A 57,671-nucleotide genomic window follows, 5' to 3' on the forward strand; every position below is an offset into this window, starting at 1 on the left:
ATCACTCTTTTATAGACATCTGATAATTCTGTTATATAATTTACTGTTAGTGATTGTGATGAAAGATAGAATCGAAAGGCTTTTTGGATATATCGCTAAAGAAAAGAAGGATGTAGAGTGTGTCCTTGTTTCAAGGTCAACTTTTCCTGACGTCAATTTCTTTTATTTCAGCAAGGCTTCAGGCGGCCTTTTTGACGGATCTTTTCTAATTTTATACCCTGATGGCAACTCAAAACTTTTTACCTCGACGATGGAGCAGGAAGCGGCTGAAAAATCCAAAGGTGATTTTGAGATCTATGTTTATAACTCTAGAGATGAGCGGATTAAGCTTCTTAAAGAGCATATAAAAGGACAGAATCTCGGCCTTTCTTTTTCCTCGATAACTTATTTGGAAGTTGAAAAGTTAAAGGAGACCTATAAGGGGAATCTAGTTGACGTAACAAAGGAGATTAATTTTACAAGGGCAATCAAAGACAAAAAGGAAATTGAAAATATAAGAAAAGCATCCAAGATAACATCCAAAACATTTGGGGAAATTCCAGCTATGCTAAGAGATGGGCTTACAGAAAAAGAGCTCTCTTTCAAGATAGAGTTTCAACTCAAGAAAAATGGTGCAGATGCCCTTTCGTATGACACTATTGCAGCCTTTGGTGCAAATTCCTCTTTGCCACATTATGAGAGTTCTGATTCGGCTTTAATGAAAGGAGATTTTGTGCTATTGGACTTTGCCGGCAAATACAATAGTTATTGCTCTGATATGACACGAACTTTCTTCTATGGAAAAGTAAGCAAAGAACAAAAGAAGATCTATGAAACTGTCCTTGAGGCGCAGGTCCTAGGAATTGATGCCTTGGAGCCTGGAGTAATTGCAAAGGATGTTCACAACAGCGTGTCAAAATACATCGACAGCACTGAATTTAAGGGGAGATTCATCCACTCTCTTGGCCATGGTATCGGGCTTGAAACTCATGACACGCTTGGCCTAAGCCCGATAAGTGATTATACGATTGAAGAGAATATGGTTTTCACTATTGAGCCTGGAATATACATCCCTGAATTGGGCGGGGTGAGGATTGAGGACACTTTGGTTGTTAAAAAAGGAAAGCCCGAAATACTTACAACTTTTACAAAAGACCTTTTGGTCATATAGGGCCGAGAAATTCTGCGTTCTTCCTTGGAAATCCTAACTCTATAATTTTATTCTGAACTTTTTTTATGTCATAATCTACAAATCTCACTTCTAGGGAATAATCGTCTTCGTCGAAAATTACATACTTTGCCTTATGGATCCCGTCTCTTGGCTGGCCAACGCTCCCGACGTTAAGTATATACTTCTTCTCTTGATCAAGCAATATTTTTCCTTCTTCCATTGACTCAAATTTCAATTCATTGTTTTCGATGTAATATTTTGCAAGAAGGTGGGTGTGACCTATAAAGCAGAGTTTAGAATCGAATTGACTAAAAAGGTATTTTATTTCACCGATGCTTTTTCAGGTAATGTAACCGCGCACGTTATCTGGGGGAGATGCATGGGCAAAGTGGAAATTTCTACAATCGATTGATTTTGGTAACTTTTTAAGATAATTTTTTTCATCTTTTCCTAAAATATCTAAAGTAACCATGATACTTTCATGTGCAATTCCGCCAAGGTCATTCAATAGCTCCATATCAAATGTTGCAACATCATGATTTCCTAGTGTAGAGTTAATGTTTTGATCAATAAAAACATCGACCACTTCATTTGGATAAGGCCCATAACCAACTAGGTCTCCAGTGCATATTATCTTGTCTGTCTCTTGCCCTTCTATATCTCTTAAAACTGAGGATAATGCTTCGCTATTTCCATGAACATCGGACATTACAGCCAATCTCAAATAATGCCTCCAAGATAAACAACATTGGATTTAAGACCGAGAGATATCAAGCTTACCAATATCCCTGCAATAAGTGCACCTAAAGAGATAACAACAAATGACCATTTTCTATTTAGGCCCAATAAATAAGCTAAGAAAGTTCCAGAATAAACTCCCGTCCCTGGGAGGGGGATAGCTACAAATATCATAAGACCAATCATTTCCCAATCGGAATACTTCTCATACTTCCTATGTACCCTAGATTCCCATATCAGATACAAACGATCGATAATTTTTATTCTCCTTACAATTGGAAATATGTGGTCCAAAGCTACAAACAGAACTGGTATGACTAATATTCCACCCATTAAACTAATCAATAGAACTCGTGTGACGTCCAGACCCATTATTATCCCAAACGGTATGCTACCCCTCAGTTCTAGCCACGGTACAATTGATATTAGAAAAACATACAGATATGGATCCATCTTAGTTACCTCTTATATCACATCCACCTGGAGGGAGTGCTTGAACAATTCCGTCGATGTCATCAGTTTCAAAGATCTTTGCTAATCTCTTGGCAAATGACTCTTTCTTATGTTTGCCAGGCATTATTTTTACGTTTTTAACTGTATGCTTTTCAATTGGTATATCAGGCCCACACATAAACTTGCCTTCAGAGGTAATACCAATTGTTAGCTTTATAGATACAGATTTGATGTAGTTTCTTTTACCCTTTATAGAAAAAGCACCTTTTTTCAGATATTCTCCCGACGGGGCTTCCTTTGTGACCTGATCCGGTTTGACCCAGTATGCGTCGCCGCCGCCATACCCGTCTTTCCAGAGGGAGGAAAATGATACTGCAAATATTGCGGCCTCATTTAAAGTAATATCAGTTGCCTTGCTGCCATCTTTTACAACAACATGTGGCGCGCCATATGCGTCTGCATGGAAATAAATGTCATTGTCTTCCATGTACTTCTTTACAATCACCTCATTAGAAGAAGAATCCCTTCCCCCTAAAACGATGTTCCCCTCACTTGAAATAAACCATCTGAATCTTTCAAACCATTCCCTTGCTTTCTTTTCAATTGCTTTCGGTTTTTCAACTTCCAACTCTTCCTCTTGTTCTTTAAGAGACAAAAGTTTGGCTTCGGTGTTTTCCATCGCTATTCTTGCACCGTCTATCTTTCTCTTCATTTTTTTTGATTTTTCATAAAATTGATTAGCATTTTCATTGACATCTTTTTTCAATTCGATTGGAAGTTGTACATCAAAGTTAAAGGTAATTATACCAGTCTTGAAGTCAACATCGGAAATTAATTTATTTTCTGCAAGCTTTTTCTTAATCTCGTCAAGAGAATAGTTCTTTTTTGCCTGTTCTATGACCTTTATCGATTCTTCGATTATGGGATATTTTTCGTATGTCAAATCACCCAGTATTTTGTAAAGCTCTCTTTCTTCTATGTATGAGTTATAAAGGTCTCTTTGAGATTTCAGCATTCTTTCAAATTTCTGGATCTTTTTCTGGTGAGTGGATAACTCTTCCCTCAAAATCTCTTCAGACTCGCCCTTGCCATAAACTTCATCCAGAGCCTTTGAGAAAGAGTCGTATCTGACCTTTTCAAATTCAGGCCCATTGTATGAAACTAGATCATAAGGAACTATGTCAACTACCTGATCATTTTTCTTAATGATCATTGGGTCTTTTTTTAAATCGCTTAACGTGATGAGGGCATCTTTAATCTTGAGGGCTTCTTCTTTTGATATGTCTTTCTTGGATTTATCAACTCCCGCTAAAAGACATAACTCCTCAGCATATAGTCCACCTATATTGAGCTGTGTTGCAAGCTCCCTTACAATCTCTTTTTCTTTTGACAGTTCAATTATTTCCTCTACGCTAAGGTCAAATCCTTTTTTCTTTTCAGGAAATATGTATGCGGATTTAGGAGCTAGAGTCCTATCTTTCATATACTCTCTAGAGAGAATACCAACAATAACATTCTCGTTATTTGCCAAGATTATGTTGCCATCTCTAAACATCTCAACTATCAAAACAAATTTTACAACTGGGTTATTATCCTCATAAAATCCAAAAGAAAACATGAGAATTCTATCAAAATCATATTGTTCGATTTTAAAGAGCCACATCGCTTTAAGGTGCTTTCTTAAAAGCATTGCAAACCACGTTGGATTTTTTGGTGCAGGCTTTGGGTATGATGTAACAAAAACTGCAAGTGGTGGTTTTATTACAAGGTCTTCTCTGCCTCGACCAAAAAATTTTATCCTTATCTCGTTGCCAAGCTGATATATTTTGTCTACCCGCATTCTTTCTATATCGGATAATTCTTTTGTGATCTCTTTAAGGTCAAAGGTAGAGAACATAAAATAAAATAAAATAAAAGACTTAAAAAATTACGCTTATTTATTGCCTAAAAAGACCAAAATTGCTTCAAGTGCTGACTCTGGCTCCACGAAATTGACAAAGTCTGAAACATCTTCCAGAACTTTTTTCCCCTCGGTCATTACCTCTTTTGGCACCATTATGAACACTGGGATGTTGTGCAATCTGCACCCATAAAGTAAATCGTTTGGTGTTATTTTTTGATCTGTTAAAGGTAAGAACTTGTGCAAATATCCAACAACGGCACAGAGTTTGTCACTAGGGTCGATATGCGCAAGAAACTTCCCATGGCCGTCTAAGCCATTTCCAAGGGTCATTGTATTGTAGCCTTTTGCAATGAAAGAGCTTAATATCTTTGAATCTGTACCTTCTAGGTATCCTATTCTTTTTCTCATTGTATTCCTCCACTAATAATTATATATATTTTTCATTTGTATATATAATATATAAAAAATCTTATTATCCTCTAATATTTATATTTATTTATAGATATATAGCCAATCTAGGCCAGATAAAGTCTTAAAAATATTTTTATTTGGCCCCAATCTTAGACTTGTACGTTCCTGAATAATAATCTGGGCCATATGAAATTTTAGGGTTTACAAAAGTAAAATTTGGCTTGAATATGACCATTATAAGACAAAAAAAGATAATTAAGTAGTATATTAACAGTAATATTTTTAAATCATTTAGAATCAATAAATATGATATTATGGAGCCCATAGGTATGAAAACTACTTTTGATAATACGACGGGATTTTAATCCCATTCATAGGCTCCTAATTCTAGTAATTTATGATTTTAATTATGTCTTAAGTGGAGATTATCATGTCAAAGGTCAAAATAACAGATACAACATTGAGGGATGCCCATCAGTCCCTTATAGCCACAAGGCTTGGAACTGAGGATATGCTAGAGATTGTTGGCGAAATGGATAAGGTAGGTTTCCATTCATTTGAGATGTGGGGCGGGGCAACTTTTGACTCTGCCATAAGATATCTAAATGAAGACCCGTGGGAGAGAATTACGAAGTTAAAGGAAGAAGCGCCTAAAACACCTTTTCAGATGCTTTTGAGGGGGCAGAACTTAGTTGGGTACAAACACTACCCTGACGATATTGTCCATAAATTTGTTGAGGCCTCGTTTAATAGAGGAATTGATATATTCAGGATATTTGATGCCCTTAACGACATCAGAAACATGGAAGTTCCAATTGAGGCTATTAAAAATGTTGGTGGTCATGCGCAGGGGGCACTAAGCTACACAATTAGTCCTGTTCACACAATTGATTATTACATTAAGGTCGCCGAAGAGATGGTTGCCTTAGAAATTGATTCTATCTGTATCAAAGATATGGCGGGATTGATAAATCCAATGGACGCATTTAACCTTGTCAAATCACTTAAAGAAAATTTTGACTTGCCTGTGTGTTTACATTCACATTGCACAAGTGGTATGGCCCCAACAAGTTACTTCAAAGCAATAGAAGCTGGGGTCGATATAATTGATACCGCGATAGGGCCTTTCTCTTTTGGAACAAGCCAGCCTGGTGTAGAAACTATGTATGCAATGCTTGAAAACACTGAGTATAAATCAGATATAGATATCGAAAGGGTATTCAAAATTGCAAACTATTTCAAAAAACTTATAGATAAATACAAAGAATTATTGAGTCCAGCATCCCTTACTGTTAATACCCAGATTCTTCATTTCCAGATACCCGGAGGTATGATGTCAAATCTCGTGTCCCAGCTTAAGGAACAAAATGCGGGGGACAGGCTTGAAGACATTCTTCTTGAAGTCCCAAAGGTGAGAGCAGAATTAGGATACCCACCACTTGTTACTCCACTTAGTCAGATAGTTGGAGCCCAAGCTACATTGAACGTCCTTTCTGGTCAGAGGTACAAATTGATCCCAAATGAGGTTAAGAACTATGTTAAGGGATTATATGGAAGACCCGCAGCGCCTATTGATAAAGATATCCAAAAAATCGTAATTGGTGACGAAAAAGTTTCTTATGAAAAATCACCAGAATTAAAAAAACCTTCCTATCAAAAGTTCAAGGACGAAATAAAAGACAAAATCGAGAAGGAAGAGGATGTACTATCATATGCTCTTTTCCCGGAGATTGCACTTACTTTCTTTGAGAAAAGGAAAAACCATGTGGCTAAACCTAAGGTGGAGCAAAAAGAGATTGAGAAGGCAGCGCCAAAAGAAATCACAAAAACACAACCAAGTACTCAACAATCACAAGATAATGGTGGCTTTTCTTTGAGAGCTCCTTTGCCAGGAGCGGTCTTAAAGATAGTTGGTGAGATAGGAAAGCCTGTCAAAAAAGATTCAGTTGTTTTCATAATATCTGCAATGAAGATGGAAAATGAAATTGTTTCGCCGACATCTGGGATCTTGCAAAAGGTCTACGTAAAAGAAGGAGATATTGTAAAGACCGGAGATGTTCTAGCCACTATTGCTTAGAACTTTATTTTTCCTTCTTATTATTCTTAATGTTTAGAATATTTTTATAAGTTAAGATAAGTATCAGATTTTATCTGAATCAATTTTATAGTGAACTTTTCAAAGAGAGTGAAGTAGCTGACAGATGAAATAAGGATAATCCCAGTTTTAGGTGTACCTTTAATAAAAGAAAAAGACAATCTTGCCAAAATTATTTCTGAAAATATTAAACTAGAAGACAACGATATTGTAGTCATATGTGAAACTATTGTGTCTAAATCACAGGACAGAGTAATAGATATTAAAAAAATAAAACCTTGTGATAAGGCCATTGAGCTCGGCAAAAAAACAGGGAAAGATCCAAGATTAGTACAACTTATTCTCGATGAATCCAAGGAAGTTCTAAAGGTAGGAGATACCGTTATTGTAGTTGAAACAAAAGATGGGAATATATGCGCAAGTGCCGGTATAGATGTGTCAAATGTCTGTGGTGATGAATCCATAGTTGGTCTTCTGCCAAGAGATCCAGACCACGAAGCAGAAAAGATTAGAGTATCATTAAAAAAAATGACAGGCAAAGAAGTGGCTGTTATCATATCTGATACTCAAGGGAGGCCTTTTAGGAGTGGTGCCATTGGGATTGCAATTGGAATTTCAGGTATGAACCCCTTGTGGAAAAGGGCCGGTGAAAAGGATCTATATGGTTATGAGTTAAAATCTTCCATAATATCAACTGCAGACGAAGTGGCTTCTGCAGCGTCCCTTCTCATGGGGCAAGCTAATGAGGGCATCCCTGTTGTTGTTATTAGGGGTGCTAGATATCTAAAAGGCGAAGGCTCTTCAAAAGAGCTTTTGAGAGAAAAAGAAAAAGATTTGTTTAGAACTTAATAAAGAATATTAATCGACCCTTTTTTTATCTTTCCTTCTGGGAAAATGATTTTGATTAATCTTTCCTCAACATTGATTTTGTATCCTTTGGGAAAAGTAATATACTTGAATCCAGCTACGCCTTGTAAATTGTCCGTTTTAATCATCAAACCTTCAATATTCCTTTCAAGATAACTAATCGTTTTTGGGTCAAGCTCTTTTGCGATAAATACTTCTCCTTCATTAAGTACCGATAAAACTATTGTCATGCCATGATTATAAATCTACAAATATAAATATCTTTGCTAATAGTTTATCCTTTTCTTCTTTTAGGGGAAATAAGAACTGAAATCCCAAATATTGCTGAACATACGATGGCGATAGCAGAACCTGTGGGCAAGTCAAAGGTAAAGGAGGTAAGAATCCCCAAAAGGCATGATATTACTCCAACTATGGGCGAGAAGAGGATTATCTTCTTCATGTCATAGGAAAACTGGTATACCGATGATGTGGGATTTATCATCAAAGCAAATACCAAAAGTCCGCCGACAAGTTTTAAAGAAAATGCTACCGTTAGACTAGTTAAAAAAAGGATCAGATAATAAAATGGCTTATCGTTTATTCCTGAAGCCCTAGCAAGTTTTCTGTCAAAGAGAATTGCATTTATCTCCTTAAAGAACATTATTACAAATAATATTGCAATCACTGTAATTATTAATAAATACATAATGTCTGCTGTTGTCATACCTAACACACTGCCCCATAATATACTCATAGCAGTGCTTGACATGGCCGTGTCGGGAGACATATTCAGAAACAATAGCCCCAATGCCATTGATAAGGAGAATATTACCCCTATTACAACATCCGTCTTTAACTTTGCTTTGTCAGCTAAAGGCCCTAAAGCAAGCGAAACAAAAGTTGAAAATAATAGTGCAAAAATTAATGGGTCTTTTCTTAAAAATATACCAAGTGCAGCACCAGCAAAAGCTGCGTGAGACATTGCAAATCCGAGTGAAGAGAGATTCATTCTCACAACAAATGTGCCCATCAAAGAGCAAGTATAGCCAGTTAGAACAGCACCAATAATAGCAAAAAGAATTATTTTTGTAGAAAAAAGATCTAACATACAATTCCCTTGTATCCCATTTCGAGAAGCTCTGGTTTCAATATATCTTCTTTATTGCCGTCTGCAACGATCTTCCCATTGTCCATCACAATGACCCTATTGCATGCTTTTGGAATTGAAGCTATATCATGAATAACGATGACAAAGGTCATGCCTTTGCTTTTATGAAAATGAATAAGTTTTTCTGAAACTTCCCTTCTTGCTTCAAAGTCAAGATTTGAAAATGGCTCGTCCATGAGTATAATTTCAGGTTCTTTGGCAAGAGCTCTTGCAATCATTACCTTCTGTGCTTGGCCGCCAGAGAGTTTTCCTATAGGTCTTTTCGATATGCCATCTATCCCCATATAGTCCATCATACTCTTAGCAATTTCTTTATCTTTTTTTGTTATTGGCTTTAATAATCCAATCTTACCATATCTCCCCATTAGAACAACATCTGAGACTAAAAAAGGAGTTAGCTCATCAATAGAATAATCCTGAGGCACGTACCCTACATATTTTCTTATATCGTTTCCATCGCCTCTCAAAGCCTTTCCCAATACTTTTACTTCGCCCTTATTGGATTGAAGGAGCCCATTAATAGTTTCAAGTAGTGTAGTTTTGCCTGCTCCATTAGGGCCGATCACTGCTATGAATTCACCTTTTTGTATATTAAGTGTAATATCCTTTAAACAAGGAATTTTTTCACCTTCATATGTAGTGTCAACTGAATTTAATTCTATTGCTTTGTCCATTTTTGAACCTCAAAAAGTTCAGTATAATCTTTCTCCATAATATGTTCAGCTAGGGTCTCAAGATCTTCATGACCAACTTGTGTTCTAATTTTTTCTAATATAGCTTCTTTTGGAACAATAACGATGCCATCATTTTCTTTATAAAAAACAATCTTTATAGGTAGGCCGTCAGAAACTTTTAGATTTGCCTTTCCAGTTGTGGCTCCTGATGTAAACTGTATCCCATCGATTGTACATGATAGAGGGGGTTTTAGCGGCATTGTAATCTCTGCAAAAATTTCAAATGGGGAACTGCTAAGGGTCTTTTTTGCATAGAGGCCCATTTTTGCACCAAGAACTAAATAAGGTCCAAGATGTCCATGAAACTCAGAAAGCCTTTTAGAGAGCTCTTTGGGGGCCATGTTATCAAAGTCCATTGTGGTTACTTTCATCTTCTCACCATAACACTAATGGCTATTTCGTAACACTACTTATAAGAGTTTTGATTTAGAATATTTTAAATTATGAGATAAAAAACGATAGGCCCAGCATTAATCCTCTAAATGTTTCAATACGTTCTTATGGATCTCGTCTATGCTTTGCTCGCCGTCTATGACAATAAATTTGTATTTATTTGAGAGGAGTTCATATATGTCAAAAACTTTCTTTTGGAAATCAATATTTTCCTCATAAAGGTCTTTTTCTTTCCTTCTTTTCATTGCGGATTCTGGCCTTATTCTTATGTAGAAAACAATGTCGGGATCAAGTGAATATTTTTCTATTTCTTGGATCCATTTGGGGTCTACACCATTTGCTCCTTGATACGCCATGTTAGAGTATTTGTATCTGTCTGAAATAACTATTTTATTTTCGAACAAAGCCTTTTTTATTTTTAAGAAGTGCTCGTGCCTATCGGCTGCATAGAGCATTGCTACTGTTTCAGACGCTAGAGAAATCTTTTTTTCAAGATTTGATTTTATGACTTTTCCTATAGGATCATCGTAGATTGGCTCATGGGTTAACATGACTTCATAACCTTTCTCTCTAAAAAATGATGAAAGTAATTTTGCTTGTGTTTCTTTCCCTGATGCATCAATGCCTTCAAAGACAATGAATCTTTTCATAGATTAATTAAAGTTAATTTGATTTTTATAGTTTAGTGTAAAAATTAAAATAGCTTAGTAAGATTTTTAAGTCAGTTGGTTTATGAGCTTTAATGGTTTATAATAAACTCTATATCAGAATAGCTGCCGCGGGGAACTTTGAAGAAAAATTTCTTGCTGAATTTCAAAAAGAGTTACAAAATCTCTTATGGGGCACACTTGGAATTAATGCAAGTTGCTATTACAACGCTTCAAATTCTGGCGGGATCCCTATATATAAAATCCCACCAAATGCATATAATCCCCAGGTAGGTAAATACAATACTCAGAGTTTATTTATATTCGGGAAAGAAAGGAGAGAAGAATCTCTTAAAAAATTTGGGAAGACTGAAGTTCTTCTTAAAGTATTAGTATTAGTAGATTTTGAGATATATAAATCTGGATTTACAGGCACTCTTTTTGGTGAAGCGGAAGTTGATGGCCAGATTGCAATTGTTACAACTGCCCCTCTGAAAAATCACTTCAAGAGTGATTTTCTGATAAAGGAAAGAGCATTGAAAGAGGCGTTGCATGAGCTTGGACACACACTTGGCCTTGACCACTGCAAGATCCCGGGATGTTCAATGAACATCTCTAAAGATATTTACGATATAGATGAAAAAAAGAAAACTTATTGCAAGGAATGCTTGAATAAGTTATTTGGCGGCTACTCTTAAGAAACTCTTATGTAGACTGTGCTTGGAAATGCTGATTCTGCCATCCCCTTGTATTCTACTTCTCCAGTATTTTTGTTTACCTCAAATTTTAAAGCGTGGTAGTTTACTGTAAGATTGTTACCTTCAAGTTTTCCAACGCCCCTCAAAACTTCTATTTCGTAAAAATTGCCTCTGTCATTAATCTTGTATGTTGGACTGTAAGGGTGGAATGAATACGATCGTGTATTGGCAATTTTCTGTCCGTTTTCCCAGATGTATGCATCTACAAGCTTCAGTGCATTTTTCTCAGAAACCGGGATCATTGTTTCAATCTGTATTTTTAGTGTATCTCGTTCTTCAGTGACGAGATTTTTTTCAATTGTGAGTGTTTCAATGTCCTCTTTCAAATCCTTATTTTCAGTTAACATTAGATAAGATGTCGCCCCAAAAATAAGGACGAGTAAAGAGAGTATTGCAATTAGATTTTTACTCATAATACCACTTCTTTTTAGTTATATTTAAAAAATATCTATATAAATATTTGTAAAAACTGATAATTAGTTATTAATTATCATCGTTATATAAAGAAATTGCTATAGATTATAGACGATAGTTTAATCTTTTTAGAAAGATTTAAATATTCTTTTCCAAAATGCAGTTTATGAACAGGAAGCTTAGAATGGGTATATCCATTTCTTTAGTTATATTTACATTAACATTATTTGTAGCCTATGCTGCTGCTGAAAATGGCTCGAATTCTCAACATTATCGATTTCAGATGAAGTTCTTAGGAACAGAAGGAACGGTAAGGCCAGATGAAAATCTTAGAATTTCAGATGTTAGATTTGTATTAGGTAAAGATACCATTACTCTAAAAATGAACGTATATATCCCAAGAAATTCTGGTATAGACAGAATGGAAATTTCCTTTGTCAATGACCCAGACAGATCAAAAAGATTTTTCCTTGAGCCGTCTGAGGCAAAAGGTGTGGTAAGCTCAACAAAGCCACTGTATATGAATGCAACTCAATCTTACTTCTTAAGAGATGGTGACGTAAATAAAAAGACATCTATCTTAACACTTACCTACAAAAGAGTAGGAGACTACTATTATCAACTGCCGCTTAATGCAACAGTTGATTCATTTTACGGAGAATTTTGGATTGTCTTTGATAGAGGCACAAATGACCCCCCAATCCTACTTGAAAATAATAATATTAACATATCCTTTTCATACCCATATGGGGACGCAGGAATAAATGGGATTAAGGTTCCTGATGATTACACAATAACTACAGTTACACCTGAAACAACAGAGAGAGTTAAGTCCTTTATTGTCTATTACTCTGCACCACCAACTAGCGTGTTCATTGAGGCTTTAAGGGGTCAGGCAGAGCCAACTCCCTTGGAAAAATTAAGTATGTGGGGCAATTCAAACCTCGGTATTTTCCTTATTATTTTCACATTCATATGTGGATTAGATTCTTCAATGGTTTTCCTTTCAAGCTGGAAAAAATCATTAGGGCCTAAGAAAAACAATAATAATGGCAAAGCTACAGTAAAGAAAGATGAGTTTGATGAAAGACCCCCGCCCCCTGATAGAACTGTAAGACAGAGACCGATACCTGCGCCTGTTGAACGAGAAAGGCCTCTGAGAAAGGAAGAGCCAACTAGCAGATATCGCCCATACAGGGAAGTCAACAACACAAAGGATCTCGTTGATGACATTAAGAGGCTTGAGAAAGCCATGGAAGATTATGAAAACTCAGTCAAGTTAAGAAAAAAGTAAAGGTTGGAAGATATCGTGGATGATAAAAAATCTGTAGGCATATATGCGGCATCTTTAGTAAAAGATGGAGATATAGTGGGACTTGGAACTGGAAGTACTACTGCATTTACAATAATAGAACTTGGAAGAAGGATAAAAGAAGAGGGAATATCAATATACGGAATACCTACTTCTTTCCAGGCAAAACTACTGGCTGTAGAATCAAAAATACCAGTTACAACTCTAGATGAGCATGATATTGATATAGCAATTGATGGTGCAGATGAAGTAGATCCAACTCTATCTCTCCTAAAAGGAAGAGGGGGGGCCCTCTTACAGGAAAAGATAATTGACTACAATGCAAATAGATTTGTTGTTGTTTGCGAAGAGAGAAAACTTGTAGAAAAGCTCGGAAAATTTTTCCCTGTGACTATTGAAGTATTTCCACTTGCTTATAGAAAAGTCTTTGAATCTTTGTCTTCTTTTGGAAAGCCTGTATTAAGAAATGCAGATAACAAAGATGGGCCTGTGATGACAGACAATGGAAACTTCATAATTGACCTCTTTACGACTGTTGAAAATCCTAAATCTTTAGAAAAAGAACTTAACGACATACCGGGGATATTTGAAAACGGCATATTTACTTCAAAATGCGAAGTAGTATTCATAAAAAACGGGAATATAGTGTCCCTAAAATCATAATCATAAATTATATATAACAGAAAATAAATAAAATATCAGGTGATAAAATGAAAGAATATGCTAAGGAACTAAAGATCAATGTTCCGGAAAAAAGCGACATAGATAAAGGATTAATGGACATGCTAAAGTTCTTCTTAGATACTGAATCAAAAGTTAAGATATACCTATACCTTCTAAAAAAAGGAAACTCAACGTACGACAGCATTGCAGAGGGAACTTCAATCTACCCAAGCATGTGCCGTGAATCTTTAGCATCAATGGAGCAGATGAAGGTTGTTGAGAAAACTCAAGAAGATCCAGAGAAATATACTGCTGTCTCCCCATCAAAACTTGTAGACCGAAAGGTTGAGCAGCTTGAAAAAGAACTAAATGAATTCTTAAAGCTTGAAGAGGTATTAAAAGAAAAAAAGGAGATTAGAACACCAATTCTTCCTTTCAAAATTAAGATTGAAAGAGTTGAGAATCTGGATAATAAAGATGAGGAATGAAATCTTTTGATTAAGATTGATAAGGAGCTAATAGATTTCATATCTCACGCCTCAAAAAATACCTATCCAAATGAATTTGCTGCTTTTTTGAGAGAAGTAAAAGGAGTAATTTCTGAAGTCGTTTTTTCTCCTTTTAGTATTTTTGGAAAAAATTCATCTACAATTTCCCATTTCAGCCTTCCAATAGATACCTCCATTATAGGCACAGTCCACTCCCATCCATCAAGGAATGGATTACCTTCTGAAGGGGATCTAAACTTTTTTTCTCATTATGGAAAAGTTCACATAATAGTTAGATATCCTTATGAAAAGGAAGATTATTTCATTTATTCAAGAGAAGGAGAAAACTTAGAGTATGAGGTTGTATAATGCAACAAAAAGAATTACTTCTCAAATCTCTTTCAAAATCTGTTTCTGATTTGATGGGAAAAAGAGAAAAAGTCCCTGTTTCATTTTCTGGTGGCGTTGACAGCTATATTACTGCAGCCTTAGTCAAAAAATATTCAACGCCTATACTCTACACAATTGGGAACGATAGCTCAAAAGACCTTTATTATTCAAGACTTGCTTCGGAATCTTTAGGATCAGAAATAAAAATAATTAATCTATCGGATAAAGAAATTGTAAAAGGAATTGAAAAGACTATTGAAATAATTGGGGTGGAGAATAGTCTTGACGTATTGATAGGTTCTACATTTTACCTTATTGCAAAAAGAATAAAGCAGGATAATTTTGATATCTGCCTATCGGGACAAGGTGCAGATGAACTGTTTTTTGGCTATGACAAGTATAGAAGGGCTTTAGCAAAAGGGGATAGCCCAACTGAGTTAAGAAACAAGGATATAATGGAGCTAGAAGGAATACTCTCCAAAAGAGAGTACGAGATTTTTGGAAGTTTTGGAATAAAATTTATGTCACCGTTTTTAGATGAAGAAGTTAAAAAAATCGGGATGCAAATCGAAAGAGAATATAATCTCAAAAGCTCAGATGATGATTTAAGAAAGCATGTTCTCAGGGAGATTGCGTTAGATCTGGGTGCCCCACTTGAGATTATTAATCGCAAGAAGAAAGCATTGCAGTATGGCTCAGGTATCCTTGATGATATTAGGAGAATATCCAGAGAGAAAGGTTTAGCGTCATCTCTAAATGCTTATTTAGAATCCATAAAAAAAGAGATGTAATATAAATAAAATAAAAGATTTATTTTTTCTTGCCGAAACCGAGTATCTTCATGAATGAGAACATTGGTGTAGATTTTGGAGTTATTGTAATTGATACTTCTTCATTACATTCTTCATTAATTAATGTAATTGCTCCTGGTTTTGCTCCTCTAAATGTCCAAGTTATCCACTTAATTTTAAGGTAATCCTCTGGGTGTTCGTTCCAGTAACTTTCGGGGGCAAATCCTGCGTGTATTAAGTTCCAATCTTCATCAAAATATTCTACATTGATCAGCTCAAGAGGTCCTAATTGATAAGGCAGCCCTCCTTTGGATTCAATATCACGAGATATACTACCTAGTGTTTTATTATCAAGCATAACGTCGCCTGTGGCGTCAAGAAGTGAAGACATTGTTAGTATATCTCCAACGTGAGCTGAAGTTCTACTAATCCTATAGTAGTCATTGCACGAGTATGATGGCCCAGTTGCCGTTATAGATGCAACACCAAAAACGCTTGTTACAAAAAGTAACGTTACTAAAATTGCATATAATTTCCTCATAATTACAACTCGTATGAGAGATATTAATGCTATTTATAAAAGTTACGAAAAATAATATCTGAAATTTGAGAATATCTCAAAAAATAATCGTGAAAAAATAGTAACTCTTTTATTAATCGTTTACAATATAGCTATTATGGAACTTAAAATAAAGTATCTTGATATCCAGGAAACGCAGGATATTGTTTTTTTGAATGTTAAGGATGCGATAAAGGAAAGAATTGATCCTGGAGAAAAGATTATTATTAGAAGAACGGATTCATCATATTCATCATCTGCGGTATTGACAAAAGATATCGTCAAGGAAGGTTTTATAGGAGTTCCTCAAAAAAAATCAAAGCGCTATAATCATCAGGAAAATGATGTAGTTGAAGTATTTCCCGATGTAAATATGGATCTTGCCCATATATCAAAAAAGAAACTAGACGGGAAGATACTGACAAAGGAAGAGATTACAAAGTTTGTTGGTGGAATAATAGATGGTAATATCGACAGCATAATAATCTCTAGTTTTCTTACTACAACCCAGATACTTGGAACATCGACAAAAGAGATAGAGTACCTTACGCGTGCAATGGCAGAAACAGGTACAATGATAAGATTTGACAAAAGTCCTATAATGGATGTCCACAGCATTGGTGGAGTTCCGGGCAATAAAACTGCTCTTTTGACTGTACCTATAGTTGCGTCTGCTGGCCTTTATATCCCTAAAACTTCTTCAAGGGCAATAACATCCCCTGCAGGTACAGCCGATGTCGTCGAGGTCATATCACCTGTTGATTTTTCTCCTGACAAATTAAAGGAAATTGTCAAAACAACTGGCGGGTGTCTTGCATGGAGCGGAGTCTTAAATTTAACACCGGCAGATGAAAAGATAGTTGAAGTTGAAAGAAGGCTCCATATTGATCCAGAACCTATTATCCTTGCAAGTGTTTTAAGCAAAAAATATGCAATGGGTGCTGAGTTTCTTTTGATTGACATGCCCATGGGAGAAGGAACAAAGATTAGTACATGGGAGAATGCAAGGAAGCTTGCCTCAAATTTCGCAGAACTTGGTTCATCACTTGGTATGCATGTTGAAGTTGCTGTTACATATGGGGGCCAGCCAATAGGAAACGCTGTTGGTCCTGCTCTTGAGGCAAGAGAGGCTTTGATAGCCTTAGAAGGAAAGCAGAGTGAGAGTCTCACTGAAAAAGCTATTGGCCTTGCGGCGATACTCCTTGAACTAGGCAAGAAAGCCGAAGTTGGAAAAGGTAAGGAGATGGCAAGAGATATTCTTGAAAGTGGGAAAGCCTTAGAAAAGTTTAGAGAGATTATAGCAGCTCAAGGAGGCAAATCTGATATAAAGCCAGAAGAGATACCTCTAGGAAAGTTCAAAGAAACAATATTATCCGAGGATTCTGGGTATATCACAAAAGTTGATAATGCTACCATTGTTAAAGTTGCAAAGATTCTAGGCACTCCATTTGACAAGGGTGCAGGTCTCTTATTAAATTATAAAGTGGGTGACCGTGTTGAAAAGGATGACGTTATAGTAGAGCTTTATGCAGAAAGCAAGGAAAGACTTTTATCCGCGAAAAGGTTTATGGATTACAATAGGATATTCCAGACGGAAGGAATGATCCTAAAAAGATTTCCAGGACTTAAGGTGATATGATGGAACCTGATTATTATGGTCTTAAGCACAGGAGATTTATAGAAGATGCAAGGAGAAAAAGAGAGGACGGAATTATCCTATTTTTTACTTTGTTTTTATCATCTATGTTCCTGTTCTTAGTTGGATTTGGATTCTCTGTGATTCTTATTGTTGCCGGAGTTATTGTTCTATTGCTTGGCGTCTTACTATTTATTTATGAGGACTCCCAAAGCAGGCAAATTCTTGATAAGGCTTCTGAGATGGAGCATCCCCCAGAAAAAGCAGTTGCAAAAGAAGTGGAAAGTGCAATCACTGACCTATTGATTGAAGGAATTTCTTATCTGATGAAACATGACTGAAATAGTATCAATTAGAAACGCTCTAGACTATGAAAAAGGTCTCTCAGAGGGCATAGATAAAGTCTTAAGTGATTTGGGGGGTATTGAGAGATTTGTAAAAAAAGGAGATACGGTCGCATTAAAGCCGAACTTCATTGTTTATTCTTCTCCTCAAAAAGGAATTGTTACCCATCCTTTGTTCACATTTGAAATTTTTAAGAGAGTTATTGAAGTTGGTGGGGAGCCTTTTGTAATCGACAGTCCAGGTAGTGGCATACCCTTTAACAAACCTTCCCTTAGGCATTTATATAAATCAACTGGTTACTGGGATGTGTTCAAAGACTACAGGGAGTTTTTAAACTTCGATACTTCTACCGAAATAATTGAAGTAAAAAATGGGCTCCTATTAAAGAAAGTAAGAATCTTGAAAAAACTTGCAGATTCGGATGTAATTATAAATTTGCCGAAAATGAAGACCCATTCTCTGACTTTTATTACAGGTGCAGTTAAAAATATGTTTGGTGCTATACCTGGGATTGAAAAAACTTCATACCATTCCAGATTTAGAGATATATTGGACTTTTCAAAAGCGCTAATAGACATCTTGAATGTAACTAATCCTTCACTTAGTTTAATGGATGGAATAATATCACTTGAAGGTGATGGCCCGGCTATGAAGGGAACGCCCCGAAATACTGGAGTCCTTGTTGGTTCAAAGGACCCTTTCTCACTAGATTTTGTTTTTTCAGAGATTATCGGCTTGTCCCCAAATTCTGTCCCTTATCTAAAAGTTGGCTTAGAAAATAATATCACAAATGGTTCATATAAAGTAATAGGGGATTTAGTTAACATACAAGATTTTGAACTTCCTCAGACTTTCCACGGAAATAGTACAACTGAAATAATATATATGTATAATAAAATTGTAGCCCCGATATACCGGAAGTTATTTGTTCAAAAACCTAAAATCATAAAGCAAAAATGTATAAGATGTGGCGTCTGTCTAAGAAGCTGCCCTGAAAAAGCAATTACAATGGACAAAATTTCAGCGAAAATAGAATACGATAAATGCATCAGATGTTACTGCTGTCATGAGCAGTGCCCAGAGGGCGCTATTGATCTTAAAAGAATTAACTTATAGAAATGCATTTAAGTATAATCAATAATATAGTTTTGGTGTTAAAATGAAAGAAGAAGTATTCTACGGAAGGGGTATGAAGAAGATCAGATCAGACTACCCTGAAATTTATGAAACAATTATAAAATTAAATGATGCGGTTTACACGGGAAAAGCCCTAGACTATAAAACTCAAAAACTTATTGCAATAGGAATCGCTGCTTCAAGATGTGATGAGAGTGCAACTGATAGACAGATGAGGTCAGCGATTAAGGAGTTGGGAGTCACCTCTGACGAGATAGTCGATGTGCTTCGAGTAGTCTTATTGACTTCAGGCATGCCATCTTTTACAAAAGGCGTAAGGATTCTAGAAGAGATAGAAAAATAAATAAAAATTATTTTACTTATTTTTATGCACAGACTAGGTTTTCATGTATCTGTAGCTCAGGGATTTTTGAAAGTCTTTGACAATGCAAGAGCCCTTGGTGCAAATTGCTGTCAGATTTTTACTCATTCTCCCCGAAGCTGGAAATTTAATTTAGTGTCTGAAGATGTTGGAAAATTATTCTTGGATATGTACAAGAAGAATGATGTTAAGCCAATAGTTGCCCACGACTCATATCTTCCAAATCTTGCTTCTGTGGATACTGTTATGCAGGAGAAATCGATTGACTCGATAAAAAAGGAATTCGTCTGTTGCAACAGATTGGGCCTAGAGTTCCTAAATATTCACCCAGGCGCCCATAAGGATCAGGGTAGAGAAAAAGGCCTTGTTCAGATTTGTGAATCTCTTAACTCAATAAAAGACTATGTTGGAAATGTTACCCTACTTTTTGAAAACACTTCAGGAAGTGGCTCTGTTCTAGGGTCAACATTTGAAGAGATTAAATTTTTACTTGAAAGAACAGATTTTGAGTGTGGTGTGACCCTAGACACTTGCCATCTTTTCACTTCAGGCTACGACATATCAAATGAAGAAGCACTTGAGAATACCCTCTCAAGTTTTGACGGCATAGTCGGTCTAGAAAATCTAAAACTCATTCACCTAAACGACTCGCATGGTGAGCTCAATTCAAAGAAAGATCGTCATGAGCATATTGGTCTTGGGAAGATAGGGCCTAGTGGCTTTAAAGCTATAGTAAATCACGACTATCTAAAAAATATCCCGATGATAATGGAAACTCCAGTGAATGAAAAAAGAGGGGACAAAGAAAATATTAATTTTATTAAGGAAATGATAGAGATTTAAGGTTTCTTTGTGCCTGTAGATTCTTGGCCTTGTTTTGCTTAACCCATACATCTAGAGGGACTGCATACCTTTTTTCAATTTTTTCTCTGTGCAAGCTGTTGTAAGTGCAGAAAGGAATTACTTTTCCGCCAGGCACTGCATAGTGTATGGCGCATCTCTTTACCCTCTCAATGTCAAAGTTATAAGGATCCTGGAAATGCATGCAACCAATCAATAGTGTGTGGTAGCTGAAATCTGCTAGGGTGTCCACATCCCCCTCTTTTAATACACCCAAAAGTAGTTTCTTAATATCTAGATTCTTTGGTTTTCTCTTAAAGTCTATTAAGTGAGGCAGCTCTTTTGTTATCTTTGCAATTGCCATTGCTTTAGTTATCTTTCCGCCATCCTCTACCTTTTCGGTCAAATCGTCAAGTAATCCGAAGAATTCATCGACATCGATGAAATGTGTAATTGGGGTAATCTTTCCCGCGTCAATAAAGACATATGTGGCAACGCCACAGTGCTCGTGACATGTAAACTTTACCTGGGGTGTTTTTCTCCATGCTTCAATGAAATTTGAGAAAGAGTTGACACTTGGTGCAGAGTAAAAGTCTTCTGCTAGTATCTCTCCGTTGGTCTGCTCCTCAACAATCTTAACAAAGTCAGGTATTGTGATCCTCATTCTCTCAAGTTCTTCCTTGTCGATTCTGCCTGAGAAAGAAACAGGCTGGAAATTTATACCTCTAATAATATCAATATTCTTAATACCAAATTGGATAATATCGCTGACTTGGTCATCGTTTAGACCTTTTACTAAAGTTGGAACCAAAACAACACTTGTAAGATTAGATTTTCTAAAATTGTCCATTGCTTGAAGTTTAATTGGAAGTGCATTGAACCCTCTAGCGGCGATGTAAGGTTTTTCTGTTACGCCGTCAAATTGCAAGTATACGGTGTTAAGTCCTTTTTGCCTAAGTTCTTTACAATACTCAAGTTCCTTTGCAAGACGAATTCCATTGGTTGCAATCTGTGCAAGAGTAAATCCTAATTTTTTAGCTTCCTGAACGATTTCAGGGAGATCATCCCTAATTGTTGGCTCCCCGCCTGCAAACTGAACGACCATGCAGGGGACAGGTTTTTCGTCCCTGACCGATTTCATCATTGCAATTAGTTCTTCTTTGGAAGGTTCAAGAACATACCCTGCTGTCTGGGCGTTGGCAAAACATATGGGGCATTTCATATTGCATCTATTAGTGACATCAATATTACATAGAACTGTAGGTGTAAAGTGATCTTCACAAAGCCCACAATCGTTTGGGCAACCATTTTTTACTTTTGTGTGCGGATTTTCTAGTTTTGACCCATCGACATGAAATTTTTTTACTTTTTTAAACATTTCATAATCTGACCAATAAGTATCCTGAAAATTGCCATGCTCGGAACAGCTCTTTTTTATGAGAACTTTGCCCTTGTCCTCTACTATATCTGCATCGATGACACTAAAACACACAGGGCAAATTGATTTAGTCTTATCAATTAATTCTGACATATAATCCACCAATAAATATATAATAGGCAATCCTAAAATAATATTTAAAGGTTTTGCCTTATAATTTTTAGGGTGTCTTATAATTTTTAGTTGTATTATTATATTTTAAAATATTAAACTAAAAAAACTGAGAGTTTTATTAAAAAATAAAGCTAAAAACATATATACTTATTTTAATAATTTTACTTTTCTCATACCTGTTTCAAAAGCGTTTATATTTAAATCAAGCATTTTGGGCACGCTGTCTTTGATTGACTCCATCATGGCATCTTTTGAGATAAGATTACAGATCTCATTGAAAGCGCCGAGCATGACGATGTTTGCAACAATTTTAGTTCCAAGCTCGGATGCTATTCTTGTTGCATTTACTTCTGCAAGTTTGAAATCGCCTTCGATATTATGATCTGGTATAAGCTCTGGGTCATAAATAATAATGCCTTCTCTTTTTGTTCTTGATGCATACTTAAAGAATGCTTCTTGGCTCATTATTATAGAAACTGATGCCGATTCAACTTTTGGGTAGTCAATCTCTTCATCAGAGACAACTACTTCAGAACGTGTTGACCCACCTCTTGCCTCAGGCCCGTAAGATTGAGTCTGAACTGCATTAAAACCTTCAAAAACTGCTGCTTTGCCAACAATAACGCCAGATAGAATTATCCCTTGACCGCCAAACCCGCTTATCCTTATACCTGCCTTCATTTTAATTCTCCGCAGAATTTATTATACTTGGTGTTAAAGTCCTCTTTTTCAATATCTACAAGTTCTCCAATTACCATTTTATCGGTAGTTTTTCCCTCAGCCAACATTTTTTCATAAATCTTAATATTGATAGTTGACTCCTTGAAATGTTTTGTCATATCAAGAGTCGTCCCCATCTTGTTTAGTCTTCCATATGAAGTCGGGCATGGGGATAAAACTTCAACGAAAGAGAATCCAGTTTTTTGAAGGGCTTTTTTGATTGAACTGATGCATTGAACGGGGTGCGCTGTGGTCCATCTGGCAACATAGGGGGCTCCTATGACCTTTGCCATCATTGAAAGATCTATTGGGTATTCTATGTTTCCATATGGGGTTGTTGTTGTCTTTGATTTCAGAGGCGTTGTGGGTGCGACTTGACCCCCGGTCATGCCGTAGATGAAGTTATTGATGGAAATCACAGTAATATCGACATTCCTCCTAATTGCATGGAGAAAATGATTCCCCCCTATGGCGCCGCAATCCCCATCGCCAGTGAATACTATGACTTTTAGTTCTGGGTTTGCAAGCTTTACACCTGTAGCGTAAGGTATTGCCCTTCCGTGCAAAGAGTGAAGGCCGTCAGAATAGATGTACCCAGGCACACGGGATGAGCATCCTATGCCGGATACAAAAACAGTCTTATTCATATCAATATTCAGGTCATGAATCGCACGAAGGGAAAAGTTCATTACACTTCCAATTCCGCAACCGGTGCAGAATATTGTAGGAAGCATGTCCTTCCTGAGGTACTTCTCTATGACTATATCATTTGAAATAAATGCCAATTTATTCCTCCTCCTCAATGAATTTCAGTATCTCGTATGGAGTATGAATTGCACCACCAATCTTTGGTGCAGATATAACTCTAATATCCTTTCCAACAGCTTCTCTGATTGGATGGATCATCTGTCCAAGATTCATCTCAGGCACAATTATCGTGTGGGCATTTCTCAAAAGCTCTTTCATCTTTTGATAATGGAAGGGCCATATTGTTATAAGCCTGATATGCCCAACTTTTATTCCGTTCTTTCTAGCCTTCTTGACAGCACTGGCCGCGGGTCTCGAAGTTGTGCCGTAAGAAATTACTATGATTTCGGCATCTTCAAGAAAATGGTCTTCATGATACCAGATAATATCCATATCGTCCTCTACCTTTTCAATCAGTCTTCTGACAAGCTCTTCGTGTACATCGGCCGATGTGGTAACAGGAAAACCTCTCTTATCGTGCGTTAGCCCTGTGACATATGTTCTATAACCAGAGCCAAATGGCGCAAATTCAGGGACTTTTGATGATCTAGTAAATCCTGTCCTGTACGGCCTATATTTATCAGGCCCTATTGTGGCAGGGACTCTCTCATCAACCTTAACTTTTGTGATTTCAGGCAACACAACTTTTTCCCTCATGTGTCCGATTTCTGCATCCAATAGCAGAATTACTGGAACCCTATAGTCCTCAGAGAGATTGAATGCTTCAATTGTCAGATCAAGAGTTTCTTGGACAGATTTTGGTGCAAGTGCAATTAACTGGTGGTCACCGTGTGTACCCCACATTGCCTGCATCACATCACCCTGGGCAGCTTCTGTAGGTTGTCCTGTACTTGGGCCTCCTCTCTGTACATTTACAATGACACACGGTATCTCTGCCATGCATGCATACCCTATGCACTCCTGCATCAGTGAAAATCCAGGTCCGCTTGTTGCAGTCATGGATTTCACACCTGTGCAAGACGCCCCGATCACGGCAGCAATACTTGCTATCTCATCTTCCATCTGGACATAAACTCCACCAAGTCTTGGCATCCATAGTGCCATGCCTTCGGCAACTTCAGTGGCCGGTGTGATAGGGTAGCCTGCAAAGAATCTACAGTCAGCTATTAATGCGCCGTAGACAGCTGCTTCGTCACCCTGTATGAAAAGATTTTTTTTACCTAAAAGCCTAATAACATCATTTGTCATTTTTATCCTCCACAATAATTGCAAAGTCAGGGCACATCAATTCGCATAAGTGGCATCTAATACAATTTTCAGGAAACTTCACTTCAGGAGGAAATACTCCCTTTTTGCTCAGTTTTTCAGATTTAACGTAAACTTTTTTTGGACAATATTCCACACACAAAAGACACCCTTTGCAGTAGTTTGTGTTGACATGAATCAAGAAATCACCATAATAATGTAGAAAAGAAATTTAAATCTTTTATAAACTTTATCATTAAAATGATTATTTCAACTTAAGCAAGAAAAATAATAGAGCATTTGTCCAATAAATGCTACTTTTATCGGCCATATTCAATATGCGCCTTTGCCAAATGTCTTGCTGAAAGTGCCCCTAGGAGGGATATCTCACCAGCTAAAACTGTTGCAGCACATATCTCTGAGAATGCTTTTGAGTTATCACCGCTATTTTTTCCGCCACCCGAAATCCCAAGTATATTGAGTGCTTCTTTTTGTGTTTCAATTTTAGTCCCGCCGCCGACAGTTGCAACTTCAAGCGATGGTAGTGTGACTGCAAAGTAGACACCTTTTTTATCCTCTTCAACTGTTGTAAATCCCTGGCTCCCTTCAACTACCTGGGCAATGTCTTGGCCTGTGGCCAAAAAGATTGCAGCGATCATATTTGCAAAATGGGAATTGAATCCGTATGACCCCGCCTGGGCCGAACCAAGCAGATTCTTTCTATAGTTTACATCAATTAGAGTGCTTGCGTCGGTCTTTAGTTTATCCTGGACTATCTCTAGGGGTATCACGACTTCAGCGGTAATGCTTTTGCCCCTACCTTCAATAAGATTAATTGCAGAAGATTTTTTATCTGTGCAGAGATTGCCTGAGAGTGAAACGCATTTGACCTCTGGAAACTTATCCTCAATCATTTTTAATGCGGCGTCAGTTCCTATCGTTACCCCGTTCATGCCCATGGAGTCGCCTGTATCATAGACAAATCGCAAGAAGAGGTTTCTACCCACAAGATATGGGATTATCTTCTGAAGCTTTCTAAATCGTGAGTCTTTTTCAGCTTCCTTTTTAATTTTATCAAAATTGTTATCAATGAATTCAGTTATTTTGTAATAATCCCTTGAAGATGCGAGTCTTATAACTGGCGCCCTTGTCATTCCATTTCTAAATATTGTTGTTATCGCTCCACCTGATGCAGTAATAACTGAGGCCCCTCTATTTGTACTTGCAAGAAGTGCCCCTTCTGATGTTGCCATGGGAACATAAAAATCACCTTTTGCATAATTTCCATTGACTCTTAGAGGCCCTATGACACCCATTGGAACCTGCACCGCACCAATCATATTCTCTATGTTCTTACCAAATAGATTATCTGGATCAAGAGAGTATCTGCCTATGTAATCCAGAGTAACGTTCTTTATTTTCTGGATTGCCTCTCTTCTTATCTCAACTGCTTCCTTGGGAGTTTTGGTAAACTTTTCAATTTGGTATATTTTTATCTCGCCACTGAGTACCTTATTCAAAATCTCTTCTTTTTCCATCATATCCTCTCATGGGTGGGCGTACTCAACTATTGGCCTAAACTTGTAGCCATAACATATTATCCCGTTATCGTTATATTCCATTATCTTCCTTGTTACCATTTCAACTTCCATGCCAATCTCAAGCTCTTCTGCCCTGGCATCAGTTATCTGGGCAGTAATGATAGGCCCTTCCATGAGCTCTATTAGTGCCACCGCAAATGGAAGATTATACTTGTGTTCCTTTGGGGGACTGTTTATATTTGTGAAAGAGACAATCTTACCTCTCCCAATGAACTGATAATTTTCAGAGTTTCTGCTTCTGCACTTAGGACAAACAACCCTGTAAGGAAACGATAGTATTTTGCAATCCTTACATTTTGAGCCTACGAGCCTATACCGTCTAACTTGTTCTCTCCAGTGCCTTGGAACGTCCATCTTAATCACCCCTCTCAAGTACGCATACAGATATTGTGGCTCCGCTGCCGCCTATGTTTTCAGCCAATCCTCTTTCGGCGTCAACTCGACCATCACCTCTAAGGCTATAAACAAGCTCCCCTATCTGGTATACGCCTGTTGCACCGACAGGATGCCCTCTTGCCTTAAGACCGCCGTAGAGATTTATAGGAAGCTCTCCTCCAATATAATTCTGGCCTTCTAACGCCATTTTTGTACCCTGCCCTTTCTTTGCAAATCCCATATCTTCTAATGATAGGGCGCTCATAATAGAAAACGCGTCATGAATCTCAGCTATATCGATATCCTTGGGTGTAACGCCCGCCATTTTGTAGGCCTTCTTACTAGCATTGACCGCTGCTGAAAGGGTGGTCATATATTTTCTGTCGTGAACTCCTAGTGTGTCAGTGGCAAGTCCAAGCCCTGAAACAATGATTGGAGTATCTGTAAATTCTCTGGCCTTTTTCTCAGAGCAAAGAATCACTGAAGCTGCACCATCACAAATCGGGGCGCAGTCCATAAGTGTAAGGGGATCCGCTATTGTAGGAGAATTAATAACTGCCTCAAGGGATATTTCCTTTCTGTACATGGCATGCTTGCTGAAAGGTGCGTTCTTGTGAGATATTACAGGAAATATTGAAAGCTCTTCTCTTTTCACATTGAACTCGTGCATGTAGCGCCTCATAACTAGAGCGTTTAGTGCTACAAAAGAAACACCGTGAAACGCCTCGTAGTCTCTGTCTGATGCATTGGCAAGAATTGAAGTAGTTTTTGATGGAAGAACATCTGTCATCTTTTCAACGCCAGTCACAAGAACATAATCATACATTCCTGACTTTACACCCATGTAGCCTTCAATGAAAGCGGCTCCTCCTGACCCACATGCAGCTTCAACTTTTACAGCAGGTATTGGGCCAAGCCCAGCGAAATCTGCTATCAATGCGCCAAGGTGCTCCTGTTCTATGAAAGGTCCAGATGACATGTTTCCAACATAAAGTGCATCTACTTTGTCTATACCACTGTCTTCAAATGCCATCCATATAGACTCTATTGCAAGATCCCTCAAGGATTTTTCCCAGTGCTCTCCAACTTTTCCAAGCCCAACTCCAATTACGGCAACATTATCGTCCATTTGCTCACATCCTTATCTTCTTTCTATACCTTGCATAATGTGCATAGTCGATCTCTTCCCTTCTTTCAATATAGGATTTAACTGAAGGGGCCTTAACTTTCCTATCGGCAAGTTTATCTGTGACTTCAAGAGAAAATGAATCGCTTCCAGCCCCAGACCCATAAGATGTGCAAAAAATCTTATCGCCTGCTTTGGCTGTATCAAGAACAGCAGCCAGTCCCAAAAGCGCAGAGCCGGCATAGGTGTTACCTATATAGGGTGAAATCAGACCGTCAAGGACCTTTTCCTTTGGGAATCCAAGTATCTTTGCAGCTTGCAGCGGAAACTTCCTGTTTGGCTGATGGAATATTGCATAATCATAATCGTCTGGTTTTGTCCCAAGTTCCTCCATAAGCGCCTTTGAGCAACTTATAACATGTTTAAAGTATGAAGGTTCCCCTGTGAACCTGTTTCCATGCTTTGGGTAATGCTCATGCTGCCTCCTCCAGAAATCAGGCGTATCTGTAACATAGGATAGCGAACCATCAATGACAGCTAAGCTTTCTTTTGCGCTACCTATAATATATCCGGCTCCGCCTGCGGCGGCTGTGTATTCAAGGGCATCACTTGGAGCCCCTTGAGCAGTGTCAACTCCTATACCGAGAGCGTACTTTGCCATGTCTGAGCCAACATAGGCTATGCATGCCTGGACTGTTTCACTTCCCGCCTTACATGCAAACTCCCAGTCGGCAGCGTTGACAAGTGGCGTTGCTGCAATAGCTTCTGCTACTATTGTAGAAGTCGGTTTTACGGCGTATGGTTTAGATTCAGTACCAACCCAAACAGCCTTCAAATCTTGTGGATCAATTTCCGCCCTCATTAAGGCATTTCTAGCTATTTCGATGGCTATTGTGACAGAATCTTCATCAGCGCCTGGCACTGATTTTTCTCTTATTGGTACAAGATTTGGGTCGTTTCCCCATACTCTTGCAATTTCCGTGTTCTGTATCCTATATTTTGGAACATAAGCACCATAACCTACAATACCTACAGATTTACTAGGTTTCATTAAATTCCTCCTCCAACAAACACCGAGCTACTACAGATAAAAGAGATATAATTGGTATGATATAATAGATGGAAAATAAAATATATATAAATATTTCGGTATTAGTGAAATATTCTATCGGCAAGAAACGTTATTTTATTATTTCCTTTATGTATATTGACTTTTCCTTGTTTAAATCAATCTTGATCTTGTCGAGGTCGATCTTACCGATGAGGTTTGTGCCGTCAAACTCCTCGCCTGTCGGCCCGTAAGCCTTGTCTTCCTTTAATCTGACCCCTATTAGGCCCTTGTGCTGCCTAGACATGTTTGTGACGCCAACATCCCCCCTATTTGACAGGCCGGTAGGTGTATTTTCAGGAGTGAGCCCGCCAGCTTCAACAGTGCCACCTTCAAATGCGACAAGCGACACAGTTGGATGCGCAAATTGAATGTCTAGTTTACCGATAGGTTTGTTGATAAGGCCTGTTATCTTCCTGAAGTATTTTACCGTGTTTGGAGCCTTGTCTTCGTATAGCTCAATTTCAATAATGTTATTTTTATTGATACCTAGAGTTTTTGCAGCTTTATTTTTTAAGACTTCAGCGGCATATGGGGGTTCCTGCTCAACTATAATTGCCTCATCAGATGTGTCTCCTGTTCTTTCCACTTTGATGCCTTCTGCCTTTAGTCTAGATTCGGCTTCTTTTTGTGTGAGTCCAAGAAGTGAGAGGCTTTGAGGAGAAGTTTTAACTGCGAGTTTATCTCCTTTTTTTAACATCTCGATTAGCTCAGACCCCGAAGTAATCATGCCACTAACTGAGTGATTAGGTGTTGTGATTCTTTCCTTTTTGTATATGTATACAGCTCCAGTGTTTTTCCCTTCAGTCCTAACTGATACTGCATTCTTCTTTCTTAGGTTAGAATTCTCATTTTCAACGTCAAATCCTTTCAATCCCTCTGAAAGGATATATGATTCAGTTACATCGTCGATGCCTATCTCGCCACTCTTAGTAAGTGAGAATATGTGCTCCATTGCCATTGGAGCATTTTGATTAAGTTCGATTAAAGCATGGGTAAATATCTTTTCCCCGCCCTTTAGATTATATGAAAGGTCTTTTATAGTTTCGAAGTCTTTTTCAACTGTAAAGACTTCAACAGGCTCAATTGATATTATCTCATCTCCCTCTTCTATCAATGGCAAAACATACCTGCCCTGAGTAATTTTTCCAAGGGGATTTTTGGTTCCATAAGATCCCTTCTGTATCTTTTTAGAGAGTACAAGGTATGTTGTATTGTTGTCAAACCCCGCAAGTGTGAAAAAAACGTCCCAAGGATTATAGGTTTGTTCTTCTTTTACAGGAGTTAGAGTTGTAGGAACTGAGCCTATTGCAATAAGAGTTGAAGTCTTCCATCTGACGTTCTTCTTTTCAAACTGTTTTGATATTTTCCTGAAGAGCTTTCCTTCGATAGAATCTTTAATCTTGATGACAAATGAGCCTTTGTTTGTTGTAACGAGAAATTCATCAAGGTAGGAGGACGTCTCAGTCTCCTTCTTGATTATCCCAATTGTAGTCCCTTTTTTGTAAGTAATATTATTATCTGAGAAAATTTCATTTAACGTTGCCCCATCTTTTGCCTGAATTTTATTGCCATCGATTTCAACCTGCATGATTATACCCTCATTAAGATGATGTCCCTGATATTCTGATCCTTTTTACCTTTGAACGCATCAAAGACTTCTCGCCTCTCCCTTCCTTTTGAGTTTCGGTATACAACTAGCCAGTAAGGAAGGTATACCTCTTCAGTTTTCCAGATTTTGGCATTGCCAAGAGTTTCCATCCCATTTGAAATGTCATTTTTTGAGATAAGTGATTCAATTACTTTTCCAGATATTTCCTTACTCTTAATGGATATATCCAGTTTTTTAAGTTTTTTATCCTCAAATCCCTTGACCAATTTAAATTTAATCTTTGGCTTGACACTGATGTTTCCGCCGTCCTGTTTATACGCAAGGAGCCCTCTTGCCTCAAGACTCGAGATTAAGGAATGTGTTTTTCTGGGGGTGAAACCAATATCTTTTTTTATCTCAGAGATTGTTGGATTTTCTCTGTCAATAAGATAATCCAAAAACCATTTTTCGTCCTTTTTAAGTTTGTAAATTTCAGAAAATCCTACAGTTCTGGAAATCTTTCCTTCCCAGATGACAAGCTCACCTGTAATGCCGTCAAAAAAGCATGACATGCTCTTGTAACTGCCCTTCTTTGGCATATAATCAAAAAGCACCATGACAAGTGGATAGTAGATAGGCACTACTTCTTGTATCTCCTCTGATTTAAGGGCTATCTTTTTCCGATTTTTAACTGCAATCTCTTTCATTGTGACATAGTCAATTTCACTGGATACCACAGGTGCTATTTTTATGCCCTTAAATGCAGCTTCTCTGCCCGGATCGTATTCAGTTTCGTATTCATCGACGAATTCAATTTCTTCCGAGAGATCTTCTTCCTCATCGATCATTGGTATATCAATTACAACGGGCTTTGGTTCAGGCTTCGGTTTTATTTCCTCTTTAACATCAAATTCACCGTCAAGTCTTAGCTCTTCTATGATCTCCTCAAATGAGAACTTGAACTTGTATTCTTGATTTACTATCTTCACCACTTCCTCCATTTCGGCAAGCGGTCTCTTCTGCCTATACTTCTCAAGGATAAGATTCTTAATATTTGTCTTCATTAGCTCTGGATCGATATCAAGCATGGGCTGCCTTTCCCTTCCCTCATGCTGACTTATCCTTGGCCTTACTGAGAGCAAAAAAGCCCTGGATGTCGACTCTTCCTTGTCTCCAATTATTGCACTCCCTATGGGTAGAGACCTTATGAATCTAAAATCAGAAAGTTTATTTGGGATTTCAGAGGGCATCCTCTGTAGGACTGCCTTGATATCGTCTTGGTAAACTAGTTTATGGCAGATGAGAAGGTCTACCTGGGACAATATTCTCGAATCGATTGCCGATGGCTGCTGTGTGGCAAGAACTATGGAGCATCCTGGCTGCCTTCCCTGTCTGACATACTCTATCAAGCTATCTGTTGCTGCTGTGGCCTTTCCTCCTCTCGGCACAAGTATGTGGGCCTCATCTATCATAAGCCACGTTACGGGCACGTTTCCAATGATATTAATGTCTCCCATAGCTTCCTGTCTTGCGATAACTTTTCTACTGTTCAAGATGTTCCTTGAAAGGAGCCCCACCACAAGTGCTCGGACATTGTCCTCTAGAAAGCTGACATCAATGACTGAAACTTGCCCCCTTTTTGACAGGTCATTTAGCTTTGTTCCATTCTTGTCAAATATCCCCCACTGGATAGCACCTGTAAGTCTTGCATTTAACGCCCTTCTTGTGTTCTCCTTGAATCCTCCGCCTCTTGAAGATATGCTTTCATCGTTTTCGATAGTCTTTATCAAATCTTCAATGTCATATTCATCGCCAAGTCCGGCTACATGCTTTTCATCAATTGTTGTGTATCCAGACTTTGTTTTATCTATGACTCGCTCAATTAAGAGGCCCATAGTGTCAAATCGCTCAATATCAAAGGTAAGACACCAATCATCAACTCGGAGTTCTGAAGGTTTGATTTTAAAGACATCATCCCACGTCTCTTTTGGCGCCTTGTGGACGTAACCTACTGGAATAAAGACCTTAACATTCTTAATGCCTGTAGGCTTTAATCCCCAGCGCTCAAGCAGATCAGCCTCGCTTGCAGTTTTGTTTTTTTGCTTCATGCTCCAGAAGATCCCCATCGGATCGATAATCATTATACCAACGGCATCATTTTTCATGGCCATCTCTTCAACAATGACGCCAAGAGTATAGGACTTACCGCTTCCTCTCATCCCACAGATGAATATTGCATGCGGGCTAATGCTGTCAAGAAGGACTTTTTTGTTGAAATAGTTCTCCCACTGCCTAGTAGTTTCATTTACCTTTCCGACATAGAGTGCAGCTTTGCTTTTATATTTCTCAAATGTGCTTTTTTTCCTACCTACATATACCCCTTCTAAATCAGAAAGGAGTTCCAGGTTTTCCTCAATATCAATCATGTTCACTAAAAAGATATAAAAAGTCCTATAATTAAAACCTTTTCGGATTAAATGGAAGCAATTTCTAGGATTAAGACAGCTCATGGAGACATCAAAACACCTGCGCTCCTCCCTGTCTGCGCACTTACCTATGGCGTCTGGGACGTTTTTATTGAAGAGAGAGTCATTCCCCCCTGGAAACTTTCTGAGGCCACACTTTTCTCTTTAGAGTATGTGAGAAACACAAAATATGAGGAAAAGGTCGTAAACGGGTTTCACAGGCTGTTTAAAGAAAAAAAGCCGATATTTGTTGATTCGGGCGGATTTCAATCAATGAAGAAAGGAATTGAGAGGGATCCTATTGATGTGCTTAGATTTCAGGAAAAGCTCAAAGCAGATGTTGCTGCAACATTTGATTATCCTGTGCCACTGAATGTTGAAAGGGCAGAGTATATGCAGATGCTTCAGAAGAGTATTGACAGTGCGAATCTAACCCTTCAAAATAAAGAGAGAGAAGAGATGCTCCTATATTCATGTGTGCACGGATTTTCTAAAGAAGAGGTCGACTGGTACTTTTCAAAGCTTCGTGGTGGTTTTGACGGCTATGCGATGGGATCACTTGTCCCAAGAAAAAATGACTATAAGACCCTTATTGAGATTATCCATAGGGCCAAAATGCACGCTCATGAGCGAGAAAAGCCTCTCCATATTTTTGGGGTCACTGGGTTTCCAATGTTATATGCCTTGAGTTATATGGGTGTTGAGACCATGGATTCGTGGACATACCTTGTTGCATCAATTTACAAGGAATACATACATCCAGAAACTTTAAAGAGAGTCAGGATGAGAAAAACTGGGAGTATCCCTGAATGCGATTGCTTTATCTGCAAGGAGCTTGGGATGGAAGATTTTTTGGGAGCTACAAGTGTTCCCCAGGCTTATCTTGCAATTCATAATTTGAATATCTTCATGCGTGAGATGAAACTGATAAAAGAGCACATGGATGAGAACAGCTTTGAAGAGCTAGTTCAACGTAAAAGTAAACAAAACATTCGAATAAAAAAAGTTTATGATTATGCTAAAGAACATATGAAAAACAATGTCTTATAGCATAGCATAAAATATCTAGAAACAGGTTAGGAATACCTGACGTGATAAAAGATAAACTATTTGACGAAGGGGTTAGCTACGCTAAAAATAAAGTGTTGGGCCTAGGTCTTTACATTATTAAAACGACAATTGAGAGATATTGGGGGCAAAACCACATTTTAGAATAATGCCCCCAAAGGCTCTATTTTTTTGAAATTGAAAAGTTTTTAAAAAATAGTTAGTTCTATATTTATTAACTACTAAAATTTAATTAAACCTATACTTATTCTTTTATTGCATAGTTTTACTCAATATAAAATTTATCAAAATAATAGAAAGAAAAATAAATATGTTTATCCTATAATTAATGGTAAATTATTAGATAATTTGCCCCAAAGAGGGAATAATGAGAAAGATAAATAAAAGATTTAAGATTTGTGGATCTCGTATTTTATTATATCCTCAATCTGAGTTTTTATGGAGTCAATAATTTTCTTTCTTAAGAATAGGCAGTCTGTAGATATCTCTTTTCTAATTTTTGGAAGTATTTCGTCGTTACATTCGTCTTTATACTGTTCTATCTTGAGAGAGATATAATTCAATTCTTTTTTTAGAGCTGAAACATCAACCCCTTGATCCTCTAGCTTCTTTATTGATAAATTAAATTGAGAAAGGGTCTCCAATATCTCATTTAATCCTGAATTTTTTATTTCCATACCTAATCATGCCTTAATACATTAAGTGGTCCGATCTTGGATATATTGCACACAGGTATAATTCTATATAGAGATTATGTAATATAATAACACTACAAAGTAATGAAACAATGTTACATTAAAAGCTTATTGATGGTTAAAAATAAAAAAATGTAAAAAAGAAAACTATTATTTAAGTGAATGATTACTTCTGTTCAATTTCGACGACTTCAGCTATTGGGGCATTCTTTTTGACACTTTCAATGCCGTTAAGACATGCTCTCTTTGTGGTGTAACCTTCGCCTGTTGCAATTATTTCCCCATTTCCAGCTTTTAATCTAAATCGAAATTGTTTTTTTGCGTCCGTATATACCTCAAATTTTGCTGCCATGCTATCACCTACTATATAGTCTTCTTACTATTTAACGTTATTGATTTTTAAAATTAAAAAATTGGATTTCATTTAGATTTAATTTGAGTTCATTTTTAAAATGAAATGAAAAAGAAAAGATTGTTTCCAGAGCCATCCTATTATGCCCTTGTTATTTAATTCTTCATCTGCTAATAGCTTAAGCCTTGACTGTTCCTGTTCTATGTTTTGAACTTGTTCCTGAAGGATAGCTTTTGTTTGAGTGTCAAAATCACTTTCTTCTATGAGTCTGTTTAGTTCCCTGATTCTGTTTTCATTTATTACAATCTCCTGCACTATGAGTCCCGCTGCTTCGTTGTCCCCGCCTGCAAAGAATTTGACAAATCCGCTTCTGCTTTGTATCCTTTCTTCTGCCCTAGTTGTTATCTCAAAGGAATTTTTGATTTCATTTGATACCTTTGATATGTTTGCTTCTGATTTGCCAAACATAGGGGCTGTTGATTCGATTGCCTGGACTGCAACTTGGGCCATCTTTTGGTTCTGTGGTAAGTTTGGCATTGTGGAGTTTACTTCTTGATTTATTTGTTGGATAACTGATCTGAACTGTTGTTCAGTGTTTGGCGCAATTTGATTTTGATTCTGAATATTCCGGGGGTTACTGCGACATTGCCTTCATTCTGAATAATTTGAGTTTGTTGCTGAACTTGGATATTGGATGTATTTCCTTTATTTGAAATTTGCTCTTGAACATTCAATTGATTAGCATTCTGAGTCGGAGTTACATTATTATTTGAATTTGAAAGATTTTTAGGGGATGTGTTTGTTTCTTTGTTTGACTCTTGATTATGTGGTGCTGCGGCATATGCTGAAGTGAAAAGAAATAAAATAATTAAAAGAATAAAGAGTTTTTCATTTAGTCACCCTTTATTTATTTTTTACCTCCGCCACCGCCATTGCCGCCACTGTTTCCATTGCCATTTCCACCTGCATTGCCTGAGTTTCCTTTTGAGTTGCCCTTGTCTTCATTGTTTTTGTTAGAGTTGTTGTTTTTCGCCTCATCTTTCTTGTCTTGGATCATCTGTTTGATTCTCTCTCTTTCCTCTAGTTTTTCCTGGAGCTTTAGTTCATTCTGTTCCTTTAGCTGTGTCCTTGTGGCATCTTTTTCTAAGTATCTTTCAGAAGCATTGAGTCTTGCTTCAAGTGAAGTTAATAGACCAAATGCTCTGCCTGTTTTTCCTTCTTCAATGGCTAAAGAGATTTTGTCAAGTGTTGAAGAAAACTGGCTTAAGTGAGAGTAAACAGATTGAGGTAGATTAAAGCTGTCTATATAATAAGAGTTGCCGTCAATATCGGTAAAGTAATATCCATCTTCCTTTTCTTCAAAGTAGAATTCGAATTCGCCAAGTGTGTATACGCCTTCTTCTGGAGCTTCTTCAGTTGTTGATTCTTCGCCAGTTTCTTCTCCTAAAGGCTCTTCGGGCGTTGTTTCTTCCTCAGTTTCAGGTGCGACCCCATAGAGAACAAATATTTCTTCTATGATCTCGTAAAATGCATTTGACTTTTCTGTGAACTTCTCATCAATTACCGATGTTTCAGAAGTAACTTCTTCGATTTCTACTGCCTCTTCAAAGGCAACGTTAGCTATATCTTCAATAGTGCTTTCGGCCATTGCAGGAGCTATAACGCTTAATAGGAGTCCAATGCCTATTAATAATGCCATATGCCTATGTGTGTTTTTCATACGAAAAATAATGTTTCTTTAACCTATTTAAAGCTTTCTGTGCCTTTATTTTAAATTTAGAGTTTAAAAATAGTTCATAATAGTTTTTAATCGTTCATTAAAGTTTATTTTGTTTTTTAATTGTTTATATTAGTTTATTTTAGTTTTTTAAGTTATAATAAATCATATTTTAGAATATTAAAATTATAAGGGGCATAATACCTAAAAAAAAGTTGAAATAAAGAATATTTATTAAAGAGAATAAAAAAGATTTATTTTTCTTACCGAAACCGAGTATCTTCATGAATGAAAACATTGGAGTTGGCTTGTCTATTGCAACTTTAATAAGCACAGAAGTATTTTTATTATAAAATTTTACCGTTCCAGATTTCTCAGCTTTCCAAGTCATGACTAATTTTTGGCCATCCCACTTGTCATCCACATAAGATAGCACCCCATTTGGAGTTTCCAAAGCATCATAGCTACCATTACTTGTGACAATGACATCTTCTCCAATAGCATAATATATCTTATTTGGATAAATATATGTTGCATCTGGTAATTCAGTTGCAGTTACAGAAGCTACTCCAATCATGCTCCCGAATAGTAACAATCCTATCAAAATTGTGAATATTTTTTTTCATAATTATCACTTTTAATTAACTTGATTTATATCTATGTGTTTTTAAATATTTGGTATCAATTTAGAAAAGATAGAAAGAAGAAAAAAAATTAATTTATGGAACAACAATCTCAACGACAATCCTGTCAAATGTTCCGTTCAGTGAAAATGCCGTCATGACAACTGGATATCTACCTGAAGAAACGTTTGGCCCTACTGTGAAAGTTGCATCATAAGACCCTATGTTATGTGCTTTGATCTTCTGTAAGCCTGGTTCGATGCCGACAATTATGCCCTCCGGTAATCCGTCAAATCTTACCCTTACATCATTCTGTGTAAAGAACCCTCTGTTTTCAATCTGGATCTTCGTCTGTTGAGTTCCGGGCGATATGTTGAAGCTTGATATAGTCTTTCCGTCTTGAATAATTGTATCTCCGCCAACTATCTGGAAGTTCTCTATGTCGACGTTTGGATAAAGTATCGCTGCAGGGATAGATTTTTGTCTGCACTCATAGCAACATTGCCTTTCTAAAGTTATCCCAAATTCATTTGGATCAAAACCCTCATCTGCAGTTATAGTTATGCTTGACGGTATTCCTTTTATAGAATTCATGTATTGTCCGTTTTCTTGGTCGTAGAAGTATATCTCAATATATTTTCCAAATAATATACCATTAGCTTGAAATGGAACTCCGTTGACATATATTGTTCCTGAACCGGAATAATATACTTTAAGGGAATACTGTTCATGCACAATTTGGCAATTATAATTGTTTGGGAGTGTGCAATCAAAAGAAATCTTAGGGGTACAATCACCCTCTGCAGGACAATTCCTTACGTCTATGCATCCTACAGGCCCAGAAAAGATTATTGGTGCAAGGCCATTTGTGCTGCACCTTGGAACGGGAATTGATTGTCCGAGAGTTATCGGTTTAGGTGAAGCTATCATGCATTCTTCTTGGCAAATATCTTCAGAATTTGATACTATGTGGAGTGAGTTTTCAAGCACACGACATTGAGTGAGGCAGTCTTGGTATCCATTATTCTCATCTCGACAGTAAGCCTGACAACCCTGTTGTTGTATAAATTGTAATTCTTGGGAGCAATCGGAATAACATTCTTCATCAAAATAGGGTTCATAAATAACATATTCCCATTTACATCCTTCTAGATGATCGTTATATATCTCTACTATAGACTCTTCTAAGCATCCAGAAAATAATGAAATTAATATAAGGCCAGATAATATCAATACTATTTGCTTTTTCATAATGATCACGGTTATTATTTGTTAATGTTTTTATTCGTTGATATATAAATATTTTGGTAATCATTGTTCGATAAAGATGAAATTTAAATTTTAAATAAAAGAAATAAAAAATGATTTATTTTTCCTTGCCAAGTCTTAAGATTTTCATAAACTGTTGCATTGGGTACTCTTTTGGAACTATTGTAACTGTAGTAGCGTTACCCTTTGTAACACAACACCCGAGCCCACAACAAAAATTTACTTTTCCGGGTTTTAACGCTCTGAAAGTATATTCCCCATTGACATTGCTTATAAGTTCTAGGTACCCCTCCCCCGATTCACAAAGTATAATTGGTGACTGTATTGTAAAAGTGTCACCTACTTCTACCCTTGTTATCGAAGGTTTGTTGCATGTAGTTGCCATAACTGATGCAATACTAGATAGAAGGAAAATAATGGAAATTAACAATGCAAATAATTTCTTCATTAAATCACGATTAAAATTAGGATTAGTTAATATAAACATTTGCATTTAATTTTTACAAAAGAATAAAAAAATTAATTTTTGTTTTTATTTAGGATCTCTAATATCTTCATTATAGGTATTGACCCTGTCGGGTCTCTACTAGATGCGTAGTGGAATCCCATATCTACTGTGCCTTTGTCCCATTTCTCATCTGTCCTTGTTGTAAATCCATTGTATAGCCCAAGGGCAGCTGACTCGTCTGAGCCAGAATCAACAGATGGACTAGCAATTGAAAGGTAATACTCACCAAGTCTTCCTGTAGCAAACTTTGGATCAACTGAAATTGAGCCTATGCCAGGCCCCTGCTCATCGTAATCTCCTCCGGTATTGCCCCACGCATTTGAATATGTTATTTCTGATGGGTCGCCATCATCCTCTATGTCAAATCCTTCATCGCCGTTTCCGACAGCGATGCAGTTTATCACTTTGGTTCCTCCATAGTCATCATAGAATCCATCGCTACTATTATTTGCAGCTGTGCAATTTATGTATGTGCAGTGGCTATTATCGTCAAATCCATCTGTATTGTCATATGCTAGACAGTTCTTGAGCGTTCCATAATCGTCTGTAACAAATCCATCAAAAGCGTTGCTATGGGAGATACAGTTCTCAATATACACATAGTTGCCATCAAGGTAGAATCCGGCACCTGAAGCATTCCTAATAGTTATATTTTTCATTGTAGTATAGGAGCTAGTGCTAGATATCGCATTGCCGACGCCGGCATTTGTGGCATCAATTATAGTATTGAAAGGACTGTCCCCGATTATTGTAAGATTACTTGCTGAAAATTCAATTCCGTCTTTAATATAATAAGTCCCTGCATGAACGTAAATTGTTGACCCGGGGGGTGCGCCTTGGATTGTGTCATGAAGGACCTGCCATCCATCGCTTTCGTATACATGGTATACGTCTGCTGAAACTGGATTTACCATAATTAAAATAGATATTAATAAAATTCCAGATATTAAAAATGAAGTAAGTTTTTTCATTATAGTCGCCATTATAAAAAAAATCATGAGATTATATAACTGTTACGGCTAGTTAGAATAAGAAATAATTTAGTTCCTAAAGCTTGTAGCTGATATTATTACCTTTTGATTTTTTAGAGGTTTGACATATTACTTTTTTCAATAACCCACCTATAAGCAGGTATAACTCTAATTTTTTTATCTTCTATTTGAATTTCATCTGTCTGTTCAAAAGTTATGATTAGTCCTTCTCTAATCTTTAAGGCGTCCATAACTTCAATCAATCCATTTATCTCCCGTTCCATATTAGTTTCATCGAGTGCAAAACTGACCTGTATAGCATCTGTTATTTTGTTGCCCTTTTTGACTAGGAAGTCACATTCGTTCTTGTTTGAGTAGTAATAGATATCTTTATTTTCCCTCTTTAGCTCGATATACACCAGATTCTCTAAGTTTCTACCTTTGTTTGGCGTAAATGTTAAGCCACATATCTTGTTGAACGCTTGGTCGACAAGGTATATCTTCCTTGGAGAGTTAAGCTGCTGTCTCAATGAATGGGAGAATTTTAGCACTTCGAAGAAGATGTAGGAGTTCCCAAGATAGGAAATATACTCTTTCACAGTTATGGCATTCCCAAGGTTAAGTGTTTTTTTAAGAGAGTTGTATGTGAACTTACATGTGGCGTTAGTTGCAAGTATATTAACGAGCTCCTTCAATAGCTTCTCTTTCTTTATAGAATACCTAACTATTATATCCTTATACAGTATGTTCTCATACACTGTTTTTAAGTAATCCGAATCTTGATTTTTTAGATACTCTGGAAATCCCCCGGAGTTAAGGTATTCTTCAAAGAGTTTTTGAAGATTAATCCTTTTTTCAGATATGTAAAAATCATCCTTGTTGAAGATTATATTTTTGAATGAGAGGAACTCCACAAATGAGAAGGGGTATACCTCAAACACCTTGTATCTCCCTGTAAGCCTTGTACCAAACTCTTTGCTAAGAAGAGACGCATTTGATCCGGTGATTATTATTTTTTTGCCTTGGTCCTGTAATCTTCTAACAAAAGTTTCAAATTTCTCAACGTTTTGGATCTCGTCGAAGAAGTAGATTTTTGAGGGTCCGTATGATTCGATTAGGACTTCGTTTAGAGTTTCGAATTCTTTAGCGTTAAAGTCAAGTAATCTTTCGTCTTCAAAGTTTATATAACACCATCCCGATTTATTCTGCATTAATTGTTTTAACAGGGTAGATTTGCCACACCTTCTGACACCCGTTAGGATAATTATCCTTTCATCTTCGAAGAAACCTAATATTTTATCTAATATCTCTCTTCTTACTGTTTCTTTCTGGATGTTTAGTTCCTTTTTTTGATTTATCACTACCTGTCTCAATATCTCTTTGGTAGTCATACTCATTAATAATGAGTACTTATATATAAATCTACTCATTGCTAATGAGTATTTTAAATAAAAAATAATTTAGTTCCTAAAGCTTGTAACAGATGCCGGAATCCTGCCGCCACGTTTTACGAATCTAGAGCAGTCAACCTTCTTTACAGGCATTACTGACCCTTCGCCTAACAGGCCTCCAAAGTGGACATAGTCCCCTTCCTTCTTTCCTTTGATTGGAACAAGCCTGACACCAACAGTCTTGTTGTTGTATACGCCTATGGCAATCTCATCTGCGATAATCCCTGCAATGATCTCTTCTGGAGTGTCGCCTGGTATTGGGACCATATCTAGCCCTACAGAGCATACTGATGTCATAGCTTCAAGCTTTTCAATATTGATGTAGCCCTCTTTTGCAACTTCAATCATGCCTCGGTCTTCTGATACAGGTATGAACGCGCCGCTGTATCCTCCGATTCTAGAGCTTGCCATGATGCCTCCTTTCTTTACAGCGTCAGTTAGAAGTGCTAATGCGCAAGTGGATCCAGGACCGCCGCAGTGCTCTATGCCCATGTCCTCAATGATCTTTGCAACGCTATCCCCTACCGCAGGAGTTGGTGCTAGAGACAGATCGATTGAGCCAAAGTCAACCTTCATTCTTTTAGCGACCTCTTCCCCAATCAATTCCCCGGCTCTGACAATTTTGAAAGAGACTCGCTTTATGGTGTCGCATAGCTCCATGAAGTTCCCATCGGTCTTTTCTACTGCAGCCCTTACTACCCCTGGCCCGCTGATACCTACATTAATTGATGCGTCAGAGTTTCCAATGCCGTGATAAGCACCTGGCATGAAAGGTATATCTTCTGGTGCGTTTGCTAGAACTACTAGCCTTGCGCATCCAGTATCAGATACCTCAGAGGTCTTTTTGATTATCCGGCCCATCCTAAGGATCTCGTCCATGTTTATTCCATCACGAGTTGATGCGACAACTACTGAAGAGCAGAGCCTCTCTGTAGCGTCCATTGCCTCTGGTATTGATTCAATAAGGATGTTGTCCCCTAGTGATGCTGCCCTATGAACAAGAGCTGTATAGCCCCCAATAAAATTGATACCTAGGTCTTCAGCTGCCTCATCAAGAGTTGTGGCTATCTTTACTGCCGCCTTTTTTGAAGGCATTCCAAGAGCATTTATTATTAAAGAAATTGGAGTCACAGCTATCCTTTTGTTCACTATCGGGATTCCAAAATCTTCCTGAACGCTGTTTACGATCTCGACGAAATCCCCGGCTTTGTCCTCTAGCTTTTCAGCTATCCGCTCGCATGTGTGGCCTACATCATTTTTAGCACAATCCAATAAATTGATGCCGAGCGTAACAGTCCTTATGTCAAGCTGCTCAACCTTTACCATCTTTATGGTCTCAAGAATCTCATCAGATGTTACCATAGGCCTCAAACCCTGTGCATCCTGTCAAATATCTCTTTCCTTTGAATTAGAAGATTAATGTTAAGTTTGGCCCCTTCGTCCTCTAGGTCCTTCTTTATCTTCTTAAAGTCATAGCCTGATGTGGATATATCGGCTATGGCAATCATTGAGAATACGCCGTCAAGAACGGTCTGGCTGAGCTCTAGTATATTGACATTTAAGTCAGCTAGCACCCTTGTAACACCTGCCACGATACCGGGCCTATCGGCTGATAATACAGTAATAACAATCTTTTCTCCAATTTTGTCTGCCATGTCTAAAAAGATGTTTATTGTCTTAAAAAGTTAGTGGAGAAAAGAAGATATTTATTTTATTATACTATACCATAAAATATATAAAGAAGTAAGATAATCTTACTTTATGGCTACAACTACCGTAAACTCCAAGGAAGAGTTCACACGTGTAAGCTCTAAAGGGCAGATTGTCATCCCAAAAGATATCAGGGATAATCTAGATATCAAAGAGGGCGATCTTCTAGCCGCAGTTTCTGAAGAGAACTTCATCATCTTGAAAAAGATTGACCCCAAGATTACTGAAGAAGAGAAGGTACTCCTAAAAAGAATAAAGGAATCCTGGGACAGTATAGATAGGGGCGATTACACAGAGATGGAAGGAAGCGAACTCCTAAAGGAAATGAAGAAATGGTAAGGGTAGTATATTCTAAGGAATTTGAGCAGGATGTCAAAAAGATCCGCGACAAGGCTTTAAAGGAACGACTTATTAAACAAGTTAAGAAAATACTTAAAAATCCCGATATTGAAAAGCCCCTGCGATACAATCTAAAAGGCGAGAGGTCTGTCTACGTCCCTCCATATAGATTAGTATATGCGCTTATTGATGACAAGATTTTTTTCTGAGGTTTAGACACCGGGAAGATGTCTACGATTGAAAGTTGTAATAAGAGAAAATAAATAAAGAAAGAGTTACTTTTCTTTTAGATTCAATCCAAGTATCTTAAGTATCTGTGCTATTGGAAGTGACTTGCTTCTTGGTGGTGTGCCCTGGTACTTAATTGTAAAGTAGTCATATTGTGAGATGTTCCATACGTATCCTGTGACGATAATGTTGTTTTGTGAGTCTATAGCGATATCATAGGAGTCGTCATAATCATTTGAGAAGTCATATTTTCTTTCCCAGACCTTTTTGCCGTTTGGATCATATTTGACGGTCAAGTACTGGTAGTATCTATAAGAGTCGTATTCCCCTCCAGTTATGAAAATATTGTTGTATGAATCAACTGCGACTTTATAGCTCCATCTGCCGCCTGTGTTATCAATTATATCCCAAAGCTCTGCACCGCTAGAGCTGTACTTCACTGTGACTGATGAATAACTGTTTACATGATCATCTGCATAACCCGATATAATCACATTGTTAAGGGAGTCTATCGCAACACCGGGAGAGTAGTCTGAGTCACCACTGTCAAAGATCTTTTCCCAGATTATATTGCCACTTGAATCATACTTTACAGTATAGAAGTCACTTGCAGAAACTCCTGTAACGACAATATTGCTATGCGAGTCAACTGCAACGCCATATACTGTTCCAAGATAATCCACCTGGCGGAGAAGATTGCCATTTGAATCATACTTTATTATACCAGAGTTCCCAGCCACTATGACATTGTTTTGTGAGTCTGTTGTAACTGCATAAGCGGTACCTGAATATGGCTCATCCCAGATATAGGTTCCATTTGGACCATATTTTACAGTCCCACTATCTCCTGTTACTATGATATTGTTTTGGGAATCTGTTGTAACGTCGCGGGGCTTTCCAGATGGACCTATTACGGCTGTTGGCCACGCTAGATTGCCACTTGAATCGTACTTTATTATCAAATAGTTAGCGCCAGAGTATCCAGAGACTATGACATTGTTCTGCGAATCAGTTGCGACACCGTAAGAGTAATAATTACTGGAAGGATAGATTTTAGACCAGATAATATCGCCATCTCCAGCAGATGCCAATCCTAGAGAGGCAACAAACATTATCGCTACTAAAATAGAGATTAGTTTTCTCATATTGTTTCACCTAGTGCTACCATAAAATAGTCAAGCAATGATATATAAAATTATTGGTTATTATTGGTAATCAATGCTAAAAATATAGTTTTTATCTGTAAGGTTGAAAGTTAATAATAAGAAAAGAAAAAAATATAGTATTAGTTTTCTTGATTCTCTTTGAGAATCTTTAGTATCTGTGCTATGGGCAAAGACTTTGGATCTGGGTCTGCGCCTGTAGTAAACCAAAGTGCAAGTCCATTTCTTATTGGCCCATCGTATGAAACGCCTGTGACGTCATCAAGATCAAGCCCGATAACTGGGGGATGTTCATGATCGTCAATTATATTAGTTATGTTCTTGTACTGCATCTTGATATTACCGTTCTTGTAGAGTATTACCTGTACTGTTTGGGCCCCCTCGTTTGTACCCTCACCGTAATACATACCCGCTGCATCAAATTCAATAACAAGATAATCTCCAAAGTTCTGGTAGTATGCATTGCCCCTCTCTTTAAAACTCATATCATAAAATAGGAAGGCAATGAGTGGATTTTCACCCCAATAGTTTGTTCCGATTGAGTAACTTTCAGTAGGTATTTTATAACCATAATAGTTGTAACTTGCATAATTTCCTACTCCTGAAGAGAAATCTATGTGGCCGTTTGTTGAGAGGTAAAGCTGATTGTAAGTCTCCCCATAGAAGGGAAAATCAAAACCGATGTCAATCTTTACATAATCATCGTCTAGTGGATTATCGCCGGCATTCGCCCACACAACTTCTGTTCCCGTATCCTTTATCTCAATCCAATTGTAGTTTGCATCATAGACTCTGTATGGATTTGCTCCAAAGCTCGTATACTGCGCCCCAAGAATTGATGCTACCCCAAAAAAACTCCCTACAAAGAGTAAGGATATAACAATTGCATATAGTTTTTTCATAATAATAACTCCATTAGATATAAAAAAATATTAATTATTAATATATAAATTTAACTGCAAGAACTAATTTATTATAAAAATAGAAAAAATTATAAAAAAGATTTTATATTGCAAGATCTCCTGGTGCGAGTTCCTCAACTTTTTTCCCTTTTGAGAGAAGGTCTTGCATTATCTCCAATCTCTTTAGAATAGTGCTTCTGTGGCACATGATGAATGTACATTTGTCGTCCCCTTTTGCTTTGCATGTTATTTCCCTTGCCTCAAGCGGTATGCCAAAGGATTCTTCACACCAGCCTGCAGAGTACCCGGCATTTATGTGGCAGATATTACGATTTGACTTCTCTCCTCTTTTCAAGAAGGGTTCAGCTTCAAAAGATCCAGGATGGTGATACACTAACAGATAATTCTCGTCAGGTGAAGGTGCAGACGCCGGCAGAATGTCCACAAACGCCCAGCCGCTATATGAGAAGTATACTGGTCCCGCAGACAGCTTTTCTAAAGGATCTTTTATCCCAAATTTCTTGTGAAACTCTTTGGCTTCTTGGAGACCTACGGCCTTGCCAAATTTATACATGATCTGGTCTGCTCCCTTGTCCCCGTAAACTTCCTCTAAAGTGTGCCTAAAAGAAACTGCAAGCGATGTTGCACGAACCCACATATATCTATCGCCATCAATATCAATTCTCCCCTTTTCAGGCTGATGAACAACCTTTTTGAAGAATTCGTTAATTGTGTTTTCTGATTTAAGAAATATGGGTACCATCTCTGGGGGAACTTTTGCTGCCTTAAACTCAACCATTTATATCACTCCTGAAATTTTGTCGGCCGTCCTTTTCATATCTAGAAAAACTAGGCCCAGTTTTGCATCCTTTTTTGCAAGTGCTGTGAGAACTGCATCTTCCCCAGCGCCCATTAAGAGAATGTATCCGTCCTGACCTTTAACAAAGACCTGCTCAAGAGACCCCTTCATGAGCTCTTTTGATGTTCTTTCTCCTAATGAGAGCATTGCTGCTGACATTGCAGCTACTCTGTCCTCTTCGACGTCTTGTGGTAATTCACTTGCAATAATTAAACCATCAGTCGATACCACAGCAGATGCTTGAACATCTGCGGATGTTGATTTAAATTCTTTTAGAAGTTCTTTAAGTACTTCGGTTCTTGATTTGGCCATAAAAACTCCTCAATTGGTAATCTATATTTACAGATGACAGATTTTTACGGCCTTATAAGGCTAGTGGAGAAAAAAATAATTAAAATAGAGAAAAATTAATAAAAATTTATTCTTGATTTTCTTTTAGGATCTTAAGAATCTTATCCACTGGTAGGCTTGATGGTGGGCCTCTACTAGATGCGTAGTGGAATCCCATGTCTACTGTGCCTTTGTCCCAGATTCCATCTGTTCTTGTTGTAAATCCTTGGTACAGCCCAAGTGCCGCTGATGAGGTAGAGCCTTTATCTACGCATGGGCTATTTGGTGAAAGGTAGAAAGTGTCTATTCCATCGACAAACTTTGGGTCAACTGAAATAGAGCCAGTTCCGGCAGGTGTTTCGTCATAATTGCCCCAAGGATTATTCCATGCGTTACAATATATTACTTCTGATGGGTCATATTCATCCTCTATGTCAAATCCATTGTCACCATTTCCAACTGCTATGCAGTTTATCACTTTAGTTCCGCCATCGTCACTATAGAATCCATCGTACACATTCCCAACAGAGGTGCAGTTGATGAATGTACTGTGGCTATTATCTCCAATCCCATCAGATCCGTTATTATATGAAAGGCAATTTTTAACTGTGGCATAATCGGTAACAAGAATACCGTTTGCTCCATCTGTAAAACCATTGCTGTGAGTGATACAATTCTCAATAGTTGCATACTCTCCCCCCACCCAATTTCCACCAACATTTTCTTGATCCATAAGAATTCCATATCCCGGCGCATTTCTTACAGTGATATTTTTTATAGTTATATATTTTTTCAAGGAGCAGAAGCCGTCCCCACCAGAAGATGTTGCATCAATTATGGTATTAAAAGGGCTATCGCCTATTATTGAAATATTATCTGCATTTACGGTAATTGTGCCATTTGTGGAATAAATTCCTGCGTGAACGTAAATCGTGTCCCCTGCAGATGCAGCTTCAATTATTACCTCAATGTCGTCCCCTTGGTAGACATGATACGTTGCCGCAGAGACCGGGCTTAATATCATAAAAATACTTGCAAAAAGTATTGACATTATTATTATAGATTTTATTTTATTCATAATAAACACCATTATATTGTTAAAAATGGAAAGAAATTAATATATTTAAAGCTAACTATAAAAAAATCTATTAAAAAATAATGGTAAAATTATTATAAATTAAAAATATCTATTTATTATTTTCGTTCTTTTCTAGAATCTTCATTATCCTGTCCATTGGAAGAGATTTGGGAACAAAGGGTATTGCTCTATGAGTATTGAAATTGTTCTGTCCGAACTTTGGCCAGTTTGAGTTTGCATATGCCTTCATTGATTGTTGATAAGACGCATATGTCCAACTTGAACTGCTCTGAATAGCGTAGAGTTTATAGTCGTCTTCGCCTCCAACATAGATTGTGCCGTCAGGAGCTATTGCAGGAGATGACCTACCACCACCGACATCATACCTCCACTTGTAGTCAGTACGATCTCCACTACCTGTCGGGCTTATCGCGTAAAGATAATCATCCTGGCTCACAAAATATATTGTGCCGTCTGCACCGATTGCAGCGGATGATGGAACACTGCTACCTGTTTCAAATCTCCACTTTAGAGAACCGTTTGGATTTATTGCATAGAGGTATTTATCGGAGCTCCCAATATATACTGTGCCATCTGCACCGATTGCTGGTGATGATCGATTAATGCCTCCACCGGTCTCATATCTCCACTTTAGAGAACCATTTGGATTTATTGCATAAAGATAATCATCATAACTTCCTATGTATATAGTGCCGTCTGCTGCAACAGCAGGGGATGAGCGAGCATAATACGTATTGATGTCATAAGTCCATTTCAATGACCCGCTTGGTGTTATTGCGTAAAGGTTGCCGTCTTGGCTTCCAACATAGATTGTGCCGTCTGCACCTATTGCTGGTGATGACTGAGCATAGCTAGTGCTACCTATGTCATAATTCCATTTAAATGATCCGCCTGCAGTCAGCGCATAAAGGTAGCCGTCATGGCTTATAAAATATATTGTGCCATCTGCACCGATTGCGGGAGATGAGCAAACATTTGATCCTGTTTCATATGACCACTTTAGAGATCCGTCTGGATTTATTGCATAAAGATAATCATCCTGGCTCCCAATGTATATTGTTCCATCAGGAGCTATTGATGGTGAGCCTGTGATATAACTCCCAGTTTCATATGTCCATTTTGGGGCCCCTCCACTTGGGGAGAATGCATAGAGGGAAAAATCATACCCCCCAACATATATTGTGCCATCTGCACCGATTGCTGGGGATGAATAAACATAATTTCCTATATAGTAATCCCATTTAAGGTCCCCATCCGCGGCAAAAACTGCTCCAAAAGACGTTAAAAATATAGTAACTAATAAAACAGCTGTTATTTTTTTCTTCATGAAAATCACCATTATTGTTATCAAAACAAGATTTTAAGACTATTTAAGTTTTACGGTTTTCTTTATTAATGTCTTATCCCAAAATCATTTCCCGTGAGGAAATGTTATTGGGGTATGGCAAAGCTCAAGGAGAGTGCAAGTTTCAGATAGCCCTAAAGGAGCTAGGGATAGAGCATATACTTTCCGGTGTCAGCCATCCCCAGACAAACGGGAAGATTGAAAGATTCTTGGAACGCTTGAGCAGAAGCTAAAATACTTCAAGTCGATAGAAGAGTTCATGAACTTCTACAACAAGAAACGGCCACACATGAGCTTAAATCTTGACGTGCTTGAGACTCCAGAAATGGCATTTTACAGAAAGCTAGAATCTGGCAGTAATTTGCCAGATACTACCTAAAATAGGGGAGATTTTTTAATGAAAGGAAAAGGAAATAATTGCAGGATAAGACAAATAATTTATTATAATGTTTTAATTATTGTGATAATAGAAAAAGAGATAAAAAATAAATTTATCTTATCTTTGCACCGGTCTTGATTTCCTTGTCTGCTTCAAGTAATGATACAAGCTTTCCGTCGTCAGCAGCCAAAAGCATAGCTTCACTCTTTACGCCACGGATTGTTGCTGGTTCAAGATTGCATATTGCCACTATCTTCTTTCCGACTAATTCTTCCTTCTTATAGTAGCTCTTTATGCCTGCAACTATAGTTCTCTCTTCGCCGACATCAATCTTCATGACATATAGCTTGTCAGCCTTCGGGTGGTCTTCAACTGAGATGATCTTCCCAGTCCTTATATCAAGTTTTGCAAACTCATCAAATGGTATCATGGGCTTTTCCTCCTTCTTTACTAGGGTCTTTTTCATTGGGGGCGGATTATCAAGCTTTTCTATCTGCCTCTTTATCTCCTCATCAGGGACCTTGGAGAATATCGGCTCTGGTTTTTCTAAAGGCTTTCCCTGCTCTAAAAGAAGTTTTGCACTATCGTCCCAGGAAAACTTAGCTATTCCAATCTCACTCAGCATCTTCTCTGTTGAGAACGGCAAAAATGGATTTAGTACCATTGAGAGCGTCTTTGCTAGCTCTAGAGATATGTAGATTGTGTTTGCTGCCCTTTGCTTATCGGTCTTAACTAGCTTCCATGGCTCCTTCTTATCAAAGTACCTGTTGCAGCTCTTTGCAAATGAGACGACCTCCTTCAATGCATCCTTCATCTTGAATACCTTTATGAGGTCAGAGACCTTTGTACCGATCTCTTCCATGTTCTTTATGGCTTCCTTATCGTCATCATCAAGGAGTGATTTATCAAGAGAAGGAATCTTACCGTCAAAGTTATTGAAAGCAAATGTGATGGACCTGTGGACAAAGTTGCCTATGATGTCATTTAGCTCGTCATTTATCCTCTTCTGGAAATCCTCCCAGAGGAAGTCTGAGTCCCTTGATTCTGGGGCTACTGTTGTTAGATAATACCTAAGATAGTCAGGCGGGAAATCCTTCAGGAATTCTCCAAGCCATATCGCCCAGTTCCTTGATGTCGATGTCTTCTTTCCGCCTATGTTGAGGTACTCATTTGCCGGGACGTCGTATGGGAGCTTCCATTTTCTCCCTTCATATTCGCCATACCCTAAGAGGAACGCCGGCCACATGATAGCATGGAAAGGTATGTTATCCTTACCTATGAAGTGGACGATCTTTCCGTCCAGCCAGTAATCCTTCCATGCGTCTGGTTTTCCCATTCGCTCTGCCCACTCCTTTGTGGATGAGACGTAACCTATGACCGCTTCAAACCAGACATACAATACTTTGTCTTTTCCTTCTTCTAGCGGGACCTTGATACCCCACTGCAAATCTCTTGTGATTGCCCTATCTTGTAACCCTTCCTTGATCCAGTTCAGGCAGAAGTTTACTACGTTAGGCCTCCAGTGCTTGTTTGACTTCATCCAGACTTCTAATTCATCCTGAAAGTCGCTTAGCCTGATAAACCACTGGAATGTTTCCTTTACTTCAGGCGTTGTGCCGCATGTTATGCACTTTGGGTCTACAAGCTCAATTGGCTCTAAGACCTTTCCGCAGACCTCGCACTGATTGCCCTTTTGATCCGGGGCGCCGCATGTCGGGCATGTCCCCTCGACGTATCTGTCCGCCAAGAACATGTTGCACTTGGGGCAGAATGCCTGGACGACGGTCTTCCTCTCAATATGGCCGTTCTTTAAGATCTTCAAGAAAAAGTCTTGAGAGGTCTTGTGGTGAATGGGTAGCGAAGTCCTTGAAAAGTTATCATAGGATATGCCGAGATTTTTAAAATCTGTCTTCATATCCTCATAGTAAAAGTCAACAAGCTCCTTTGGCGTGACGCCATCCTTTAGGGCCTTTATCTCTATTGCCGTTCCATGTTCGTCTGTCCCACCTACATAAACTATATCCGCGCCAGCTAGCCTATTGTACCTGACATAGGTATCTGCTGGAAGGTAAGCCCCTGCTATATGGCCTACATGGAGGGGGCCATTTGCATAGGGAAGAGCGGAAGTGACAAGTATTCTTTCTCTCATGATTATAACTCCTATTTAGTAGTAAATAGTGCTTAAAAAATGTTTAAAAGGCTTTGTGAGGGTTAAGCTAAGGGAAAAATGATTTAAATCTTTTTATTGAAAATATGAAAAATTAAATATTTTTAATCAAATAAATGATTTTAAAGAAATATTGTGAAACATTTTTAAATAAAAGTGACTATCTAAAATTGGTGACTAGGTGCCAAAAGAAGTTAATCAAATAACTAGAGAAATTGTTAAAAATCACCTAGAGAAAATTTCTAATTTTAAAGATGTTTATGACTTATTTAGATTATTAAATTATCCCGATGAGATTATTTATCCTTCTCCCACTAGAAGAAAAAAAGACTCATTTAATTTCAAGAAAGAAGACCAAGATAGAATTAAAGAAGTATATTCAATAATAAGCATTGGTGAGGGATTATCTAAAGGAGATAATCTTCAAGTATTTTTTGTAGAATGCAATTCCATCAGTACAAGATTTACTAGAGAAGTAACTAAAAAGTTAGCAGAATCTTATAGAAGCCTATTAGTAATATTTACCGATAACTATGATAATATTGTATTCATACTACCTGAAAATGTTAAAGAGAGAGATGTTTTCAAACTAAAACTGACACGCCTTCACGCCATTAAATCTGATTTATACTATACTGATATAGATATTGTTTCTCGCCTATTGTACGAACAAGAAAATAGTTGGCGTTTTATTTTTAAAAAATGGAAAGATGCTTTTAGTGTTGAGAGAGTACAAGATTCATTTTTTGAAGATTACAAAAAAGTTTTCTTCAAAGTTAGAGATTATCTTCGTGAGCAAAAAGTTCCTAAAAAAGAATCGCATGAATTTACATTACAGCTGTTGAATAGAATAATGTTCATCTATTTCATTTCAAAAAAAGGCTGGCTTAAAGAGAAAAAATTCATTTCTTACTTATGGAAGGAATACAAAAAAAGCAACGAAAAAGATACGTTCTATTCCAAATGGTTAAAGCAAATATTTTTTAAAGCTTTTAACGGCAGGGCGGCAGAGATATCTGAAATATCTGAATCGATGCGTCAGTTATTACTAGAATATGCACCTCACTTAAATGGTGGACTTTTTAGAGAGAGTAAATTGGACAAACATGAGTCACTGAAAAATTTAGTTTTGCCAGATTCTCTTTTTTTAGAATTAATCCAAGGTTTTTTTGAAAGATACAACTTTACAATAAAAGAGGATATACCATTAGATCAAGATGTTGCTGTTGACCCGCAAATGATTGGATATGTTTACGAATCATTAGCTAATGTTGCAGATGAAATTTACGATAGAAACGATCTTGGGATATTTTACACCCCTTCAATTGAAGTAGAGTTTATGTGTAAAAGATCTTTAGTTGAATATATATGGAATAATATGCCAGATATTTTACCTAAAGAAAAAATTTATCATCTCCTTTTTGATTTACCTGACCTTGATGAAGATTTAATTGATTATTTTAATTCAAATAATATATGGCATAGACTTGAAGAAGTGTTAGATAACTTATCAGTTGTAGACCCTGCATGTGGTTCTGGTGCATTTTTAGTTGGAATGCTAAATATTTTATCAGAAGTTTATTCTTACATTCATATCCAATCGAGCCGTAATATCCCTGATTTTGAGAGAAAATACAGAATTATCCAGAGAAATTTATATGGTGTAGATGTAATGCCTTGGGCTTTGCATGCTGCAGAGTTAAGGCTATGGTTACAATTAATAGTTGAATCCGATTTCAAAACTGAAGAACTAAAGAAAGGGCCACTTCTACCTAATCTGGATATGAATCTTAGAAGAGGTGATTCTTTAGTTCAAGAGATTGGAGATATGACTTTTAACCTACGCCAAAATATATTGAATCCAATATTGAAAAAAAGATTAGACAAACTAAAGTTAGAGAAACAGAAGTATTTTGAAAGTTCAAGAACTGGAAGATTTAGAAGATCAGATGAAATTAGAAATGAGGAAATTTCGATTTTCCAAGAAATAATTGCACAAAGAATAGAGGCTGTTGAAAATAAAATCAAAGAAAACAATGATAAATTGCTCAAAAGCAAAAAATCAGAACAAACTTTTTTAGTTGAAAGGCCAAAATCAAAAATTCAACTTGAGATAGAAGAAGAGAAAAAAGAAGGAATTTTGCAGAAACAAATTACAGATCTAAAGCAAGAGATACATATATTAAACGAATTGAATAAGAAGCTTTTGAATCCTGAAGAAAAACCTTTCGTTTGGGATATTGATTTTGCCGAGATATTTGGAGATAAAGGGGGATTTGATATAGTTATCGGAAATCCACCATATGTTAGATATCAAAAAATATCTCCTCCAAATATACCTAAATCTGAAGTATCTTTGGAAGCTAAAAAAGAATATAAAGAGAAACTAATTAATTCAGTTAATAACCAATTCCCATTAATTCAAAGTTTGGATAGAAAAAGCGATTATTACATATATTTTTACTTTCACGGTTTAAGCTTATTAAATAAAAAGGGAACATTTTGTTTTATTACTTCAAACTCGTGGTTAGATGTAGAATATGGTAGAGACTTGCAAGAATTTTTAGTAAAATATGTTCCTATCTATTCTATTTACGACAATTTAGTAAAAAAGAGCTTTGCTCATGCAGACGTGAATACAATCATTGCTTTTTTTGGAAGCCCAAAAATAAAAATAGAAAACTTAACTGAATGGTTATTTGAAGAGGAAACAAATAAAGGAACATGGCCATATATAAATAATATTGCAAAATTTGTAATGTTTAAGAAACCATTTGAAGAATGTTTAATGATTGACAATTTATTAGAGATAGAAAAATGCCAAAACACGAAAGTAACTAACGATATGAGAGTAGTATGTATTAGTCAAAAAGAATTATTCCAACAGGGATTGACTAATAAAAATATTTATTATGGAACTATGTGGGGCGGGAGATATCTTCGAAGTCCAGACATATTCTTAGATATCCAGAAAAATTCAAGAGAAAAACTTACTAGATTAAGTGACATAATTAATGTAGAAACATATCTTAATACTCTAGGTTCAGACAAATTCTTTTTTGTCTCTGTTGAACAAACAGTTAATAATTTGTGCAAAATAAAGAGTAGAATAGATGGAAGCACTTTTGAGATAGAAAAAGAATTTCTCACTGATTTCATAGAATCACCAAAAGAATTGAAATCGATACTAGTAAAAGAGCCCTTTAAAACAAAATTGTTTAGAGTTCCAAAAGAAATATCCTTATCAGATTTAAAATCAAGTAAAGCATATCGATACATTTCTTTTGGGGAAAAAAATAAGTATAAGACAGATTTACCAAAACAAGCATATTATGGTTCTAAAATAATAATGGCTTGTTATCAAGGGGCAAGTCATATAATAAACTATAATCCTAATAGAATAATTTCCCATAGATTTTTTAGGATAATACCAAGAACTAAAGAAATAGATGAAGAAACATTAATTTTATTATTAAACTCTACTTTTTCATCTTTATCGCTTGAAATATTCAGAAATCCAAGTTTAGGCGGCGGAGTTTTAGCACATGGAACTTATACCATTAAAGAGTTTATAATACCAAAAATTGAAAAAATTGAGATTAACAAAAAAAAATTTATTTATAGAGAAATCAAGCCAATTTTTGAAGAAATAGGAATAGATCCAACAAAAACTATTAGGGATCAATTCCCCAAACCCATTCCTGAAAGAGAAGAATTAGACGATATTATATTTGATGAATTAGGATTAACAAAAGAAGAAAGAAATGAAGTATATTGGTCTCTATGTGAACTAGTCAAACAAAGATTAGATAAAGCAAAAAGTTTGAAATGTGAGTAATATGCCAATTCCAAATGAAATTATAGATAACAGTGAAGATAACAAATTATTCTCTTTCCTAAATTGGGCTCTTAAAGATTATCCTAAAACAAATTTAGATATTGCCACAGCTTTTTTTGATATCAAAGCTTATGCTCTAGTAAAAAACAATCTCAACGGAGTTACTCAATTTAGATTATTACTAGGTAAGCCTCCTGAAATAAAATCTGAAAGAACATTAGGCGATGTTCTTTCTGAAGAAATTCGTCAAAATCTTGAAGATCTAGAGTTATCTAAAAGATGCAATGACACTGTAAAACAGCTGATTGACTTCTTAAAAAAAGAGAATGTCGAAGTTAAACTATTTGAAGATTTTCTTCATGGTAAGGCATATATCTTCGATAATTTGATTGTTATAGGTTCTTCAAACTTTACAGGTGCTGGCCTAACAAGATACGGAGAATTAAATACTTGGAAACAAGAATCTCAAGCAATATATACAAAAAAAGAATGGTTTGAAAAGTTCTGGGCAGAGTCTATTGATTTTAAAAATGATCTTATTGAGTTACTTGATTCATCAAGATATGGTAGTAAAGAATATACGCCATACCAAGTTTATATCAAAGCTCTTTATGAGCTACAAAAAAATGATATTAGAGAAGAACAAGAAGAAATAGACCCATATCTCCCCGCATCTAAAGTTAATCTTACAGAGTTTCAAGAGGATGCCATATATAGGATTGAATCAAGAATAGAAAAATATGGATTTATAATAATAGCTGACTCAGTAGGTCTTGGAAAAACTTGGATTGCAAAAAAGATTATAGAAAAAAGAGGTTACTATAGAAGAGAAAATATCCTTGTAATATGCCCCGCCCAGTTAAAATCAATGTGGTCAAAAGAATTAAAATCTATAGATGTCAAAGATAATATATTGTCCCAAGAGGAGTTAGCTTCTGAGGAATATCTCAAAAAAATAAAGAATGTGATCAAAGATAATCTTTCTACTATCAGGTTAGTAGTTATAGACGAAAGCCATAACTTCAGAAATCCCTTGTCAAATAAATGGGAGCATCTATTCAATCTTCTATCAGAACATATTACTAAGAAAGGAAAGAAACCTGAAATTCTGATGTTAACTGCTACGCCCATAAACAATAGTATTTGGGATTTGTATTGGCAGATAATGTTACTAACTTTACAAAATCAAAGAACTTTTTCTAAAGACAATATTGATAACTTATTCAAATTTTTCAAAGAAGTTGAAAAGGAAGGAGAGCCAACTTTACTTAGTGATCTTCTAAATGAGATATCTGTAAGAAGGACTAGAGATTACATCGTAAAAAATTATCCAGAAGCTTTTGTTACTATCAATAACGAAGAAAAAAGAATAATATTCCCAAAAAGAGAATTGGAAAATATTAATTATAGTTTGGAAGAAACATATGCAGGATTGTATAGAGAGATATCAGAAATCATCACCGATAAATTATCAATGGCCTACTATAGGCTTCTTGATTATAAGAAAGATGAAGAGTTAACAAAAGAAGAGGAATTCTTACGTGGACGAATGATTGCTATTGAAGGTATATTCAGTACAATTTTATTGAAAAGATTAGAGAGTAGTATTGAAGCTTTTAGGATAAGCATAGGAAAACACGTCAATTTTCTCAACACTTTTAAAGAGTACCTTTTTGAAGGAAAACTTGTCACAAAAGAATTCTTTTCTAAATATTTAATGAATTTAGATGAAGAACTTGAGGATGAAGAAATAATACAATCACTCGAAGATTTTAATTTAGAGAAGTATAATACAGATAAACTGATTGAGGATATTGATTCAGACATTAAACTCTTAAACATTATCTTAGACAAAGTCAAGACAATCAAACCAAAAAATGATGCGAAATTAAATTCTCTTAAAGAAATTCTATTTGATCTTTCTAAAAAAGG

Annotated in this window: 61 protein-coding genes (1 of these 61 running past the window's edge); 20 read left to right on the forward strand and 41 right to left on the reverse strand. The window is 36.9% G+C overall.

Going from position 1 to position 57,671, the window contains the following annotated elements:
- The first annotated feature begins 58 nt into the window (after positions 1–58).
- The gene (locus KO464_03360) at positions 59–1,150 is read left to right on the forward strand and encodes a Xaa-Pro peptidase family protein (protein ID MCC7572408.1); all 1,092 of its coding nucleotides are present in this window, start codon (positions 59–61) and stop codon (positions 1,148–1,150) included.
- Here KO464_03360 and KO464_03365 read toward each other — a convergent pair.
- The 5 genes from KO464_03365 to KO464_03385 form a co-directional block, all read right to left on the reverse strand.
- Positions 1,143–1,370 carry a hypothetical protein gene (locus KO464_03365; protein ID MCC7572409.1) on the reverse strand — a complete coding sequence of 76 codons (228 nt, stop codon included), beginning with the start codon at positions 1,368–1,370 and terminating at the stop codon, positions 1,143–1,145. The genes KO464_03360 and KO464_03365 overlap by 8 nt on opposite strands.
- Before the next feature lie 120 nt (positions 1,371–1,490).
- Positions 1,491–1,874 carry a metallophosphoesterase gene (locus KO464_03370; protein MCC7572410.1) on the reverse strand — a complete coding sequence of 128 codons (384 nt, stop codon included), beginning with the start codon at positions 1,872–1,874 and terminating at the stop codon, positions 1,491–1,493.
- Positions 1,871–2,341, reverse strand: coding sequence for a small multi-drug export protein (locus tag KO464_03375; GenBank protein ID MCC7572411.1), 471 nt, complete (start codon positions 2,339–2,341; stop codon positions 1,871–1,873). Before KO464_03375 ends, KO464_03370 begins: the two co-directional genes overlap by 4 nt.
- A gap of 1 nt (position 2,342) precedes the next feature.
- Entirely contained in the window at positions 2,343–4,238 is a 1,896-nt protein-coding gene (locus KO464_03380; GenBank protein ID MCC7572412.1) for an NFACT family protein, read from the reverse strand.
- Between the two features lie 36 nt (positions 4,239–4,274).
- Positions 4,275–4,652, reverse strand: a complete 378-nt coding sequence (locus KO464_03385; GenBank protein MCC7572413.1) for a hypothetical protein — start codon at positions 4,650–4,652, stop codon at positions 4,275–4,277.
- Positions 4,653–5,085: 433 nt separating this feature from the next.
- On the opposite strand from KO464_03385, the gene KO464_03390 reads away from it, so the two are divergent.
- Together KO464_03390 and KO464_03395 are read left to right on the forward strand one after the other, a co-directional pair.
- Positions 5,086–6,732 (forward strand): pyruvate/oxaloacetate carboxyltransferase, encoded by a 1,647-nt coding sequence (locus KO464_03390; protein ID MCC7572414.1) that lies wholly within the window; start codon positions 5,086–5,088, stop codon positions 6,730–6,732.
- Between the two features lie 117 nt (positions 6,733–6,849).
- Entirely contained in the window at positions 6,850–7,599 is a 750-nt protein-coding gene (locus KO464_03395) for a coenzyme F420-0:L-glutamate ligase (protein ID MCC7572415.1), read from the forward strand.
- On the opposite strand, the gene KO464_03400 is transcribed toward KO464_03395, so the two are convergent.
- The 5 genes from KO464_03400 to tmk all read right to left on the reverse strand — a co-directional run bounded on the left by KO464_03400 (position 7,596) and on the right by tmk (position 10,544).
- Entirely contained in the window at positions 7,596–7,847 is a 252-nt protein-coding gene (locus KO464_03400; GenBank protein ID MCC7572416.1) for a hypothetical protein, read from the reverse strand. The genes KO464_03395 and KO464_03400 overlap by 4 nt on opposite strands.
- A gap of 44 nt (positions 7,848–7,891) precedes the next feature.
- Positions 7,892–8,707 (reverse strand): metal ABC transporter permease, encoded by an 816-nt coding sequence (locus tag KO464_03405; protein MCC7572417.1) that lies wholly within the window; start codon positions 8,705–8,707, stop codon positions 7,892–7,894.
- Positions 8,701–9,441 carry a metal ABC transporter ATP-binding protein gene (locus KO464_03410; protein MCC7572418.1) on the reverse strand — a complete coding sequence of 247 codons (741 nt, stop codon included), beginning with the start codon at positions 9,439–9,441 and terminating at the stop codon, positions 8,701–8,703. Before KO464_03410 ends, KO464_03405 begins: the two co-directional genes overlap by 7 nt.
- Positions 9,426–9,872 (reverse strand): formylmethanofuran dehydrogenase subunit E family protein, encoded by a 447-nt coding sequence (locus tag KO464_03415; protein ID MCC7572419.1) that lies wholly within the window; start codon positions 9,870–9,872, stop codon positions 9,426–9,428. The genes KO464_03410 and KO464_03415 overlap by 16 nt, the downstream gene beginning before the upstream one ends.
- Positions 9,873–9,971: 99 nt before the next feature.
- Complete coding sequence (gene tmk, locus KO464_03420) at positions 9,972–10,544, reverse strand: dTMP kinase (protein ID MCC7572420.1); 573 nt, start codon at positions 10,542–10,544, stop codon at positions 9,972–9,974.
- Between the two features lie 92 nt (positions 10,545–10,636).
- Between tmk and KO464_03425 the strand changes: the two genes are divergently transcribed.
- The gene (locus KO464_03425; GenBank protein MCC7572421.1) at positions 10,637–11,239 is read left to right on the forward strand and encodes an archaemetzincin; all 603 of its coding nucleotides are present in this window, start codon (positions 10,637–10,639) and stop codon (positions 11,237–11,239) included.
- Here the strand turns inward: KO464_03425 and KO464_03430 are convergent.
- The gene (locus KO464_03430; GenBank protein ID MCC7572422.1) at positions 11,236–11,712 is read right to left on the reverse strand and encodes a hypothetical protein; all 477 of its coding nucleotides are present in this window, start codon (positions 11,710–11,712) and stop codon (positions 11,236–11,238) included. The genes KO464_03425 and KO464_03430 overlap by 4 nt on opposite strands.
- Before the next feature lie 167 nt (positions 11,713–11,879).
- On the opposite strand from KO464_03430, the gene KO464_03435 reads away from it, so the two are divergent.
- The 5 genes from KO464_03435 to KO464_03455 are packed head-to-tail and all read left to right on the forward strand — an operon-like array spanning position 11,880 to position 15,357.
- Positions 11,880–13,007, forward strand: a complete 1,128-nt coding sequence (locus KO464_03435; GenBank protein ID MCC7572423.1) for a hypothetical protein — start codon at positions 11,880–11,882, stop codon at positions 13,005–13,007.
- 15 nt (positions 13,008–13,022) lie between these two features.
- Entirely contained in the window at positions 13,023–13,688 is a 666-nt protein-coding gene (gene rpiA, locus KO464_03440) for a ribose 5-phosphate isomerase A (GenBank protein MCC7572424.1), read from the forward strand.
- A 47-nt stretch (positions 13,689–13,735) separates the two neighbouring features.
- Entirely contained in the window at positions 13,736–14,176 is a 441-nt protein-coding gene (locus KO464_03445; GenBank protein MCC7572425.1) for a transcriptional regulator, read from the forward strand.
- 6 nt (positions 14,177–14,182) lie between these two features.
- Positions 14,183–14,545 (forward strand): metalloprotease, encoded by a 363-nt coding sequence (locus KO464_03450; protein ID MCC7572426.1) that lies wholly within the window; start codon positions 14,183–14,185, stop codon positions 14,543–14,545.
- Positions 14,545–15,357: an asparagine synthase C-terminal domain-containing protein gene (locus KO464_03455; GenBank protein MCC7572427.1), complete on the forward strand. Its 813-nt coding sequence runs from the start codon at positions 14,545–14,547 to the stop codon at positions 15,355–15,357. The genes KO464_03450 and KO464_03455 overlap by 1 nt, the downstream gene beginning before the upstream one ends.
- Before the next feature lie 19 nt (positions 15,358–15,376).
- Here KO464_03455 and KO464_03460 read toward each other — a convergent pair whose 3' ends face one another.
- A complete protein-coding gene (locus KO464_03460) occupies positions 15,377–15,898 on the reverse strand; it encodes a hypothetical protein (protein ID MCC7572428.1) in 522 nt (173 codons plus the stop codon).
- A 136-nt stretch (positions 15,899–16,034) separates the two neighbouring features.
- Between KO464_03460 and KO464_03465 the strand changes: the two genes are divergently transcribed.
- From KO464_03465 to KO464_03485, 5 genes are read left to right on the forward strand one after another with little or no spacing between them, the layout of a single operon-like run.
- Positions 16,035–17,555, forward strand: a complete 1,521-nt coding sequence (locus tag KO464_03465) for an AMP phosphorylase (protein MCC7572429.1) — start codon at positions 16,035–16,037, stop codon at positions 17,553–17,555.
- Positions 17,555–17,893, forward strand: coding sequence for a hypothetical protein (locus tag KO464_03470; GenBank protein MCC7572430.1), 339 nt, complete (start codon positions 17,555–17,557; stop codon positions 17,891–17,893). Before KO464_03465 ends, KO464_03470 begins: the two co-directional genes overlap by 1 nt.
- A complete protein-coding gene (locus KO464_03475) occupies positions 17,886–19,013 on the forward strand; it encodes a DUF362 domain-containing protein (protein ID MCC7572431.1) in 1,128 nt (375 codons plus the stop codon). Before KO464_03470 ends, KO464_03475 begins: the two co-directional genes overlap by 8 nt.
- 43 nt (positions 19,014–19,056) lie before the next feature.
- Complete coding sequence (locus KO464_03480; GenBank protein ID MCC7572432.1) at positions 19,057–19,377, forward strand: carboxymuconolactone decarboxylase family protein; 321 nt, start codon at positions 19,057–19,059, stop codon at positions 19,375–19,377.
- Between the two features lie 24 nt (positions 19,378–19,401).
- Complete coding sequence (locus tag KO464_03485) at positions 19,402–20,238, forward strand: deoxyribonuclease IV (GenBank protein MCC7572433.1); 837 nt, start codon at positions 19,402–19,404, stop codon at positions 20,236–20,238.
- Here the strand turns inward: KO464_03485 and KO464_03490 are convergent.
- From KO464_03490 to KO464_03540, 11 genes are all read right to left on the reverse strand, one after another.
- Positions 20,216–21,766, reverse strand: coding sequence for a radical SAM protein (locus KO464_03490; GenBank protein ID MCC7572434.1), 1,551 nt, complete (start codon positions 21,764–21,766; stop codon positions 20,216–20,218). The genes KO464_03485 and KO464_03490 overlap by 23 nt on opposite strands.
- 168 nt (positions 21,767–21,934) lie before the next feature.
- Complete coding sequence (locus KO464_03495) at positions 21,935–22,468, reverse strand: 2-oxoacid:acceptor oxidoreductase family protein (protein MCC7572435.1); 534 nt, start codon at positions 22,466–22,468, stop codon at positions 21,935–21,937.
- On the reverse strand, positions 22,465–23,241 hold the full coding sequence (locus KO464_03500) for a 2-oxoacid:ferredoxin oxidoreductase subunit beta (protein ID MCC7572436.1): 777 nt from the start codon (positions 23,239–23,241) through the stop codon (positions 22,465–22,467). The genes KO464_03495 and KO464_03500 overlap by 4 nt, the downstream gene beginning before the upstream one ends.
- A 52-nt stretch (positions 23,242–23,293) precedes the next feature.
- Positions 23,294–24,463, reverse strand: a complete 1,170-nt coding sequence (locus tag KO464_03505; protein MCC7572437.1) for a 2-oxoacid:acceptor oxidoreductase subunit alpha — start codon at positions 24,461–24,463, stop codon at positions 23,294–23,296.
- Positions 24,453–24,662: a 4Fe-4S binding protein gene (locus KO464_03510; GenBank protein MCC7572438.1), complete on the reverse strand. Its 210-nt coding sequence runs from the start codon at positions 24,660–24,662 to the stop codon at positions 24,453–24,455. The genes KO464_03505 and KO464_03510 overlap by 11 nt, the downstream gene beginning before the upstream one ends.
- 118 nt (positions 24,663–24,780) lie before the next feature.
- Complete coding sequence (gene hmgA, locus KO464_03515) at positions 24,781–25,998, reverse strand: hydroxymethylglutaryl-CoA reductase (NADPH) (protein MCC7572439.1); 1,218 nt, start codon at positions 25,996–25,998, stop codon at positions 24,781–24,783.
- A 9-nt stretch (positions 25,999–26,007) separates the two neighbouring features.
- Entirely contained in the window at positions 26,008–26,415 is a 408-nt protein-coding gene (locus KO464_03520) for a Zn-ribbon domain-containing OB-fold protein (protein ID MCC7572440.1), read from the reverse strand.
- A gap of 1 nt (position 26,416) precedes the next feature.
- On the reverse strand, positions 26,417–27,565 hold the full coding sequence (locus tag KO464_03525; protein MCC7572441.1) for a thiolase domain-containing protein: 1,149 nt from the start codon (positions 27,563–27,565) through the stop codon (positions 26,417–26,419).
- 4 nt (positions 27,566–27,569) lie between these two features.
- A complete protein-coding gene (locus KO464_03530; protein MCC7572442.1) occupies positions 27,570–28,613 on the reverse strand; it encodes a hydroxymethylglutaryl-CoA synthase in 1,044 nt (347 codons plus the stop codon).
- Between the two features lie 130 nt (positions 28,614–28,743).
- Positions 28,744–30,261 carry a methanogenesis marker 3 protein gene (locus KO464_03535; GenBank protein MCC7572443.1) on the reverse strand — a complete coding sequence of 506 codons (1,518 nt, stop codon included), beginning with the start codon at positions 30,259–30,261 and terminating at the stop codon, positions 28,744–28,746.
- Positions 30,262–30,263: 2 nt separating this feature from the next.
- A complete protein-coding gene (locus KO464_03540) occupies positions 30,264–32,693 on the reverse strand; it encodes an ATP-binding protein (GenBank protein ID MCC7572444.1) in 2,430 nt (809 codons plus the stop codon).
- Between the two features lie 45 nt (positions 32,694–32,738).
- On the opposite strand from KO464_03540, the gene KO464_03545 reads away from it, so the two are divergent.
- Complete coding sequence (locus KO464_03545) at positions 32,739–33,776, forward strand: tRNA-guanine transglycosylase (protein ID MCC7572445.1); 1,038 nt, start codon at positions 32,739–32,741, stop codon at positions 33,774–33,776.
- Between the two features lie 407 nt (positions 33,777–34,183).
- Here KO464_03545 and KO464_03550 read toward each other — a convergent pair whose 3' ends face one another.
- The 11 genes from KO464_03550 to KO464_03600 form a co-directional block, all read right to left on the reverse strand.
- Entirely contained in the window at positions 34,184–34,471 is a 288-nt protein-coding gene (locus KO464_03550) for a hypothetical protein (protein MCC7572446.1), read from the reverse strand.
- A gap of 184 nt (positions 34,472–34,655) precedes the next feature.
- Positions 34,656–34,841, reverse strand: coding sequence for a YegP family protein (locus KO464_03555; protein ID MCC7572447.1), 186 nt, complete (start codon positions 34,839–34,841; stop codon positions 34,656–34,658).
- 78 nt (positions 34,842–34,919) lie between these two features.
- Positions 34,920–35,378, reverse strand: coding sequence for a hypothetical protein (locus tag KO464_03560; protein MCC7572448.1), 459 nt, complete (start codon positions 35,376–35,378; stop codon positions 34,920–34,922).
- Positions 35,379–35,748: 370 nt separating this feature from the next.
- A complete protein-coding gene (locus tag KO464_03565; GenBank protein ID MCC7572449.1) occupies positions 35,749–36,561 on the reverse strand; it encodes a hypothetical protein in 813 nt (270 codons plus the stop codon).
- Between the two features lie 169 nt (positions 36,562–36,730).
- Entirely contained in the window at positions 36,731–37,135 is a 405-nt protein-coding gene (locus KO464_03570) for a hypothetical protein (GenBank protein ID MCC7572450.1), read from the reverse strand.
- Between the two features lie 142 nt (positions 37,136–37,277).
- Positions 37,278–38,432, reverse strand: coding sequence for a hypothetical protein (locus tag KO464_03575; GenBank protein MCC7572451.1), 1,155 nt, complete (start codon positions 38,430–38,432; stop codon positions 37,278–37,280).
- A gap of 115 nt (positions 38,433–38,547) precedes the next feature.
- A complete protein-coding gene (locus KO464_03580) occupies positions 38,548–38,898 on the reverse strand; it encodes a hypothetical protein (GenBank protein ID MCC7572452.1) in 351 nt (116 codons plus the stop codon).
- A 71-nt stretch (positions 38,899–38,969) separates the two neighbouring features.
- Positions 38,970–39,929, reverse strand: a complete 960-nt coding sequence (locus tag KO464_03585; protein ID MCC7572453.1) for a hypothetical protein — start codon at positions 39,927–39,929, stop codon at positions 38,970–38,972.
- Between the two features lie 113 nt (positions 39,930–40,042).
- Positions 40,043–41,320: an ATP-binding protein gene (locus KO464_03590; protein MCC7572454.1), complete on the reverse strand. Its 1,278-nt coding sequence runs from the start codon at positions 41,318–41,320 to the stop codon at positions 40,043–40,045.
- Positions 41,321–41,389: 69 nt separating this feature from the next.
- Positions 41,390–42,742 (reverse strand): PFL family protein, encoded by a 1,353-nt coding sequence (locus tag KO464_03595; GenBank protein ID MCC7572455.1) that lies wholly within the window; start codon positions 42,740–42,742, stop codon positions 41,390–41,392.
- A 5-nt stretch (positions 42,743–42,747) separates the two neighbouring features.
- Positions 42,748–43,035 (reverse strand): ACT domain-containing protein, encoded by a 288-nt coding sequence (locus KO464_03600; GenBank protein MCC7572456.1) that lies wholly within the window; start codon positions 43,033–43,035, stop codon positions 42,748–42,750.
- 106 nt (positions 43,036–43,141) lie between these two features.
- On the opposite strand from KO464_03600, the gene KO464_03605 reads away from it, so the two are divergent.
- Positions 43,142–43,429 (forward strand): AbrB/MazE/SpoVT family DNA-binding domain-containing protein, encoded by a 288-nt coding sequence (locus KO464_03605; protein MCC7572457.1) that lies wholly within the window; start codon positions 43,142–43,144, stop codon positions 43,427–43,429.
- Complete coding sequence (locus KO464_03610) at positions 43,423–43,638, forward strand: type II toxin-antitoxin system RelE/ParE family toxin (GenBank protein MCC7572458.1); 216 nt, start codon at positions 43,423–43,425, stop codon at positions 43,636–43,638. The genes KO464_03605 and KO464_03610 overlap by 7 nt, the downstream gene beginning before the upstream one ends.
- A gap of 66 nt (positions 43,639–43,704) precedes the next feature.
- Here the strand turns inward: KO464_03610 and KO464_03615 are convergent, their stop codons facing one another.
- The 6 genes from KO464_03615 to KO464_03640 all read right to left on the reverse strand — a co-directional run bounded on the left by KO464_03615 (position 43,705) and on the right by KO464_03640 (position 49,337).
- Complete coding sequence (locus KO464_03615; GenBank protein ID MCC7572459.1) at positions 43,705–44,802, reverse strand: hypothetical protein; 1,098 nt, start codon at positions 44,800–44,802, stop codon at positions 43,705–43,707.
- Between the two features lie 140 nt (positions 44,803–44,942).
- Entirely contained in the window at positions 44,943–45,722 is a 780-nt protein-coding gene (locus KO464_03620; protein MCC7572460.1) for a hypothetical protein, read from the reverse strand.
- 103 nt (positions 45,723–45,825) lie between these two features.
- Positions 45,826–46,521, reverse strand: coding sequence for a 4-vinyl reductase (locus tag KO464_03625; GenBank protein ID MCC7572461.1), 696 nt, complete (start codon positions 46,519–46,521; stop codon positions 45,826–45,828).
- Positions 46,522–46,893, reverse strand: coding sequence for a roadblock/LC7 domain-containing protein (locus KO464_03630; GenBank protein MCC7572462.1), 372 nt, complete (start codon positions 46,891–46,893; stop codon positions 46,522–46,524). It lies immediately after the preceding gene.
- A 106-nt stretch (positions 46,894–46,999) separates the two neighbouring features.
- Positions 47,000–47,989 (reverse strand): hypothetical protein, encoded by a 990-nt coding sequence (locus KO464_03635; GenBank protein ID MCC7572463.1) that lies wholly within the window; start codon positions 47,987–47,989, stop codon positions 47,000–47,002.
- A 109-nt stretch (positions 47,990–48,098) separates the two neighbouring features.
- Complete coding sequence (locus KO464_03640; protein ID MCC7572464.1) at positions 48,099–49,337, reverse strand: PQQ-binding-like beta-propeller repeat protein; 1,239 nt, start codon at positions 49,335–49,337, stop codon at positions 48,099–48,101.
- A 68-nt stretch (positions 49,338–49,405) separates the two neighbouring features.
- Here KO464_03640 and KO464_03645 point away from each other — a divergent pair, with 68 nt between their 5' ends.
- Positions 49,406–49,588 carry a hypothetical protein gene (locus KO464_03645; GenBank protein ID MCC7572465.1) on the forward strand — a complete coding sequence of 61 codons (183 nt, stop codon included), beginning with the start codon at positions 49,406–49,408 and terminating at the stop codon, positions 49,586–49,588.
- A 258-nt stretch (positions 49,589–49,846) separates the two neighbouring features.
- Here KO464_03645 and metG read toward each other — a convergent pair whose 3' ends face one another.
- Positions 49,847–51,883, reverse strand: a complete 2,037-nt coding sequence (metG, locus tag KO464_03650; GenBank protein ID MCC7572466.1) for a methionine--tRNA ligase — start codon at positions 51,881–51,883, stop codon at positions 49,847–49,849.
- A gap of 199 nt (positions 51,884–52,082) precedes the next feature.
- Between metG and KO464_03655 the strand changes: the two genes are divergently transcribed.
- Both KO464_03655 and KO464_03660 read left to right on the forward strand, forming a co-directional pair.
- The gene (locus KO464_03655; protein MCC7572467.1) at positions 52,083–55,739 is read left to right on the forward strand and encodes an Eco57I restriction-modification methylase domain-containing protein; all 3,657 of its coding nucleotides are present in this window, start codon (positions 52,083–52,085) and stop codon (positions 55,737–55,739) included.
- Between the two features lies 1 nt (position 55,740).
- Positions 55,741–57,671, forward strand: the 5' portion of a protein-coding gene (locus KO464_03660) for a DEAD/DEAH box helicase family protein (GenBank protein ID MCC7572468.1). The gene runs 1,234 nt beyond the window's last position; 1,931 of the gene's 3,165 nt are visible here — the first part of the coding sequence; its start codon is at positions 55,741–55,743; the stop codon falls past the right edge of the window.

It is taken from the genome of Methanofastidiosum sp. (assembly GCA_020854815.1).
GTDB lineage: Archaea > Methanobacteriota_B > Thermococci > Methanofastidiosales > Methanofastidiosaceae > Methanofastidiosum.

Coding starts and splice junctions, on each gene's coding strand:
- KO464_03430 (MCC7572422.1), bottom strand. CDS start 11,712: ATGAGTAAAAATCTAATTGCAATACTCTCTTTACTCGTCCTTATTTTT.
- KO464_03620 (MCC7572460.1), bottom strand. CDS start 45,722: ATGAAAAAACTATATGCAATTGTTATATCCTTACTCTTTGTAGGGAGT.
- KO464_03630 (MCC7572462.1), bottom strand. CDS start 46,893: ATGGCCAAATCAAGAACCGAAGTACTTAAAGAACTTCTAAAAGAATTT.
- KO464_03475 (MCC7572431.1), top strand. CDS start 17,886: ATGACTGAAATAGTATCAATTAGAAACGCTCTAGACTATGAAAAAGGT.
- KO464_03385 (MCC7572413.1), bottom strand. CDS start 4,652: ATGAGAAAAAGAATAGGATACCTAGAAGGTACAGATTCAAAGATATTA.
- KO464_03520 (MCC7572440.1), bottom strand. CDS start 26,415: ATGGACGTTCCAAGGCACTGGAGAGAACAAGTTAGACGGTATAGGCTC.
- KO464_03585 (MCC7572453.1), bottom strand. CDS start 39,929: ATGAAAAAACTTACTTCATTTTTAATATCTGGAATTTTATTAATATCT.
- KO464_03410 (MCC7572418.1), bottom strand. CDS start 9,441: ATGGACAAAGCAATAGAATTAAATTCAGTTGACACTACATATGAAGGT.
- KO464_03495 (MCC7572435.1), bottom strand. CDS start 22,468: ATGAAGGCAGGTATAAGGATAAGCGGGTTTGGCGGTCAAGGGATAATT.
- KO464_03490 (MCC7572434.1), bottom strand. CDS start 21,766: ATGTCAGAATTAATTGATAAGACTAAATCAATTTGCCCTGTGTGTTTT.
- KO464_03505 (MCC7572437.1), bottom strand. CDS start 24,463: ATGACAAATGATGTTATTAGGCTTTTAGGTAAAAAAAATCTTTTCATA.
- KO464_03570 (MCC7572450.1), bottom strand. CDS start 37,135: ATGATTGGAGTAGCTTCTGTAACTGCAACTGAATTACCAGATGCAACA.
- KO464_03610 (MCC7572458.1), top strand. CDS start 43,423: ATGGTAAGGGTAGTATATTCTAAGGAATTTGAGCAGGATGTCAAAAAG.
- KO464_03580 (MCC7572452.1), bottom strand. CDS start 38,898: ATGAAGAAATTATTTGCATTGTTAATTTCCATTATTTTCCTTCTATCT.
- KO464_03525 (MCC7572441.1), bottom strand. CDS start 27,565: ATGGACGATAATGTTGCCGTAATTGGAGTTGGGCTTGGAAAAGTTGGA.
- KO464_03480 (MCC7572432.1), top strand. CDS start 19,057: ATGAAAGAAGAAGTATTCTACGGAAGGGGTATGAAGAAGATCAGATCA.
- KO464_03560 (MCC7572448.1), bottom strand. CDS start 35,378: ATGCCAAACTTACCACAGAACCAAAAGATGGCCCAAGTTGCAGTCCAG.
- KO464_03635 (MCC7572463.1), bottom strand. CDS start 47,989: ATGAATAAAATAAAATCTATAATAATAATGTCAATACTTTTTGCAAGT.
- KO464_03465 (MCC7572429.1), top strand. CDS start 16,035: ATGGAACTTAAAATAAAGTATCTTGATATCCAGGAAACGCAGGATATT.
- KO464_03435 (MCC7572423.1), top strand. CDS start 11,880: ATGAACAGGAAGCTTAGAATGGGTATATCCATTTCTTTAGTTATATTT.
- KO464_03555 (MCC7572447.1), bottom strand. CDS start 34,841: ATGGCAGCAAAATTTGAGGTATATACGGACGCAAAAAAACAATTTCGA.
- KO464_03380 (MCC7572412.1), bottom strand. CDS start 4,238: ATGTTCTCTACCTTTGACCTTAAAGAGATCACAAAAGAATTATCCGAT.
- KO464_03400 (MCC7572416.1), bottom strand. CDS start 7,847: ATGACAATAGTTTTATCGGTACTTAATGAAGGAGAAGTATTTATCGCA.
- KO464_03645 (MCC7572465.1), top strand. CDS start 49,406: ATGTCTTATCCCAAAATCATTTCCCGTGAGGAAATGTTATTGGGGTAT.
- KO464_03640 (MCC7572464.1), bottom strand. CDS start 49,337: ATGAAGAAAAAAATAACAGCTGTTTTATTAGTTACTATATTTTTAACG.
- KO464_03535 (MCC7572443.1), bottom strand. CDS start 30,261: ATGCAGGTTGAAATCGATGGCAATAAAATTCAGGCAAAAGATGGGGCA.
- KO464_03360 (MCC7572408.1), top strand. CDS start 59: ATGAAAGATAGAATCGAAAGGCTTTTTGGATATATCGCTAAAGAAAAG.
- KO464_03615 (MCC7572459.1), bottom strand. CDS start 44,802: ATGAGAAAACTAATCTCTATTTTAGTAGCGATAATGTTTGTTGCCTCT.
- KO464_03470 (MCC7572430.1), top strand. CDS start 17,555: ATGGAACCTGATTATTATGGTCTTAAGCACAGGAGATTTATAGAAGAT.
- KO464_03545 (MCC7572445.1), top strand. CDS start 32,739: ATGGAAGCAATTTCTAGGATTAAGACAGCTCATGGAGACATCAAAACA.
- KO464_03375 (MCC7572411.1), bottom strand. CDS start 2,341: ATGGATCCATATCTGTATGTTTTTCTAATATCAATTGTACCGTGGCTA.
- KO464_03565 (MCC7572449.1), bottom strand. CDS start 36,561: ATGAAAAACACACATAGGCATATGGCATTATTAATAGGCATTGGACTC.
- KO464_03590 (MCC7572454.1), bottom strand. CDS start 41,320: ATGACTACCAAAGAGATATTGAGACAGGTAGTGATAAATCAAAAAAAG.
- KO464_03415 (MCC7572419.1), bottom strand. CDS start 9,872: ATGAAAGTAACCACAATGGACTTTGATAACATGGCCCCCAAAGAGCTC.
- metG (MCC7572466.1), bottom strand. CDS start 51,883: ATGAGAGAAAGAATACTTGTCACTTCCGCTCTTCCCTATGCAAATGGC.
- KO464_03575 (MCC7572451.1), bottom strand. CDS start 38,432: ATGAAAAAGCAAATAGTATTGATATTATCTGGCCTTATATTAATTTCA.
- KO464_03550 (MCC7572446.1), bottom strand. CDS start 34,471: ATGGAAATAAAAAATTCAGGATTAAATGAGATATTGGAGACCCTTTCT.
- tmk (MCC7572420.1), bottom strand. CDS start 10,544: ATGAAAAGATTCATTGTCTTTGAAGGCATTGATGCATCAGGGAAAGAA.
- KO464_03460 (MCC7572428.1), bottom strand. CDS start 15,898: ATGAGGAAATTATATGCAATTTTAGTAACGTTACTTTTTGTAACAAGC.
- KO464_03445 (MCC7572425.1), top strand. CDS start 13,736: ATGAAAGAATATGCTAAGGAACTAAAGATCAATGTTCCGGAAAAAAGC.
- KO464_03625 (MCC7572461.1), bottom strand. CDS start 46,521: ATGGTTGAGTTTAAGGCAGCAAAAGTTCCCCCAGAGATGGTACCCATA.
- KO464_03405 (MCC7572417.1), bottom strand. CDS start 8,707: ATGTTAGATCTTTTTTCTACAAAAATAATTCTTTTTGCTATTATTGGT.
- hmgA (MCC7572439.1), bottom strand. CDS start 25,998: ATGGAAAAAGAAGAGATTTTGAATAAGGTACTCAGTGGCGAGATAAAA.
- KO464_03365 (MCC7572409.1), bottom strand. CDS start 1,370: ATGGAAGAAGGAAAAATATTGCTTGATCAAGAGAAGAAGTATATACTT.
- KO464_03595 (MCC7572455.1), bottom strand. CDS start 42,742: ATGGTAACATCTGATGAGATTCTTGAGACCATAAAGATGGTAAAGGTT.
- KO464_03390 (MCC7572414.1), top strand. CDS start 5,086: ATGTCAAAGGTCAAAATAACAGATACAACATTGAGGGATGCCCATCAG.
- KO464_03500 (MCC7572436.1), bottom strand. CDS start 23,241: ATGCTTCCTACAATATTCTGCACCGGTTGCGGAATTGGAAGTGTAATG.
- KO464_03605 (MCC7572457.1), top strand. CDS start 43,142: ATGGCTACAACTACCGTAAACTCCAAGGAAGAGTTCACACGTGTAAGC.
- KO464_03600 (MCC7572456.1), bottom strand. CDS start 43,035: ATGGCAGACAAAATTGGAGAAAAGATTGTTATTACTGTATTATCAGCC.
- KO464_03425 (MCC7572421.1), top strand. CDS start 10,637: ATGGTTTATAATAAACTCTATATCAGAATAGCTGCCGCGGGGAACTTT.
- KO464_03485 (MCC7572433.1), top strand. CDS start 19,402: ATGCACAGACTAGGTTTTCATGTATCTGTAGCTCAGGGATTTTTGAAA.
- KO464_03530 (MCC7572442.1), bottom strand. CDS start 28,613: ATGAAACCTAGTAAATCTGTAGGTATTGTAGGTTATGGTGCTTATGTT.
- KO464_03455 (MCC7572427.1), top strand. CDS start 14,545: ATGCAACAAAAAGAATTACTTCTCAAATCTCTTTCAAAATCTGTTTCT.